At 70.5% G+C, this 49377-nt stretch carries 45 protein-coding genes and 1 riboswitch; of the genes, 36 read left to right on the top strand and 9 right to left on the bottom strand.

Annotated features, from left to right (window positions below):
- Positions 1–1368 precede the first annotated feature (1368 nt).
- The 3 genes from AB0E94_RS36305 to AB0E94_RS36295 all read right to left on the bottom strand — a co-directional run bounded on the left by AB0E94_RS36305 (position 1369) and on the right by AB0E94_RS36295 (position 4087).
- Entirely contained in the window at positions 1369–2094 is a 726-nt protein-coding gene (locus AB0E94_RS36305; protein ID WP_360335888.1) for a VTT domain-containing protein, read from the bottom strand.
- 69 nt (positions 2095–2163) lie between these two features.
- Positions 2164–2877 (bottom strand): glutamine amidotransferase, encoded by a 714-nt coding sequence (locus AB0E94_RS36300; RefSeq protein WP_360335886.1) that lies wholly within the window; start codon positions 2875–2877, stop codon positions 2164–2166.
- Entirely contained in the window at positions 2867–4087 is a 1221-nt protein-coding gene (locus tag AB0E94_RS36295) for a MurT ligase domain-containing protein (protein WP_360335935.1), read from the bottom strand. Before AB0E94_RS36295 ends, AB0E94_RS36300 begins: the two co-directional genes overlap by 11 nt.
- A gap of 386 nt (positions 4088–4473) precedes the next feature.
- A riboswitch (cyclic di-AMP (ydaO/yuaA leader) is annotated at positions 4474–4661 on the top strand.
- A 6-nt stretch (positions 4662–4667) separates the two neighbouring features.
- Here AB0E94_RS36295 and AB0E94_RS36290 point away from each other — a divergent pair.
- The 27 genes from AB0E94_RS36290 (at position 4668) to AB0E94_RS36160 (ending at position 35475) form a co-directional block, all read left to right on the top strand.
- Complete coding sequence (locus tag AB0E94_RS36290; RefSeq protein WP_360335884.1) at positions 4668–5480, top strand: NlpC/P60 family protein; 813 nt, start codon at positions 4668–4670, stop codon at positions 5478–5480.
- A 542-nt stretch (positions 5481–6022) separates the two neighbouring features.
- Positions 6023–6454: a division/cell wall cluster transcriptional repressor MraZ gene (gene mraZ, locus AB0E94_RS36285; RefSeq protein ID WP_360335882.1), complete on the top strand. Its 432-nt coding sequence runs from the start codon at positions 6023–6025 to the stop codon at positions 6452–6454.
- A gap of 228 nt (positions 6455–6682) precedes the next feature.
- Positions 6683–7774 (top strand): 16S rRNA (cytosine(1402)-N(4))-methyltransferase RsmH, encoded by a 1092-nt coding sequence (gene rsmH / locus AB0E94_RS36280; protein WP_360335933.1) that lies wholly within the window; start codon positions 6683–6685, stop codon positions 7772–7774.
- On the top strand, positions 7771–8436 hold the full coding sequence (locus AB0E94_RS36275) for a hypothetical protein (RefSeq protein WP_360335880.1): 666 nt from the start codon (positions 7771–7773) through the stop codon (positions 8434–8436). The genes rsmH and AB0E94_RS36275 overlap by 4 nt, the downstream gene beginning before the upstream one ends.
- Before the next feature lie 6 nt (positions 8437–8442).
- Positions 8443–10686, top strand: coding sequence for a penicillin-binding transpeptidase domain-containing protein (locus AB0E94_RS36270; protein WP_360335877.1), 2244 nt, complete (start codon positions 8443–8445; stop codon positions 10684–10686).
- Positions 10687–10742: 56 nt separating this feature from the next.
- On the top strand, positions 10743–12248 hold the full coding sequence (locus AB0E94_RS36265) for a UDP-N-acetylmuramoyl-L-alanyl-D-glutamate--2,6-diaminopimelate ligase (RefSeq protein ID WP_360335875.1): 1506 nt from the start codon (positions 10743–10745) through the stop codon (positions 12246–12248).
- The gene (gene murF / locus AB0E94_RS36260; RefSeq protein ID WP_360335873.1) at positions 12245–13627 is read left to right on the top strand and encodes a UDP-N-acetylmuramoyl-tripeptide--D-alanyl-D-alanine ligase; all 1383 of its coding nucleotides are present in this window, start codon (positions 12245–12247) and stop codon (positions 13625–13627) included. Before AB0E94_RS36265 ends, murF begins: the two co-directional genes overlap by 4 nt.
- Complete coding sequence (gene mraY, locus AB0E94_RS36255; protein WP_317787633.1) at positions 13624–14742, top strand: phospho-N-acetylmuramoyl-pentapeptide-transferase; 1119 nt, start codon at positions 13624–13626, stop codon at positions 14740–14742. The genes murF and mraY overlap by 4 nt, the downstream gene beginning before the upstream one ends.
- 119 nt (positions 14743–14861) lie before the next feature.
- Entirely contained in the window at positions 14862–15482 is a 621-nt protein-coding gene (locus AB0E94_RS36250; protein ID WP_360335870.1) for a hypothetical protein, read from the top strand.
- A 100-nt stretch (positions 15483–15582) separates the two neighbouring features.
- Complete coding sequence (locus AB0E94_RS36245) at positions 15583–17013, top strand: putative peptidoglycan glycosyltransferase FtsW (protein WP_360335868.1); 1431 nt, start codon at positions 15583–15585, stop codon at positions 17011–17013.
- Positions 17013–18116, top strand: coding sequence for an undecaprenyldiphospho-muramoylpentapeptide beta-N-acetylglucosaminyltransferase (gene murG, locus AB0E94_RS36240; protein ID WP_360335866.1), 1104 nt, complete (start codon positions 17013–17015; stop codon positions 18114–18116). The genes AB0E94_RS36245 and murG overlap by 1 nt, the downstream gene beginning before the upstream one ends.
- Before the next feature lie 64 nt (positions 18117–18180).
- Positions 18181–19584 carry a UDP-N-acetylmuramate--L-alanine ligase gene (gene murC, locus AB0E94_RS36235; protein WP_360335931.1) on the top strand — a complete coding sequence of 468 codons (1404 nt, stop codon included), beginning with the start codon at positions 18181–18183 and terminating at the stop codon, positions 19582–19584.
- A gap of 5 nt (positions 19585–19589) precedes the next feature.
- Positions 19590–20360: an FtsQ-type POTRA domain-containing protein gene (locus AB0E94_RS36230; protein WP_360335864.1), complete on the top strand. Its 771-nt coding sequence runs from the start codon at positions 19590–19592 to the stop codon at positions 20358–20360.
- A 294-nt stretch (positions 20361–20654) separates the two neighbouring features.
- A complete protein-coding gene (ftsZ, locus tag AB0E94_RS36225; RefSeq protein ID WP_317787628.1) occupies positions 20655–21776 on the top strand; it encodes a cell division protein FtsZ in 1122 nt (373 codons plus the stop codon).
- 36 nt (positions 21777–21812) lie between these two features.
- Complete coding sequence (locus AB0E94_RS36220) at positions 21813–22520, top strand: YggS family pyridoxal phosphate-dependent enzyme (protein ID WP_360335862.1); 708 nt, start codon at positions 21813–21815, stop codon at positions 22518–22520.
- A gap of 207 nt (positions 22521–22727) precedes the next feature.
- Positions 22728–23462 (top strand): cell division protein SepF, encoded by a 735-nt coding sequence (gene sepF, locus AB0E94_RS36215; protein ID WP_360335860.1) that lies wholly within the window; start codon positions 22728–22730, stop codon positions 23460–23462.
- A gap of 88 nt (positions 23463–23550) precedes the next feature.
- Positions 23551–23859: a YggT family protein gene (locus AB0E94_RS36210; RefSeq protein ID WP_360335858.1), complete on the top strand. Its 309-nt coding sequence runs from the start codon at positions 23551–23553 to the stop codon at positions 23857–23859.
- Positions 23860–23902: 43 nt separating this feature from the next.
- Positions 23903–24718 carry a DivIVA domain-containing protein gene (locus AB0E94_RS36205; RefSeq protein WP_317787624.1) on the top strand — a complete coding sequence of 272 codons (816 nt, stop codon included), beginning with the start codon at positions 23903–23905 and terminating at the stop codon, positions 24716–24718.
- Between the two features lie 36 nt (positions 24719–24754).
- Entirely contained in the window at positions 24755–25657 is a 903-nt protein-coding gene (locus AB0E94_RS36200) for a hypothetical protein (protein ID WP_360335943.1), read from the top strand.
- Positions 25654–25959 carry a DUF167 domain-containing protein gene (locus tag AB0E94_RS36195; RefSeq protein ID WP_360335856.1) on the top strand — a complete coding sequence of 102 codons (306 nt, stop codon included), beginning with the start codon at positions 25654–25656 and terminating at the stop codon, positions 25957–25959. Before AB0E94_RS36200 ends, AB0E94_RS36195 begins: the two co-directional genes overlap by 4 nt.
- A gap of 259 nt (positions 25960–26218) precedes the next feature.
- Positions 26219–26638, top strand: coding sequence for a TraR/DksA family transcriptional regulator (locus AB0E94_RS36190; protein ID WP_360335854.1), 420 nt, complete (start codon positions 26219–26221; stop codon positions 26636–26638).
- Between the two features lie 41 nt (positions 26639–26679).
- The gene (lspA, locus tag AB0E94_RS36185; protein ID WP_360335852.1) at positions 26680–27210 is read left to right on the top strand and encodes a signal peptidase II; all 531 of its coding nucleotides are present in this window, start codon (positions 26680–26682) and stop codon (positions 27208–27210) included.
- A 41-nt stretch (positions 27211–27251) separates the two neighbouring features.
- A complete protein-coding gene (locus AB0E94_RS36180; RefSeq protein WP_360335929.1) occupies positions 27252–28136 on the top strand; it encodes an RluA family pseudouridine synthase in 885 nt (294 codons plus the stop codon).
- Between the two features lie 15 nt (positions 28137–28151).
- Positions 28152–29144, top strand: a complete 993-nt coding sequence (locus AB0E94_RS36175) for a hypothetical protein (RefSeq protein WP_360335850.1) — start codon at positions 28152–28154, stop codon at positions 29142–29144.
- Positions 29145–29328: 184 nt separating this feature from the next.
- Positions 29329–30831: an AAA family ATPase gene (locus tag AB0E94_RS36170; RefSeq protein ID WP_360335848.1), complete on the top strand. Its 1503-nt coding sequence runs from the start codon at positions 29329–29331 to the stop codon at positions 30829–30831.
- A gap of 60 nt (positions 30832–30891) precedes the next feature.
- The gene (dnaE, locus tag AB0E94_RS36165) at positions 30892–34428 is read left to right on the top strand and encodes a DNA polymerase III subunit alpha (protein WP_360335846.1); all 3537 of its coding nucleotides are present in this window, start codon (positions 30892–30894) and stop codon (positions 34426–34428) included.
- A 30-nt stretch (positions 34429–34458) separates the two neighbouring features.
- Entirely contained in the window at positions 34459–35475 is a 1017-nt protein-coding gene (locus tag AB0E94_RS36160) for a hypothetical protein (RefSeq protein ID WP_360335844.1), read from the top strand.
- Between the two features lie 252 nt (positions 35476–35727).
- Here the strand turns inward: AB0E94_RS36160 and AB0E94_RS36155 are convergent, their stop codons facing one another.
- Positions 35728–36435 carry an LON peptidase substrate-binding domain-containing protein gene (locus tag AB0E94_RS36155; protein WP_360335842.1) on the bottom strand — a complete coding sequence of 236 codons (708 nt, stop codon included), beginning with the start codon at positions 36433–36435 and terminating at the stop codon, positions 35728–35730.
- 109 nt (positions 36436–36544) lie between these two features.
- On the opposite strand from AB0E94_RS36155, the gene hisD reads away from it, so the two are divergent.
- From hisD to priA, 6 genes are read left to right on the top strand one after another with little or no spacing between them, the layout of a single operon-like run.
- Positions 36545–37855, top strand: a complete 1311-nt coding sequence (hisD, locus tag AB0E94_RS36150; protein ID WP_360335840.1) for a histidinol dehydrogenase — start codon at positions 36545–36547, stop codon at positions 37853–37855.
- Complete coding sequence (locus tag AB0E94_RS36145) at positions 37852–38928, top strand: histidinol-phosphate transaminase (RefSeq protein ID WP_360335838.1); 1077 nt, start codon at positions 37852–37854, stop codon at positions 38926–38928. The genes hisD and AB0E94_RS36145 overlap by 4 nt, the downstream gene beginning before the upstream one ends.
- Complete coding sequence (gene hisB, locus AB0E94_RS36140; RefSeq protein WP_360335836.1) at positions 38925–39536, top strand: imidazoleglycerol-phosphate dehydratase HisB; 612 nt, start codon at positions 38925–38927, stop codon at positions 39534–39536. Before AB0E94_RS36145 ends, hisB begins: the two co-directional genes overlap by 4 nt.
- Entirely contained in the window at positions 39533–40153 is a 621-nt protein-coding gene (gene hisH / locus AB0E94_RS36135) for an imidazole glycerol phosphate synthase subunit HisH (protein WP_360335834.1), read from the top strand. The genes hisB and hisH overlap by 4 nt, the downstream gene beginning before the upstream one ends.
- Positions 40150–40467 (top strand): hypothetical protein, encoded by a 318-nt coding sequence (locus AB0E94_RS36130; protein ID WP_360335832.1) that lies wholly within the window; start codon positions 40150–40152, stop codon positions 40465–40467. The genes hisH and AB0E94_RS36130 overlap by 4 nt, the downstream gene beginning before the upstream one ends.
- A gap of 21 nt (positions 40468–40488) precedes the next feature.
- The gene (priA, locus tag AB0E94_RS36125; protein ID WP_360335830.1) at positions 40489–41208 is read left to right on the top strand and encodes a bifunctional 1-(5-phosphoribosyl)-5-((5-phosphoribosylamino)methylideneamino)imidazole-4-carboxamide isomerase/phosphoribosylanthranilate isomerase PriA; all 720 of its coding nucleotides are present in this window, start codon (positions 40489–40491) and stop codon (positions 41206–41208) included.
- On the opposite strand, the gene AB0E94_RS36120 is transcribed toward priA, so the two are convergent.
- On the bottom strand, positions 41174–42082 hold the full coding sequence (locus tag AB0E94_RS36120; protein ID WP_360335828.1) for a LysR family transcriptional regulator: 909 nt from the start codon (positions 42080–42082) through the stop codon (positions 41174–41176). The genes priA and AB0E94_RS36120 overlap by 35 nt on opposite strands.
- Before the next feature lie 73 nt (positions 42083–42155).
- Between AB0E94_RS36120 and AB0E94_RS36115 the strand changes: the two genes are divergently transcribed.
- Positions 42156–43040 (top strand): EamA family transporter, encoded by an 885-nt coding sequence (locus tag AB0E94_RS36115; protein WP_360335826.1) that lies wholly within the window; start codon positions 42156–42158, stop codon positions 43038–43040.
- A complete protein-coding gene (hisF, locus tag AB0E94_RS36110) occupies positions 43037–43798 on the top strand; it encodes an imidazole glycerol phosphate synthase subunit HisF (protein WP_360335824.1) in 762 nt (253 codons plus the stop codon). The genes AB0E94_RS36115 and hisF overlap by 4 nt, the downstream gene beginning before the upstream one ends.
- Positions 43799–43801: 3 nt before the next feature.
- On the opposite strand, the gene AB0E94_RS36105 is transcribed toward hisF, so the two are convergent.
- From AB0E94_RS36105 to AB0E94_RS36090, 4 genes are all read right to left on the bottom strand, one after another.
- Positions 43802–45028 carry a type II toxin-antitoxin system HipA family toxin gene (locus AB0E94_RS36105; protein ID WP_360335822.1) on the bottom strand — a complete coding sequence of 409 codons (1227 nt, stop codon included), beginning with the start codon at positions 45026–45028 and terminating at the stop codon, positions 43802–43804.
- Positions 45028–46563, bottom strand: a complete 1536-nt coding sequence (locus AB0E94_RS36100; RefSeq protein WP_360335820.1) for a DUF262 domain-containing protein — start codon at positions 46561–46563, stop codon at positions 45028–45030. Before AB0E94_RS36100 ends, AB0E94_RS36105 begins: the two co-directional genes overlap by 1 nt.
- Before the next feature lie 84 nt (positions 46564–46647).
- Positions 46648–47076 carry a hypothetical protein gene (locus AB0E94_RS36095; RefSeq protein WP_360335818.1) on the bottom strand — a complete coding sequence of 143 codons (429 nt, stop codon included), beginning with the start codon at positions 47074–47076 and terminating at the stop codon, positions 46648–46650.
- 25 nt (positions 47077–47101) lie between these two features.
- Positions 47102–47725, bottom strand: coding sequence for a hypothetical protein (locus tag AB0E94_RS36090; RefSeq protein ID WP_360335816.1), 624 nt, complete (start codon positions 47723–47725; stop codon positions 47102–47104).
- Positions 47726–47784: 59 nt separating this feature from the next.
- On the opposite strand from AB0E94_RS36090, the gene AB0E94_RS36085 reads away from it, so the two are divergent.
- Positions 47785–49239, top strand: coding sequence for a PLP-dependent aminotransferase family protein (locus tag AB0E94_RS36085; protein WP_360335814.1), 1455 nt, complete (start codon positions 47785–47787; stop codon positions 49237–49239).
- Positions 49240–49377 lie beyond the last annotated feature (138 nt).

Genomic DNA, 49377 nt, shown 5'->3' with positions numbered 1-49377 from the left:
CGGACCGCAAGCTCGAACGCTCTCTGGTTTCCGGCCGGCGTCTCGTCCGTCCCACGCGCGTCCAGGTTTCCGGCCCGCGTCTCGCCACCCCGCGCTCGCGCGCGTCCAGGTTCCGGCCCGCGTCTCGCCACCCCGCGCCCGCGCGCGTCTGGGAGACCCTCGCGGTGGCTCCAGCCCCCCTTACGAACAGGCGCTAGGTCGCAAGATCGCGGCCGGCTGGCCCGGACCGCAAGCTCGAACGCTCTCTGGTTTCCGGCCGGCGTCTCGTCCGTCCCACGCGCGTCCAGGTTTCCGGCCCGCGTCTCGCCACCCCGCGCCAACGCGCGTCCAGGTTCCGGCCCGCGTCTCGCCACCCCGCGCCCGCGCGCGTCTGGGAGACCCTCGCGGTGGGGCCTGCCGGCGTGGGCACGGCCAGGACCGCGAGCCGTCGCTGAACACCGGAATGCGCCCGGCATTACCTGGCTGAGCGACGGCTGACGGCATCGGAGCGCGTCGAGCCGGAGCCCGCCGGTTGATCTTGTGAAGTTCGGCGGGACTCGAGGTTCGCCATGTGGGGATCGTTTGCGTCGATCGCGCCGGCCTTGTGGACGCCGCCGCCCACGGCGACAGTGCACCGGGTGTCCGCCGGGATGGACGGTGGGAAGGAGCAACGACGGACCGTGCCCTCCGCTTCAAGGGGCTGTTCGTTGCGGTCGCCGGAGTCCGGCCCGGCCTGGTCGCCGGCGTGCGACGGCCAGCGCACACAATGCGGCAACGTGCGACTTCATCCTCGCCGGAGCGATGGCAGGCGCACACGGACGGCACAGCGTGTGCGCCTGTCCCCGTCGGAGCGAAGTAGGCGCACACGATCGGCGAACGTGTGGGCTGGCCGTCGCTGCGGCCCGGCGAACGTGTGGGCTGGCCGTCGCTGCGGCCCGGCGAATGTGTGCGCCGGACATCGCTGCGGCCGGCGGACCCGCTTTCGGCATCGCCTCTGGACGGCCGCCCAAGGTCATCAGGCCTCACGGTGATCTTGCGGAGGTCGCTGAGGATGATGCTGACCAGGACGAATGCAAGACTCACTTCAGCTGTGACCCTGACCTGCAATGTCGATGCGCAAAATGGCGAAACTCGAGGGCGGGACAGGTGTGCCCGAACTCAACAAGACCCCGCTGGCAGTGCGTGGGCAGCCGGCCCGGCGGTCGCGTTTCGGTCCTGCGCCGGGACTGCGTAGCGCGGACCGTCCAGAGCGGGATCGTTGCGGTTGTGGGCAGCGTGGCCGTACCGCAAACGGGTTTGACGCCACGAACGGCGCAGGAGGCGGCCGACGGCGCGGGAGTGAATCGGGGAAGCCGCCGTCAAGGGTCGCAGCGGCCGGCCGAGGCGGCGTCAGGCGGGGGTGGCTTCGCGGCGGGCGGTGTGGCGCCAGCGGAGGATGATCGCGGTGGAGAGGATGAAGCTGAACGCCGCGGGGGCGAGGGTCAGCAGGTTCATGTCGCCGGGGGCAGCCACCGCGGCGCCGATGATGGCGTAGGTGACCGTGGACGGGATGGCGGCGATCGTGGTGCCGAGCAGGTAGCGCTTGCGGCAGACGCTGGTGGCGCCGTAGGCGTAGCCGACCAGGCCGAACGGGGCCAGCGGGAGGAAACGGACCAGCAGGACGGCGGCCAGGCCGCGGCGGTTGAGCCAGCCGTCCAGTCGGGCCAGGCGGCTGCCGGCGCGGGCCTGTAGCGCGCCCCGCCCGGCCCAGCGGCCCGCGTAGTAGGTCGCGACGGCGGCGATCACCGCGGCGGCCAGCGCGGCCGCGCCGCCGGTCACCGCGCCCAGGAGGGCGCCGCAGGTCATCGTGATGAGGGTACGCGGGACCAGCACCGACAACAGCATGCCGCCGAGAACCGCGACCGCCACGACAGCGCTCGGGCCCATCGCCGACAGGGTCTCGGCGATCTCCCGCAGCGGAAGCAGCGCCGAGACGCCGGCCAGGGCGCCCACCCCGGCGGCGAGCAGGGCGAACCGGGTGAAACGACGCTTCCACCCGGTGGTGGGGCCGGCGTGCTCAACTGCCTGAGGGTCCGCGGTGTCGGTGCCCCGCGGGGCGATCAGGTTGTCGGTCATGCAGGCCTACCGCCCCAACTGTCGTCGGTTATGGACAAGGTCTATGAAGAAAGGTCTATGAAGAAGAGGTCATGCCGGGCTCGGTGCGGCGAGCCGTTCGGACCGGAGCCGGTCGGCCCAGGTGTCGTCAAGAGGCGCAAGCCTATCCGCGCCGGTCGCCCATCGCAGTAGCAGATCGGCTATCGCTGGGTTGCGGGCGAGCGCCGGGCCGTGCGAGTAGGTGCCGAGGATCTTGCCGGCCCAGGCGCCCTCGGTCTGGCCGTCGTTGCCGATGCCGGCGGTCACCCGGGCCAGTGGCGCCGCGTGGGCGCCCAGATGCGTACGCCCACCGTGGTTCTCGAAGCCGGTCAGCGCGGGCAGCCCGAGCCGTGGGTCGATCTCGCCGCGCAGCTCACCGACGGCCCGGGTCTCGCCCCGGTCGGAGCTGATGTCCAGCAGCCCCAGCCCGGCGCACTTGGCCCCCTTGGCGAAGAACGAGTGACCGAGCAGTTGGTAACCGGCGCAGATGGAGAGGACCGCGGCGCCCTGGGAGACGGCCTGGTGGAGGCCGCCGTCGGCGAGGAGGCGCTGCGCGGCGAGGGCCTGCGGGCCGTCCTCGCCGCCGCCGATCAGGTAGATGTCGGCGGTGTGCGGCATCCGCTGGTCGGAGCGGACCTCGTAGGTCTCGGCCGGGATGCCGCGGTCGGCGGCCCGGCGGGCGAGGATCAGCATGTTGCCGCGGTCGCCGTAGGTCGAGAGCAGATCAGGGTAGATCCACACGATCCGCAGGGCCTCAGTTGACACGGTCCAACTCCGCTCGGATGTCCTGGAACGCCGTGTAGTTGGCGATCACCTCGAGGCGGCCGGGCGGCACCGACCGCAGCGCCTCGTCGAAAGTCTGTACGTGCCTGAACTGCACCTGGTTCACCTGGAGGCGGACGGCCAGGTCATAGGCCCGGTCGCCGGTGATCAGCACCGGACGGTCCCGCAACGGCGAGAAATCGACGTCGTAGAGCCACGACGTGTCGAGCCCGTCGGGGTCACGCGCGTTGATCGAGAGCAGTGTCGGCGCCTGGTCGGCCATGTCGAAGGCCTCCAGCCAGCTCGCCGGGTTCTTCGCGAGCAGCAGCCGGATGTTGCGGCCGTCCCGGTCGACCTGGGCGTAGCGGCCGGCGATCGACGCGACCCGGGACAGCCGGGGGAGCGCCTCGATCGGCCGGACCCCGAACTCGGCGGCCACGGCCAGCGCGGTGGCCGCGTTGCCGATGTTGACCTTGCCGGGGAGCTGGAGCTTGACCAGGTGCCAGTCACCGCGGGGGTCGATCACGCCCTCGTCCTCGACGACCCACTGTGGGCGCGGGCGGCGCAGCGGGCAGCCGGTGCACCACCAGTCGCCCTGCTGGCGCTCGATCGGGTGGCCGCTCTGCGGGCAGACGAACGAGTCGTCGAGCCAGCGCTGGCCGGCGCTGAACCAGGTGATCTGCGGGCTGCCGGAGGCCGCCCAGACCACCATCGGGTCATCGGAGTTGGCGACCACCCGGATGTCGGGGTGGTCGGCGAGGGCCTTCTTCCACAGCTCGGCCATCATCGCGACCTCTTTGGCCCGGTCGAGCTGGTCGCGGGAGAGGTTGAGCAGCGCCACCACCTTGGGCCGGGTCTGGTCGATGACCTGCGCCAGGTAGTGCTCGTCGACCTCGAGGACCGCGAACGGGGTGTGCCCCTCCTTGGCCAGCGCGGAGGTGTGACCGGTCGGCATGTTGGCGCCGAACGAGTTGGTGGCGACCCGGCCGAGGACGCCGACGGCGGCCGCGGTGAGGCGGGTCGTGGTGGTCTTGCCGTTGGTCCCGGAGACCAGCGCGACGGCGCGGCCGGCCGCGAGGTGGGCCAGCAGGTCGGGGTCGATCTTGAGGCCGATCCAGCCGCCGATCACCGAACCGTCGCCGCGGCCCGCGGCCCTGGAGAGCGCCGCCGCGGTCTTCGACACTGAGGTCGCGACCTTGGCGATGAGAGGCATTCCGTCCGTCACGCCAGCGAGGGTACCGGACTCGAACGTTACGACGCGTTGCCAGACCGTCAAGATCACGGTGTGGCCGGTGTCTTCCCCGGTCCGGGCTTTTCGGACGTCTACCCCGTTGGTGACGGGACTATTTATGTGTTCTGTTTCACCCGTAACCTTCAACCGTGTGTAGCTGTGTCGCTACTTTGCGTGGGCGCATATGTCACGCGGCGGTAACAAAGTGGACACCGACAAGTGTGCCAATCACGGAGGGTGATCACTCCTGCGCCGACGATCATGGGAGGACTCGGGTACCAAGGATCAGCCGGACGCATTCCGCTCGCCGGCCGCACCGGATCGGTTCACGCCGAGCCCTGCCCCGGGCCGGACCGGTGCGACACCGCAGTTGAGTCACACCAGACAAGGCATTCGGGGGCAGGGACGGGGGACCCATGACCGGTCCTTCCCGCGCCACACGGCTCCATCCGTGGCGCACCGGGAGGACCTTGGGGTGAAGCCGCCCACCCGCGGCCGGGCACACCTTCCCGCCCGAACCCGACAGCTAACCTCGCAGGCGTGCCGGAGGGATCTCTCTACCGTGCACGAACACAGTTCGAGCCGGCGCCGCCGCGCGTCCATCGGCACCGGAACCGTCGCACTGTCCCTGGGTCTCTGCCTCTGTGCCGGGCAGCTGATCGCCGCGTCCCCCGCGGCGGCCGCCACGACCCCCGCCGCCACCCAGGTCGCCGCCTCGGCGGTCGTCCCGAAGGTCACCCCTTCGATCTGGGCCAGCAGCGCCCGGAGTCTCAAGTGGGGCTCCACCCTCAAGGTCACCGCCAAGGTGATCGACCCCACCACCCATCAGGTCGCCAAGGGCACCGTGCGCCTCCAGGGCTACAGCAACGGCGCCTGGCGTACCTGGGACACCGAGACCGTCAAGAACGGCGTGGTGACACTCACCGCCAAGCCGACGAAGACGGCCTGGGTCCGGACCGTCTTCACCGGCACCGGCTACAACCAGCGGGGCACCGGCAGCTTCAAGGTGACGGTCAAGGCCAGCGGCGCGAAGGTGCTGGCCGAGGCCAAGGCGCACAAGGGCGCGCTGTACAAGTACGGCGCCTCCGGTCCCAAGCGTTTCGACTGCTCGGGCTTCACCAAGTACGTCTACAAGAAGGCGGCCGGCAAGAGCCTGCCGCACAAGGCGAACTCGCAGCAGAAGTACGGCACCGCGGTCGCCAAGAGCAAGAAGCAGATCGGTGACCTGATCATCTTCCGGAACGGGTCGTACGGGTACCACGCCGGCATCTACGCGGGCAACGGTTACGTCTACGACTCGCCCCACACCGGAGCCCGGGTCGGCAAGCACAAGATCTGGAACAGCAACTACGTCGTGCGCCGCCTGGTCGCCTGACGCAGAGCCGCGCAGCGACGCTGGACGGTTGCGGGCGGTGAGCCGCGCAGCGACGCTAGTCAGTTGCGGGCGGTGAGCCGCGCAGCGACGCTAGTTAGTAAGGAATAGCAGTGACGCCCGTGGGGCGTGACCCGGATCAGGGGTCACGCCCCACGGGCGTCTCCTGTGTCCGGGCGATGTGGACCCCGCGCATCCCTCCACTTTCCTCCCCGGTTGATCCCGGTGGAGTGAGCCCGGCCACGAAATCGGGCGCCGGCCGGCATTTCGACGGGTGTTTTTCGCCCCGAAGGCCTCGATGTCGGAAACAAGACCCTGTTGATCATGGTCACCCCCTCCACTTCGCCCCACCACCTGTGAACTGGGATTACGTCCGTGAGAACGGCTCGTGAGGGTTTGCTTTTGGGTTGCAGGTGGAGGGAAGTGGAGTAGAGTGGGGCGCAGTGGCAGGGCGGAGGAGCGACGCCGGACCTGCCGGCCCGAGTTGACAGGTGATCCGCTCCCTCCGCGATGGAGTGGCCGCCACGGCAAAGGGGTGGGGGCCGATGTTTCTCGGCACACACACCCCGCGCCTGGACGAGAAGGGCCGGCTGATCCTCCCGGCGAAGTTCCGTGATGAGCTGGCGGGAGGTGTCGTGATCACGAAGGGGCAGGAGCGCTGTCTTTACGTGTTCCCGATGCCGGAGTTCCAGCGCATCGCCAGCCAGCTGCGTGAGGCGCCGGTGACGAACAAGGCGGCCCGGGCGTACAGCCGGGTCTTCTTCGCGAGCGCCCACGACGAGGTTCCCGACAAGCAGGGCCGGGTGACGATTCCGGCCCATTTGCGGGAGTATGCCAGTCTTGGTCGGGATCTCGTGGTGATCGGTGCGAGCACCCGGGTCGAGGTCTGGGACAAGCAGGCCTGGGATGACTACCTCTCGGCGAGCGAGGAAGAGTTCGCCGACATCGAGGAGGGGGTGCTGCCCGGCGGACTGTAGGCGTGGCACTCGGACGGCCGGCTGGTTCGGCCCGGACGCCACTGCCGCCGTAACGCGAGATCTCCAGCCGCTCCCGCTCCTGGCGCCTCTTCCCCGGCGCCAGGCGCGTGTCCGGGCCGGTTCGCCGGCAACGGACATGAGAGCGGATGGGGATCTGGCGGTACGGACGGGCGACCGGGCCGGGCAGCAACTGGCAACTGAATGAGTGAGACGCGAGCGGGCACGGCAATGGGGGTCGACATGGGGGAGCCGCGGGGCACGCATGTGCCGGTGCTGCTCGAGCGCTGCCTCGAGTTGCTGGATCCCGCCCTCACGTTGCCGGGCGCCGTCCACGTCGACTTCACGCTGGGTCTGGGCGGGCACGCCGAGGCGGTCCTCGAGCGGTATCCGGATGTGGTCCTGATCGGACTCGACCGGGACACCGAGGCTCTGTCGCACGCCCGGCACCGGCTGATCCGTTTCGGCGATCGCACGCACCTGGTCCACGCCGTCTACGACGAGCTGCCGCGGGTTCTCGGCGAGCTGGGGATCCCGGCGATCCACAGTGGGCTCTTCGACCTCGGGGTCTCGTCGTTGCAGCTGGACGAGGCGGATCGCGGGTTCGCGTATGCGCAGGACGCGCCTCTGGACATGCGGATGGACCAGTCCCGCGGGATCACCGCGGAGGAGGTCGTCAACACGTACGAGCCGGGTGATCTGGTGCGAATTCTGCGGCAGTACGCCGAGGAGAAGTTCGCGCCGCGGATCGTCTCGTCGATCGTGCGGGAGCGGGCGAAGGGGCGGATCACCTCCACGGCCCGGCTGGCCGAGCTGGTGAAGGAGGCCATCCCGGCCGCCGCGCGGCGAACGGGTGGAAATCCCGCAAAAAGGACATTCCAGGCACTACGCATTGAGGTGAACAGGGAGCTGGAGGCGCTCGAAGGAGCGGTTCCGGCGGCTTTGGACGCGTTGGCGCCTAAGGGGCGCCTTGTGGTGATGAGTTATCAATCACTGGAGGACAGGATCGTCAAGCGCGAGCTCGCCGCGAGGTCGCGCAGCACCGGGCCGGTCGACCTTCCGGTCGAGCTTCCCGGTACCGGTCCGAGCCTGCGGCTGCTGACCCGGGGGTCGGAGCTGCCCAGTGAGGCGGAGGTGGCGGCGAACCCGAGGGCAGCCTCGGTGAAGCTGCGCGCGGTGGAACGGATCGACGAGCAGGAGCAGGCGAGCAAGTTTGAGAAGGCGTTCGGCGCCGGCCGCGAGCGGCCCCGAATGTCTACAACGCGTGGGGGACGAGGGCGGATACGCCCGGGGGCGAATGTAGAGGGGGAGGGACGAGCATGAGCGAGCGATCCGAAGCGCCGCGGTCGGGGGGCCGATCGGCGCAGCCGCGCACCACGCGCCGGAGCAGCCGCGATGCCGAGACCACGAGGACTGGCGCGCGGGGGGCGCGCCGGACCGAACCGGCCGACACGCGCCGGTCAGGGATCCGGAGCCGGGGGGCTCAGGATCCGGCCGCGACGAAGGATCCGGTCGCGCCGATCGACGGCGCCACCGCGCTGTCGATCGAGGTGACCGGCGACCCGGCGCCGCTCCCGGGCCGGATGCGGCTCTGGGTGGCGCCGCCGCTGCCGGTCCGGGCGCCGCGCGCCGCCTTCGCCACGGCGGTCATCGCCGTGGTGCTGGTCGGTGTGGTCGGCATCCTGCTGGTCAACACGGCGACCGTGGAGCAGTCGTTCCGCCTGGACGCCCTGCGCAACGAGAAGACCGCGCTCGACCAGCGGCAGCACGACCTGGAACGGCAGATCGTCGACGCGTCCGGGCCGGGCAAGCTGCACGCCGCCGCGCGCCGTCTGGGCCTGGTCCGCGCCGCCGAGCCGGCGGTCATCTGGCTGCCCAACGGCGAGATCGTCGGGATGCCGGTGCCCGGCAAGGGCCCGACCGCGCCGACCACCGACGACGGCCTGCGTGAGTCCGCCGCGCCGTCCGCCGCGGCCGAGCGGTAGGCCGGCATGTCGCCGCGAGCCGACGACGAGACACCGCGCCGGGGCACTTCACCCCGGCGCGGTTCGTCGCGTGACCTGCCGGGTGAGGAGCCGGAGGAGACTCCGCGCGACAACCGGCGTGGCCGGTCCAGCATCGGGGAGGCGCGCGCCTACACCCCGCGCGGGCGGACCGTGGCCGAGCGCGGCCGGCTGCCCCGGGACGGCGGACGCAACGCCGACCCGTTCCGGCCGGCGCTCCAGGTGCTCGACGGCGGCGAGAGCGGGCAGCGCTCCCGCTCCCGTGGCCGGGTCGCCGAGCCGCAGCCCAAGCCCCGGGAGGAGCCCAAGCCCCGTAAGCCCAGGGAGGAGCCCAAGCCCCGTAAGCCCAGGGAGGAGCCCAAGCCCCGGGAGCAGGCGCCCAAGGCCAGGACCAGGACGCGGGAGCCGGAGCGGCCCCGGGAAAGAGAGCGCCGCCGCCCCGAGACCAGGCCCCGGCGGCCGGTCCCGGCAGAGCCGCCCAAGCTCGCCAACAGCACCCGGCGGCTGCGGCTGGGCACCGTCCTGGCGCTCTCCCTGTTCGTCACCATCGGCGTACGGCTGGTGGTGCTCCAGGTCGCGACCTCCCCCGAGGAGGCCGCCAGCCTGCTGGAGCTGCGCGAGAACCGGCTGAGCAGCGTCACGCTCCCGGCCCCGCGGGGCAGCATCCTGGACCGCAACGGCAACGTCCTGGCGCACAGCGTCGAGGCGCGGTACGTCTACGCCGACCCGGAGAACGAGGGCCTGCAGGAGGACGTCGCCGGCACCGCCGCGAAACTGGCGCCGCTGCTGGGCGTACCCCAGTCCGAGCTGTTCGAGAAGATGCAGCGCAAGCAGGTCCTCGGTCAGTGGACGAAGTTCCGCTACCTGGACCGTGGTGTCGACCTGTCGATCGCCGACCGGATCGACGCCCTGAACCTGGACGGCATCTACACGCACTCCGACGAGCGGCGTGACGTGCCGGGCGGCGACCTCGCGTCGAACCTGATCGGGTTCACCGGCGAGGAGGGGCGCGGCCTGGAGGGCCTGGAGGCGCGCTACGACGACCTGCTGCACGGCACCGACGGCAAACGGGTTTTCGAGGTCGGCACGGGCAAGCTGAACAAGCCGATCCCGGGCGGGTTCCAGCAGGACGTCGAGGCCCGGCCGGGCAACTCGCTCCAGCTCACCATCGACCAGGACCTCCAGTTCCAGGTGCAGCGGATCCTGGACGCGGCGGGCAAGAAGAAGAACGCGCGGGTCGGCGGCGCGGTGGTGCTCGACGCCCGTACCGGCGAGGTGCTGGCCCAGGCCAGCTATCCGTTCTACAACGCGGCGAAGCCGAACGCGGTGGACCCGATCGAGCGGATCGACATGCCGAGCAGCGTCGTCACCGACCCGGGGTCGAGCCACAAGGCGTTCATCTTCGGCGCGGCCCTCCAGGAGGGCCTGGTCCAGCCGGACGAGCTGATCACGATCAGCCCGGCGATCAAGAAGGGTGACACCCCCTTCAGGGACACTCACCCGCAGGACAAGGGCACCCGGATGACCCTGCCGGGGTTGCTCGCCTTCTCCTCGAACGTGGGAACCATCCTGCTCGCCGACCGGCTCGGCCCGGACAAGGTCTACGAGTACCAGCAGAAGTTCGGCCTGGGCAAGTCGACCGGCGAAGGCATGCCGGCCGAGGCCGAGGGCGACCTGCTGGAGGTGGCCGACTGGAGCGGCTCGTCGTACGGCTCGGTGCCGATCGGGCACAGCGTGTCGGCCACGCTGATCCAGATGGCGGCCGGGTACGGCGCGATCGCCAACGACGGCGTCTACATCCAGCCGCACCTGATCAAGGGCACCATCTCCGGGGAGGACGGCGCCGAGACCCCGGCCGCCGCCCCGTCCACGCACCGGGTGCTGGACACCGAGGTGGCCCAGGAGCTGCGCCTGATGATGGAGGCGGTGACCACCGTCGAGCACGCCACCGGTCTCGCGGCGCAGGTGCCCGGTTACCGGGTGGCGGGCAAGACCGGCACCGGCAAGCTACTCGTCAACGGGCAGTACACCAGCAACAACGCCAGCTCGTTCGTCGGCATGGCCCCGGCCGAGAACCCGCGGTACGTGATCGCGGTGTCGATGGACGTCAGCAGCGGCGGTGGCGGTGACGTGGCGGCCCCGGCGTTCAGCGAGATGATGTCGTACGTCCTGCAGCAGAACCACGTGCCGCCGTCCGGCAGCAAGGCTCCCGATTTCAAGATCAAGGAATGACGCGGGTCGCATGGCGTTGACGACGAGCCGTCGGAGACGGGGTAGGGTCTGACGCCGTGTCCGGCATTCCACGTCCCGAGACCGTGGAGCCGTGCCTGCTGGCGCGGCTCGCGGATCTGTTACCGGCCGATCTGACCGGCGGTGACGTCCCGGTCACCGGCATCACACACAGTAGCCGGGAGGTGCGCCCCGGTGATCTCTACGCGGCGCTGCCCGGCGCCAACCGGCACGGCGCCGAGTTCGTGGCGGACGCCGCGCGCTCCGGCGCGGTGGCCGTCCTGACCGACCCGGCGGGCCGCGAGGCGGCGGTCGCCGCGGGCCTCCCGGTGCTGGTCGTCGACGACCCGCGGGCGGTGCTCGGCGCGGCCTCGGCAGCGATCTACCGGGAGCCGTCGCGACGGCTCACCATGATCGGCATCACCGGGACGGCCGGCAAGACCTCCACGTCCTACCTGGTCGAGGCGGGTCTGCGGGCCGCCGGCAAGGTGACCGGGCTGGTCGGCACGGTGGAGACCCGGCTCGGCGACCTGGTGGTCAAGAGCGTGCGGACCACCCCGGAGGCCACCGATCTCCAGGCGATCCTGGCCACCGGCGTCGAGCGCGGCGTCGAGGCGGTGGTCATGGAGGTCTCCAGCCACGCGCTGGTGATGGGCCGGGCCGGTGGCATCCGGTTCGCGGCCGGCGGTTACACCAACTTCGGCCAGGACCACCTCGACTTCCACCCGACCTCGGAGGACTACTTCGAGGCCAAGGCCCGGCTCTTCGACGGCCGGTCGGCGGCCGAAGTGCTCAACCTCGACGACCCGGCGCTGCGCCCGCTGTTCAAGCCGTCGACGATCACCTACTCGGCGGCCGGCGACCAGGCGGCGACCTGGTGGGCCTCCGACGTGCGCCCGTCCGATTTCGGTCAGCTCTTCACCGCGCACGGCCCGGACGGCCGGACCGTGCGGACCGGCGTGACCCTGCCCGGCCTGCACAACGTCTCGAACGCCCTGCTGGCGCTCGCCCTGCTGGTCGCGGTGGGCGTGGACGCCCAGGTCGCGGGCGACGGCATCGCCGCCTGCCGCGGCGTCCCGGGCCGTCTGGAGCTGGTCGAGGCGCCCGGCGAGATCCTCGGCGTGGTCGATTACGCCCACAAACCCAACGCGATCGTCGCGGCGCTCACCGCGCTGCGCGGGCTCGCCACCGCGCGCGGCGGGCGGCTGATCTGCGTGATCGGCGCCGGCGGCGACCGGGACCAGGGCAAACGGCCGCTGATGGGCGCGGCCGCCGCGGAGGGGTCCGACTTGGTGATCATCACCGATGACAACCCCAGGACCGAAGACCCGGCATTTGTACGGTCAGCCGTGCGCTCTGGCGCGGAGGACGCGTCCACGCCCGCCAAAATCATCGAAGTCGCAGGACGGCGCTCAGCCATCGCCGAGGCGGTGCGCCTGGCCTCCGCCGGTGACGTGATCGCGGTGCTGGGCAAGGGCAACGAACTCGGCCAGGAGGTGAACGGCGAGGTGCTGCCGTTCGACGACCGTATCGAGCTGGCCACCGCTCTGGAGGCGCGCGCATGATCGACCTGACCCTGGCGGAGATCGCCGAGATCACCGGTGGCCGGGTCGTCGGCGATCCGTCGGTGCTCGTCACCGGCGACGTCGAGTACGACTCCCGCAAGATCGGCCCGGGCGGCCTGTTCCTGGCGTTCGCCGGGGAGAAGGTCGACGGCCACGACTTCGCGGCGGCCGCCGTCGAGCGGGGCGCCGCCGCGGTGCTCGGCTCCCGGGACACCGGCGTGCCGGGTGTCGTCGTCGAGGACCCGCTGGCCGCGGTGGCCGCCCTGGCCCGGGCCGTGGTCGCCCGGCTGCACGACCTCACCGTGATCGGGCTGACCGGCTCGTCCGGCAAGACCACCACCAAGGACTACATCGGGCAGCTGCTGTCCCGGCTCGGTCCCACGGTGGCGCTGCCCGGCTCGCTCAACAACGAGCTGGGGTTCCCGTACACCGTGTTGCGGGCCTCCGAGAAGACCCGCTTCCTGGTGCTGGAGATGGGCGCGCGCGGCGTCGGGCACATCAGGTACCTGACCGACATCGCCCGCCCGTCGATCGGCGTGGTGCTGAACATCGGCGCCGCCCACATCGGCGAGTTCGGCTCCAAGGAGGGCACCGCGCTGGCCAAGGGCGAGCTGGTCGAGGCGCTGCCGTCGACCGGTGTGGCGGTCCTCAACGCCGACGACCCGCTGGTGGCCGGGATGGCGCCGCGCACCTCGGCCCGGGTGGTCCTGGTCGGGTCGACCGGATCACTGACCGCTTCCGGCGTCACGCTCGACGCGGGCGGGCGGGCGGCGTACACCATCTCGGACGGAGTCCGGACCGGGACCGTCCAGCTGACCACCGCGGGTGAGCACCAGGTCGCCAACACCCTGGCCGCCGGCGCGGTGGCGCTGGCCGCCGGGATGGCGTTCGACGACCTGGTCGCCGCGCTGAGCGAGGTCGGCATCGCCTCCGAGCGCCGGATGGACGTCTACACCCGGCCGGACGGCGTCACCATCGTCGACGACTCGTACAACGCCAACCCGTCGTCGACCTCGGCCGCTCTGCGGGCGCTGGCCGCGATGGGTGGCGGCAAGCGCACCACCGCCGTCCTCGGTTTCATGGCCGAGCTCGGCGAGCACGAGGTGTCCGGTCACGCCGAGGTCGGCCGGCTCGCCGCCGAACTGGGTGTGGACCGGCTGATCGCGGTGACCGGCAACGCGGGTCCGATCCTGGACGGCGCGGCCGGAGTGGCCGGCTGGCGGGGCACGGGGCTCCTCGCCGGCGACCAGGCCGCCGCGATCGAGATCCTGCGCCACGACCTGCGCGCCGACGATGTCGTGCTGGTCAAGGGTTCCCGGTACCGGACATGGGACGTCGCCGACTGGCTGCGGCGTCCCGAGGAGGTTCAGCCCACGTGAGGGCAGTCATCGTCGCGGCCGCGGTCGCCTTTCTCATCTCGCTCTTCGGTACGCCCCTCGCGATCCGGGTCTTCTCGGCGCTCAAGGCCGGCCAGCCGATCCGGACCATCGGACCGCAGACCCACCTGGGCAAGCGCGGCACCCCGACGATGGGCGGTGTGGCGTTCATCATCGCCACGGTCTTCGCCTACGCGGCCGGGCACCTGGCGCTGACCACCCTGCCGGACCGGCAGATCGCCCAGGAGAAGCCGACCATGACCGCCCTGGTCCTGCTCGGCATCTTCGTGTTCTGTGGCGCGGTCGGCTTCATGGACGACTTCCTGAAGGTGCGCAAGAAGAACTCGGACGGTCTGAGCGCCAAGGGCAAGCTGCTCGGCCAGCTGCTGATCGGCACCGTGTTCGGCATCGCCGCGCTCTACTTCCCGAGCACCAACGGCCAGACCGTGGCGAGCGAGAAGATCTCCTTCATCCGGGACGTGAGCTGGCTGGACGTCGGCAAGGTCGGCTCGGTCATGGTGTTCGTCTTCGTGATCATGGCGATGTCGAACGGCGTGAACCTCACCGACGGCCTGGACGGTCTCGCCACCGGCGCGTCGATCCTGGTCCTCGGCGCGTACTCGCTGATCGGCTTCTGGCAGTACCGGCACTGGTGCGGTGACAACGCCTACGTCGGTGAGGCCGGTTCGCTCACCGCGCAGCACTGTTATCAGGTCCGGGACCCACTCGAGATCGCGATGATCGCGGCCGCCGCGGCTGCCGCCTGTGTCGGCTTCCTGTGGTGGAACACCAACCCGGCCCGGATCTTCATGGGTGACACCGGCGCGCTGGCGCTGGGCGGCCTGATCGGCGGTCTGGCCGTGGCCACCCGCACCACGCTGCTGTCGGTCATCATCGGCGGCCTGTTCGTGATCATCACGATGTCCGTGGTCATCCAGATCATCTCGTTCAAGACCACCGGCAAGCGGGTGTTCCGGATGTCGCCGCTCCAGCACCACTTCGAGCTGGCCGGCTGGAGCGAGGTCAACATCGTGGTCAGGTTCTGGATCATCGCGGGCATCTGCGCCGCGATCGGTCTCGGATTGTTCTACAGCGAGCACCTGGCGGTCATGGGCTAGCCCGGATGGCCCCGATGGGCCAGATTGCCCGCTGCCAGCTCGGCGGAGATCAGATCATTCCTAGGCTCGGATGCGCTGACTACTCAGCGTATTCCGATCCATACGGAAGGTCATTCCTGATGATCTCTAAAATCCTGTTCGCGTCGGCCGGCGCCATGGCGGTGGCGCTGTCCGGCGGCACCGCGGCGGCCGCCGCCGGCCCGGTCGTGCCGGCGCGTGTGGCGGACGACCCGGAGGTGGTCAAGGTCTGCATCGTGGCGAAGACCGGAGCCATGCGCTACATGCTGGCCAACACCACCACCTGCCGCCGCAACGAGGTCCTGCGCGAATGGAACGTCTACGGTCTCCGGGGCGAGACCGGGCCGGCCGGCCCCGCCGGAGCCGCAGGTCAGACCGGGCCGGCGGGCCCGGCCGGGCCCGCCGGCCCGACCGGAGCCGCCGGCCCCGTCGGCGCACAAGGCGCGATGGGCCTGACCGGGGCGGCGGGCGCAGCCGGGAACACGACACTGTCGACAGCGAGCGGCGTCGCAACGATGGGTTCCGCGAGCTTGAGTCTGGCCTGCCCGAACCTGTCCGACACCGCGATCTACGGATACTGGGACGCCGGTACCGGCGAGACCAGGACGCTGACCGCCAACGGGCAGGACCCCACCGATCCCCGGGTCTGGCTGTTCGGGTGGAACGGCGCCCTGACCGCCACCGGCGGGAGCATCTACGTCATCTGCCGGGTGGCGCCCTAGGCGACGTGTGCCGATCGGCGTGTCATATGCGACAAAGGCTGATGCGACACGCCATCGATGGTGTGCGCCGACAACGTGACCACCGGACGATGATTGGGGTATGGCGGACGACCGTTCTCAGCAGGCCCGCCCGTCACTGAGCCGGCAGCTCCTGCCCGCCGTGCACGGGCTGCTGGCCAGACCCCTGTCCTCGTACTATCTGCTGATCTCGAGCTGCGCCATGCTGCTGCTGATCGGCCTCACCATGGTCTTCTCGGCCACCAGCGTGAAGGCGTTCGCGGAGAAGGGCAACGCCTTCACCGAGATCAGCAGCCAGGCGGTCTACGCCCTGCTCGGCCTGGTCGCGTTCTGGATCTTCCAGCGGCTGCCCTCGGTCACGTTGCGGGTGCTCGGCCGGGGCCTGCTCGGCTTCTCCATCGCCCTGCTCACGCTCCTGGCCGCGATGAACGCGCTGGGCGCCGCCGACGTGCTGAGCCGGAACGCCGACGGCGACCCCGTGCTCGGCCCGCTGGTGGCCCACCTGAACTGGCTCATCCTCGGCTCGTTCAGCATGCAGCCGGGTGAGCTGGCGAAACTCGCCATGGTGCTGTGGGCCGCCGACGTGATCGCCCGCAAGGGCCCGGACCTGGGCCACTGGCGGGAACTGGCGATGCCGCTGTTCCCGGTGATCGGCCTGCTCTTCGTCCTGGTCGGCTACAACGACCTGGGCACCATGCTGGTGCTGCTGGCGCTGATCGTCGGCCTGCTCTGGGCGGCCGGGGTCCGGCTGCGGGTGTTCGGCGCGCTGGGGGTGCTGGGCCTGGCCGGTGTCGGCCTGCTGATCGCGGCCGCGTCCCGGGGCGCCGGCTCCGGCACCGCCGGCGAGGAGAACTACCGGTTGCGGCGGCTGACCTCGTTCCTGGAGCCGCTGGCCGACTGCGACACCACCACCGAGGCCGGGCGGTCCTGCTATCAGCTGGCGCAGGGGCGTTCGGCGATCTTCGAGGGCGGCTGGTTCGGCGTCGGCCTGGGCAAGAGCGCCCTCAAGTGGGGCTGGGTGCCGGAGGCGGGCAACGACTTCATCTTCGCGATCGTCGCCGAGGAGCTCGGCGTGGTCGGCTGTTTCGTGGTGCTGGCGCTGCTGTCGGTGCTGGCCTACACCGGGTTCCGGATCGCCCGCCGGGTCGGCGACCCGTTCCGTCGTCTCGCGGCCACCGCCATCACCACCTGGCTGGTCGCCCAGGCCGTGATCAACATGGGTGGCGTGGTCGGGCTGCTGCCGATCACCGGCCTCCCGCTCCCGTTCATCTCCGCCGGTGGCACCGCGCTCGTGGTGACCATGGCGGCGATCGGCATACTGGCGTCGTTCGCGCGGGCCGAGCCGGATGCGGCGCGAGCGCTGAACGCCCGTCCGACGCCTCGGTGGGTACGGCTACTCTGGGCCCCGCTGCCGCCGCTCCCCCCGCCGCGGCGGCCGGGACCACAGCGTCAGCCTGCCCAGAAGACGGGCGGTTCAGCGTCCAGCGAGGCGGGGGGCGTGAGGAGACGGTGATGGGTGTCCTGCGGTCGGTCGTGCTCGCCGGAGGAGGCACCGGCGGCCACATCTATCCGCTGCTGGCCTTCGCCGACGCCTTACGCCGCCACTTCCCGGAGATCCGGATCACCACCCTGGGCAGCCCCAAGGGCATGGAGAACCAGCTGATCCCGGCGGCCGGCTACGACCTGCGCAGCATCCCGGCGTTCCAGCTGCCCCGCTCGCTCAACCTGGACCTGTTGCGCACCCCGGACCGGATGTACAAGTCGGCCGCCGCCGCCGGCGAGGTCATCGACGAGGTGCAGGCCGAGGTGGTCGTCGGGTTCGGCGGCTACGTGTCGGTCCCGGCCTATCTGGCGGCGTGGCGGCGGGAGCTGCCGATCGTCATCCACGAGGTGAACGTGCCGCCGGGCGTGGCCAACCGGATGGGCATGAAATTCACCAAGCGTGTCGCCGTCGGGTTCCCGCACCAGCTGGAGCAGGCCGAGGCGCTGCGCAACGCCCGGCTGGTCGGCGTGCCGCTGCGGACCGGGATCACCCACATGGACCGGCCGGCGCTGCGCCCGCAGGCGCTCTACCATTTCGGGCTGCGGCCGGACCTGCCGGTGCTGTTCGTCTCCGGCGGCTCGTCCGGCGCCCGCACCATCAACCTGGCGGTGGCCGCCGCGGCCAAGCGGCTCGCGCACGCCGGCATCCAGGTGCTGCATGTGCAGGGCGGGCGCAACGACCCGTTCGAGGTGCCGAAGGACCTGCCGGTGCCGTATGTCGTCGTGCCCTACCTGTCGGACATGCAGCTCGGCTACGCTGCCGCCGACCTGATGCTGTGCCGGGGCGGCGCGATCACGGTGGCCGAGACGACCGCGCTCGGCATGCCGGCGATCTATGTGCCCTACCCGTTCAGCAACCAGGAGCAGCGCCGCAACGCGCTGCCCGTGGTGGAGTCCGGTGGCGGCATGCTCGTCGACAACAGCGAGCTGACACCGGAGTGGATCGAGAGCAACATCATCCCGCTGGCCCGCGACCGGCAGCGGCTGGCCGCGATGGGCACAGCCGCGGCCCGGTACGGCCGCCGCGACGGTGACGAGCAACTGCTGCGCTTCGTTCTCGAAGCCGTGAGCTGACTGAGCTGATGAGGACTGAGGGAGTGACACTGTGAACACGGCGGAGCTGACGCCGGCCGGCGAGATGACCGCCGAGGACCTGGGCAGCGTGCACCTGATCGGGATCGGCGGGGTCGGCATGGCCGGCCTGGCCCGGCTCCTGCTGACCCGTGGCGTGCCGGTCTCCGGCAGCGAGCTGCGGGAGTGGCCGGCCCTGGCCGCGCTGCGCGCGCTCGGCGGCACGGTGCACATGGCCCACGAGCCGTCCAACCTCGACGGCGTGGACACGGTCGTCTACTCGACCGCGATCCCGCAGGACCATGTGGAGATGGTGGAGGCGCGCCGCCGCGGGCTGCGGGTGCTGCACCGCTCGGAGGCCCTGGCCGCGGCGATGACCGACCGGCAGACCATCGCGGTGGCCGGCACCCACGGCAAGACCACCACCACGTCGATCATGACGGTGATCCTCCAGCACGCCGGGCAGGACCCGTCCTTCGTGATCGGCGGCGAGATGTCGGCCGCCGGGTCGAACGGCCACCACGGCACCGGCCCGCACTTCGTGGCCGAGGCGGACGAGCACGACCGGACCTTCCTGATCTACCGGCCGCACGTCGCGATCATCACCAACATCGAGGGCGACCACCTCAACAACTGGGGCGACCTGGAGACGTTGAAGGCGGGCTTCCTGGAGTTCGGCGGGCTCGCCGACGGGTTCGTGGTGACCTGCGCCGACGGTCCGGGCACCGACGAGCTGATCGCGGGGCTCAAGGCGCAGGGCAAGACCGTCTACACGTACGGCGAGTCGGCCGGCGCGGACCTGCGGATCTTCGACGTCACGTCCTCGGTCAGCGGCGTGCGCTACCAGGCGGAGCTGGACGGGCAGCCGCTCGGCGAGTTCAAGCTGGCCCTGCCCGGCACGCACATGGGCCTGAACAGCGCGGCGACCGTGCTGACCGCGCTCAAGCTGGGCATCGAGCTCACCAAGGTGACCGAGGCCCTGGAGTCGTTCCCGGGGGTCCGCCGCCGGTTCGAGCGCAAGGGCATCGCGGCCGGTGTCCGGGTGTACGACGAGTACGCGTACCACCCGACCTCGGTGAAGGCGGCGCTGCGCACGCTGCGCGAGGTGGCCGGCGACGGCCGGCTGCTGGTGGTCTTCCAGCCGTACCGGGTGTACCGCACCCGGGACCTGGAGGCCGAGCTCGCCGACGGTCTCGCGGTCGCCGACGAGGTGATCTGCATGGAGGTCTTCGGGCCGGGCGAGACCCGTGGCCCGGGGGAGGGCGGCCGGGCGCTGACCGCGGCGATCGATCTGCCCGACGACCGCAAGGTGTTCGTCCCGGACTGGGAGGACGTGCCGGCCGAGGTGGTGCGGCGCAGCCGTCCCGGTGACGTGGTGGTGACGATGGGCGCGCCGCCGATCTCGCTGATGGGCGACGAGCTGCTGGCCGCGCTCACCGAGGCGGACCGCCACCCGGACCTGGCCGGGTAACGACGATGGCCGGCGGGGGCTCGCGCAACTGGCGGCTGGTCCGGGCCGACACGGACGCGGTGCCGCCGTCGGCCCGGCGCTTCATGGCGCGGGCCCGGCAGCGGCGGCTGCGGGCGGCGATGCCCTGGCTGATCGGCGCCGGCGCGCTGCTGGCCGTCGGCGGGCTGGTCTGGCTGGTCTACGGCACCGCGGTGTTCGGGGTGCGTGACGTCCGGGTGGTCGGCGCGCAGATCCTCACCCCGGAGCAGGTGCGGGCGGCCGCCGCGGTGGAGGCGGAGCTGCCGCTGGCCCGGGTCGACCTGGACGAGGTCCAGGACCGGGTCCGGAAACTGCCGCCGGTGGACCGGGTCCTGGTGAGCCGCAGCTGGCCGTCGACGGTGGTGGTCGAGGTGGTGGAGCGGGTGCCGGTGGCGGCGGTGCCGGCCCGGGACGATCAGTTCGTGCTGATCGACGACGAGGGTGTGCCGTTCCAGGCGGTGACCGAGGTGCCGAGAGGGCTGCCGCTGGCCCGGCTGAGCACGCCCGGGGCGGGTGACGAGAACACCGGTTCGGCGCTCACCGTTCTGGCCGCGCTCAGTGACGAGCTGCGCGAGCAGCTGGTGGCGATCGCCGTGCCGTCGCCGGTGAAGATCAGCCTGGAGCTGCGCAACGGCCGGGTGGTCATCTGGGGTGACGACACCAAGAGCGAGCGCAAGAGCACTGTCGCCACGGTGCTGCTGAAGCAGAAGGGCGACGAGATCGATGTGAGCGCCGTGAAAGTGGTGACCATACGATAACCATCCGGTTATTCGGACAAAGCGTGATGAACGCAATAAAAGGTTCAAGGTTACGGGTGAGTCGGATACTCACCTCCTAAGCGCACGCGACACGCCGCCCGGGGTCTTTGGATGCGGCGGCATGTCCGCATACGTTGCGTCGAGAGGTTCGAGTGGTTGACATAACTCTGAACCTCTAGTAGAGGGTGAGGGTTTCCTCGCCTTCCTTTGTACGGCAGCGGATGTCGAAGTGCGGTTCCCTGGACCGCAGGGGCCGTCGACGTCCGCCAACCCCGGAAGGGATGGCTGAGCCCGATGACACCTCCGCACAACTATCTTGCGGTCATCAAGGTCGTCGGCATCGGCGGTGGCGGCGTGAACGCTGTCAACCGCATGATCGAAGTTGGGCTCAAGGGTGTGGAGTTCATCGCGATCAACACCGATGCCCAGGCGCTGTTGATGAGCGACGCCGACGTCAAACTGGACGTCGGCCGGGAGCTGACGCGTGGCCTCGGGGCCGGCGCGCAGCCCGAGGTCGGCAAGAACGCCGCCGAGGACCACCGCGACGAGATCGAAGAGGTGCTCAAGGGCGCCGACATGGTCTTCGTGACGTGCGGCGAGGGCGGTGGCACCGGCACCGGTGGCGCGCCCGTGGTCGCCAACATCGCCCGCAAGCTGGGCGCCCTCACGATCGGTGTGGTCACCCGCCCGTTCAACTTCGAGGGCAAGCGCCGCCAGGTGCAGGCCGAGGCCGGCATCGACGAGCTGCGCAACCAGTGCGACACGCTGATCGTGATCCCGAACGACCGGCTGCTCGCCCTCGGCGACCGCGGCATCAGCATGATGGACGCGTTCCGGCAGGCCGACCAGGTGCTGCTCTCCGGCGTGCAGGGCATCACCGACCTGATCACCACGCCCGGTCTGATCAACCTGGACTTCGCCGACGTCAAGAGCGTCATGAGCAACGCCGGCAGCGCCCTGATGGGCATCGGCAGCGCGCGTGGCGACAACCGCGCGGTCGAGGCCGCCGAGAAGGCGATCTCCAGCCCGCTGCTGGAGCAGAGCATGGACGGCGCCCGCGGCGTGCTGCTCTCCATCGCCGGCGGCTCGGACCTGGGCCTGTTCGAGATCAACGACGCGGCGCAGCTGGTGACCGACGCGGCCCACCCGGACGCGAACATCATCTTCGGCGCGGTCATCGACGACGCCCTCGGCGACGAGGTGCGGGTCACCGTGATCGCGGCCGGTTTCGACGCGGGCGCGCCCGCCTACAAGCCGTCCGAGCCGGCCCGCAAGGTGCCCGCCCCGTCGACCGGGAGCTCGCTGCCCCCGGTTCCGCCGCCGGTCACCCCGCCGCCCAGCACCCCGTCGCCGCGGACCAGCCGGGTACTCTTCGATGACGTGGACGTCCCGGACTTCCTCAAGAACGGCTCCTGAGCGCAGCTCTCCCGTACCCCTCAAGAAGGTTGAGTTTTGACCGACTCCGGACGGCGCGCTGAGCTCGCCGCCAATCTCGAACGGGTGCGGGAGCGCATCGCGCAGGCCTGCGCGGCGGCCGGAAGGCCGCCGGACGCGGTCACTCTGACCGCGGTGACCAAGACCTACCCGGCGAGCGACGTCCTGTTGCTCGCCGGGCTCGGTGTCACCGACGTGGCCGAGAACCGCGATCAGGAGGCTTCGATCAAGGCCGAGGCGGTACGCGCGGGGGGCGCGTGGCCGCGCTGGCACTTCGTCGGCCAGCTGCAACGTAACAAGGTCAAGTCGGTTCTGGACTATGCCGATGTGGTCGAGTCGGTCGACTCGGTGCGTCTGGCCGAGGCGCTGGGCCGGGCCGCCGCCGGCCGCGCCGAACCGCTCGAGGTGCTGATCCAGATCAGTCTGGACGGTGATCCGGCACGCGGGGGCGTGTTCGGAGATGATCTCTGGCGGGTATCCGACGCGGTGACCTCATCGGAGGGTCTGCGGCTGGGCGGCCTGATGGCGGTGGCGCCGCTGGGCGAGGAACCCGGCGCGGCCTTCGCCAGGCTGGCCATAATCGCAGGTCAGATGGCCTCTCGGCAGCCCGGCGCGACGACCGTCTCGGCGGGCATGAGCGGCGATCTGGAGGCCGCCGTCCGGTATGGGGCGACACACGTACGGATCGGTACTTCTTTACTCGGGATGCGAAACTCGCTGCGGTAGCCTTGCGGCGGGCAGCAAACTACACAGGTGTTGTTCAACGCGACGAACCGCCACGGGTCTCGCATTGGACGGCGCGGCGTCGTAACGGGTCGGGGTCCGATCAGGACCCGTTCCGACTCGTAAGGGGGGACGCGGCACGCCGAGGGGGCGCGGGCCGCAACAGCGGACGGAGGGTGGGGGCATGGACTCTCGGCAGGGAGAGGTGGCATGAGCGGAGGCGCGTTTCGCAAGGCGGGCGTCTGGCTCGGCCTCGTCGAGGAGGACGACGAGCGTGGGTACGACGACCGCGGCTACCGGGAGAGCTCCTACCGCTCGCGCGACCGTGACCGGGATCGCGACCGTGACCGCTACTCCAGCGACAGGTATTCGTCGGACGACGAGTTCGCCGACGACGACGAGGACGAGCGTTCCGTCCCCCGGGCACGCTCCGAGCGCCGTGAGCGCGAGCGGCTCTCCACCGCTCGGCAGGACCGTGACCACGACCGGGATCGTGACCGGGAGGAGAGCGAGCGCCTCGATCGGGCGAGCGTCCGCTCCATCACCCGGCCGGCGCCGGCTCCGGAGCAGTCCGCGCCGCTGACCTACTCCACCCGGGAGAACCTGGCGCTCAAGCCGCAGCCGGTCCCGCAGCCGGTGCACCAGCGGGCGGTCGAGGAGGAGCAGCGCTACCAGATCACCACGCTGCACCCGACCACGTACCGGGAGGCGCGCACGATCGGCGAGCATTTCCGTGACGGGGTGCCGGTGATCATCAACCTCACCGAGATGGACGAGTCGGATGCCCGGCGCCTGGTCGACTTCGCTGCCGGGCTCGCTTTCGGCCTGCGCGGTACGATCGAGCGCGTCACCAACCGGGTCTTCCTGCTGTCTCCCGCGAATGTCCAGGTCACCGCGGAGGACAAGGCCAAGATCGCAGAGGGCGGCTTCTTCGCCCAGGGCTGATCAGCTCTGGGCGGCCGCCCGCCGATCGTGACCCGGCGAGTGACGCCTGACCCGGCTTTGATTGACCCGAACGAGGGATCCACCTGACGTGCTGTCGATCGTGCTCCAGATCCTCTACATATTGCTGTACCTCTTCATGATGGTGCTGCTGGCCAGGTTCGTGCTGAGCGCCGTGCTCCAGTACGGTCGCCGCTGGCAGCCCAGCCGGGGTGCGTCGGCGGCCCTCGAAGCCGTGTGGAGCGTCACGGATCCACCCCTCAGGGCGTTGAGGCGTGTGATCCCACCGCTGCGCATTGGTAACGTGAGTTTGGACCTGGCTTCCATCGTGCTGCTGGTTATCCTGTTCGTGCTCATGAACGTGGTACTCGCAAGATTGATCGCTTCGCAATACAGCTAGACAGCAGCCCCAACCGCGGCCGCGACTGACCCGAGGAGTTTCGATGCCGCTGACCCCGGCCGACGTGCACAACGTCGCCTTCAAGAAGCCCCCGATCGGCAAGCGGGGGTATGACGAGGAGGAGGTCGACGCCTTCCTTGACGAGGTGGAGCGCGAGCTTGCCCGTCTGATCGAGGAGAACAACGAGCTGCGTGCCCAGGTGGAGCGCGGCGGGCGGGGTGGCGCACCGGCTGGTCCGGGCGCTGATCCGCGTCTGGCGGCCGAGCTCAACGACCTGAAGGGCCAGCTCGACCGCGTGCAGCGGGACAAGACGGCGGCCGAGCAGGCGGCCCGTCAGATGCAGGCCGAGCTCGACCAGGTCCGTGCCCAGGGCCCCGGCCCCGGCGCCCCGGCCGGTGGCGCCGACGGCGAGCAGCAGGCCCTGCGGGTGCTCATGATGGCCCAGCGCACCGCCGACGACCACGTCGCCGACGCGCGCCGGGAGGCCGACAAGCTTCTCTCCGACGCCCGCTCCAAGGCGGAGGAGGTCACCCGCGAGGCGCGGGCCAAGGCCGATGCGCTCGAGCGCGACGCCCGCCAGCGGCACCAGGAGGCCATGGGCGGCCTGGACGCGAAGCGGACCGCGCTGCAGAAGCACATCGAGGAGCTGAAGCAGTTCGAGCGGGAGTACCGCACGCGGCTCAAGGCGTACCTGGAGAGCCAGCTGCGTGACCTGGACGGTCGTGGCCAGGGCCTCGAGGCCGAGCTGACGCGGGCCGACTCCGGCCGTGCCGTCGGCGGCTCGGGTGGTCTCGCCGCCGCCGGTCTGGCCAGCTCCTACAGCGGTGGCCGCACCAACTCCATCGAATCGGGTCGCTGACCGCAGCACGCCCCCGCACCGCGACGAGGATGAGCCATGATCGTTGCTAGTCTCCTGCTCATCCCCGTCGCGGTTCTGTTTCTCGCGCTGGGCCTGGTCAACGGCTCCAGCAGTCTTCTCATAACCTCGATCGTGGTCAGCCTGCTGGCCGCGGTCGCCCTGGTCGTCGGCACCCGTCAGGCCGCCGCCCGGCGTGACGCCGAGCCCGCTGACCGGTCCGCCCGCCGGGAGCAGCCGCCCGCCTTCGCCGAGGATTCTGCCCCCGCCGCCGAGCCGGCCGCAGGCGAATCCGCCGAGTTCGAGGAGCCCGCCCCGATCGTCGTGGAACGCGACCGGGACCTCGATGTGGATCTCGATGCGGATCGGGCCCGGACGGCCGGAGCACGTGACGCGGCGACCCATCTGGGTGACCGGCGGCCGCCGGCCGCAGATTATGTCGATTCCGACTCCACGGTCGATTCCGGCGCGCGTTCCGCTTCGCCGGCCGATGCTTTCGGTGCGCGTTCCGCGGCTTCGGCCGATGTTCCCGGCGCGCGTTCCGCCTCCCCGGACGATGCCGTCAGCGCGCGTCCGGCCGCTCCGGCCGATGACGCCGGGCCGCGTCCCGTCTCCCCGGCCGCCGACGATCACGTGTGGCGGCCGGCCGCGGAGACGGCGGAGCAGGCCGACGAGTTCGCCGAGCCGGATGACGACGACCCGGACGACGAGCCGCTGCCCCAGTCGGTGCGGCCGGCCGACGCCGTGCTCGTCGCCCGCATCGACACCGAGGTGCTGGTGGTCGACGGCCGCCCGCGCTACCACATGGCGGACTGCCCGCATCTGGTCGGCCGGCTGACCGAGGCGCTGCCGGTGAACGAGGCGGTCGAGCTCGGCTTCAGCCCGTGCGGCCTGTGCCGCCCGGTGGACCGGCTCGTCGCGGCCGTGGCCCACCAGCGTTGAGCTCCCGGCCGGCCGCCGGGGTGTCGGTGCCGGTCCGGGTGCGGCCCGGCGCCGGGCGGACCCGGGTCGGCGGGCGATACGAGGGGCCGCACGGGCCGGCGCTGATCGTCGCGGTGGGCGCGCCCGCGGTCGACGGCAAGGCGACCGAGGCGGTCCGCAAGGCGCTGGCCGGCGCGCTGGGGGTGCGCCCCGGCGAGGTGTCGCTGCGGCTGGGCGCCACCAGCCGGGACAAGGTGTTCACCGTCACCGCGCCGCCGGACTCCTGGGCGAGCCGGCTCGCCGAACTTCGCGACAACACATAGTGATCTCCAGCTCACGCGCGGTGTATCCTCGATAGTCCGGCGGCGTGTTGGGCGCTTCCTGGTGATTTGTCGGATCTGGCAGTGATGGCGGGTTGTCGTGGTAGTTCACGTTCCGTATCGTTGCCAGCCTCCGGAGTGCGCGGCCCCTTCCCGGCCGTGCCGTTCCAGCAGGACAGACCAGGGGAAGGGCGGCCCGCCCAGCGGCCGCCCGTTTTTGTAGACCGCTGATCGCCGCCGGACGGCGGCCGAGGGAGCGACGATGGCCAAGGTAACGGAGACCCGGTCCGGATCGAACGGCGTGGCCGCGGAGCGGGTCCGTGACGAGACGGAGACCGAGCAGATCCGTCAGGCGCTGGTCGCGCGGCTCAGCGAGCTGCAGGCCGAGTACGATCAGGCGCTCAGCGAGATCACCGAGCTCCAGCGCGAGCGGCTGGCCGACTCGGCCGGGGACGACCAGGCCGACACGGGCACCAAGACGTTCGAGCGCGAGCAGGAGATCACGCTGGCCAACACTCTGCTCGAGCGGATCACACAGGTCGAACGCGCGATCGATCGGCTCGGGTCGGGCAACTACGGTTGGTGTGAGCGGTGTGGCAACCAGATCCCGGTCGAGCGGCTGGCTGCGTTCCCCTCCGCCACGCTCTGTGTCTCGTGTAAGCAGTTGGAGGAACGACGCTGAACGCCGATGAACAGGCCGCCCCACGGTTCAAACCCCGTGCGGTGGCGGTGCTGGCCGCGACCGCGGGCATCGCCGTGGCGGTCGACCAGTGGGTCAAGCACCTCTCCACCGAGAACCTGGATCCCGGCGAGCCGGTCCGCATCCTCGGTGGCCTGATCTATCTGTCACTGATGCGCAACGGCGGAGCCGCGTTCAGTCTCGGCAGTGACTACACCTGGGTCTTCCCGGTGATTACCCTGGTGGTGGTCGGCGTGATCGGGTGGCTGGCGTCCCGGCTGCGGTCGGTGCCGTGGGGCATCTCCCTCGGCCTGGTGCTGGGCGGCGCCCTGGGCAACCTGGGCGACCGGCTGTTCCGTGCGCCGGGCCCGTTCCAGGGCCATGTGGTCGACATGATCAGCCTCTTCGCGCCGTACGCGGAGAAGTTCGCGGTCTTCAACATCGCCGACAGCTGCCTCACCGTCGGGGTCTGCCTGGCCGTGCTGCTGGAGCTGACCGGCCGCCAGCGCGACGGCACCCGCCTGGTGAACGAGAAGAAGAAGCCGGCCTCGGCGGCTACGGAGGAGACGGCGTGAGCGGGCAGCGTTCCCTGCCGGTGCCGGACGGGCTCGACGGGATGCGGCTCGACCAGGCCGTGTCCCGGCTCTTCGGCCTCTCCCGGACCGCGGCGGCCACCCTCGTCGAGTCGGGTGACGCGCTCGTCGACGGTGTGCCCCGGCTCAAGTCGGAGAAGGTGGTGGCCGGCTCCTGGCTGGAGGTGACCCTCCCGTCGCCGGTCGCGCCGCCCACCGTGGTGGCCGAGCCGGTGCACGGCCTCGGCATCATCTACAGCGACGACGACATCGTGGTGGTCGACAAGCCGGTCGGTGTCGCCGCCCATCCCAGTCCCGGCTGGACCGGCCCGACCGTGATCGGCGGGCTGGCCGCGATGGGGCAGAACGTGGCCACCAGCGGCGCCGCCGAGCGCCAGGGTGTCGTGCACCGGCTCGACGTGGGCACCACCGGGCTGATGGTGGTGGCCAAGAGCGAGCACGCGTACACCGTGCTGAAGCGGGCCTTCAAGGAGCGCGAGGTGGAGAAGCGGTACCACGCCGTGGTCCAGGGGCACCTGGACCCGCTGCGGGGCACCATCGACGCGCCGATCGACAGGCACCCGACCGCGGACTGGAAGTTCGCGGTCATGTCGAGCGGCAAGCCGAGCGTCACCCACTACGACACGATCGAGGCGTTCCGGTCGGCCAGCCTGGTCGACGTGCGGCTGGAGACCGGGCGTACACATCAGATCCGGGTGCACATGTCGGCGATGCGGCACCCGTGTGTGGGTGATACCGCGTACGGCGCCGACCCGACCCTGGCCGCCCGGCTCAAACTGGACCGGCAGTGGCTGCACGCCCGGGAACTGGCATTCGCACACCCCCGAACGTATGAGGAGGTGCGGTTCGTCAGCGACTACCCTGACGACCTGAAACACGCGCTGGACGTCCTCCAGGACGCCGGCTGACCGTCGGGAGTGAACGTGGGCCCCGCGACCCGTATGCGGGCGGTCCTCGTCAGATTCGGGGCCGCGGCGCTCCGGTTGCAGATCATGACCGGAGTGTCGCTGGCCGCTATCGGTGCACTGGTCCTCGTGGTCTTCTGGGCCGACCGGGACCTGCCGGCCGGTGAGGAGACCGGCGACGTGCTCCGGGTGGGTGTGGTGGAGGGTCAGTCGATCAGCGGCTACCTCCGCTCCTCGCAGGACGAGCTGGCCCGGCTGAACAGCGGGCCGGGGGCCGAGACGTGGGCGCTGGTCGCCTTCAACAGGTACGCGGCCCCGGACGGGCTGCCCGGCATGCTCGCCGGCGCCCAGGTGGCCCAGGTCTACACCCGGGTCCCGATGGAGGACGCCCGCACCCCGGTGGTCCGGATCCCGGTGGTCGAGCTGCCCGCCGACGTGACCGCCGGGATGATCGGCGCGGCCCGGGCCCGTGACCAGGAACAGGCCGATTACCAGCGGCTGGGCGGAGAACTGACCGGGGACGGGCGGACCGAGGCGCGGTTGCGGGCGGCCTATCAGAGCGCGGCCCGGGTGGCCGCCCAGGAGGCCGCCGCCTACCGGGCGGGCTGTGAGTGCGTCTTCGCCGCGGTGGTACGCGCCACGCCCGCGGTGCTCGACGGGATCTCGGCGCGGCCCTGGGTGCGCGTGGTGGACCCGGCGCCGGAGGTGCGGCATCTGGACCGTACCGAGTTCCGCCCGCCGTTGCCCGAGGAGGTGGACGTGGCCTCGCCGGATCCGTCCGCCGTGCCATCCCCCATGGTGAGCGTTGCCTCAGCGGGTCCCGCACCGTTACCGTCGTCGATCGAGGTGGATGTGACATCCGCCTCACCCGACTATTCAGGCGGGACACCCTCGCCTGCCGTATTCCCTTCCGACGGCTTGGGTGCCGTACCCTCGGCAGCGGACGCGAGTCCAGCTCATGAGGGTGCGGGAGTGACTCCCGAGGCGTCCGGCGGGGATTCCGGCCGTTAGGTTTTGCATCCCCGAAACGTTCGGCCGGAGGCTCGTGCACGACCGGTGCGGCAGCATGTGATCAAGAACGACCGGGGGATGGGCGGTCGGCCGGTGGCCCGAATAAGGTCTCATCCGTAGCCTGTCAGGGGCGAGCGAGACCATCGCCGTGAAAGATGCCGGGTAGGCGCAGAAAGGACGAGCCGTGGACGGGACCGAGACCGGCTGGGGCCGGCCTGCGGAACCAGCCCCGCGCTGGCGGGCGCTGCTCGACCGTGCCCGGCATGCCGGCCGCAGCGAGGAGCCGGAAGAGGCGCCCAAGCAGCCGGAGACACCCCCGCAGCAACAGCAGCAGCAACAGTGGGGCCAGCAGCTGCCGACCCGTGGCTCGGCGTCGGTGGGCCGTCCGGTCAACCCGCTCGACCCGCGGCAGGCGCCCCAGCAGCCCGGCGGCGGCTTCGAGCGCCAGCCGGCCGAGCCGCAGCGCCCGGCCGAGCCGCAGCGTCCAGCCGTTCCGCAGCGGCCGATCAACCCGCTCGACCCGCGCTGGCAGGGCCGGCGCGAACCCGAGCAGCACAGCTTCTTCGAGCCGTCGCAGCGGTCCCAGCCGCAGCCGGCGCAGCAGTCCCCGCCCCCGCAGCAGCCGGCCCAGCCCGGCTACGGCGCCGGTTATCCGGCGAACGGCTACGGCCAGCCCAACGGCTACGCCCCGCCGGCGCCGAACGGTTACGGCCAGCCCGCTCAGGCCTACGCGCCCCAGCAGGCGTATCCGCCGGCCGCCCCGGCCCCGGCGCCCCCGCAGCCGCAGATGCCGGCCCAGGCGCCCAGCCGGGCCTCCGCGCCGGTCTCCCCGGCCCCGGCGGCCGCCCGGATCGAGTGGCGGCAGACCCGTGCCGAGGACGGGATGGACCGCGCCGTCTCGGTGATGCGGCGCAAGCTGGGCAAGCCCCGGGTGCTGGCGTTCGCCAACCCGAAAGGCGGCGTGCACAAGACCACCGCGACCGTGCTGGCCGCCGCCACCATCGGCAGCGTCCGCGGGCGGGGCGTGCTCGCCTGGGACGACAACGAGCTGCGTGGCACCCTCGGCCTGCGGGCCGGCAGCGCCCGGCACGCGCGCACGATAAAACACCTGCTGGCCGATCTGATGCGGATCGAGGCCCTGCACGGCGACGCCCTGCTCCAGGAGCTGGACGCCTACCTGCGGCACGCCTCCGACGGGTCGTACGACGTGCTCGCCGGCGAGGAGAACCCACGGTTCGCGCAGCGGCTCGATCAGGGCACCGTGCGCCGGGTGATGGACCTGCTCCGCCGGACCCACGACGTGATCTGCGTCGACACCGGCAACAACGTGGAGAGCGTGAACTGGCAGACCGTGATGCGGTCGGCCGACCAGCTGGTGATCACCACGGTGCCCCGCGAGGACGCCGCGTTCACCGCCGACTGGATGCTCGACGTGCTGGAGGAGGGCGGGCAGGGCGAGATGGTGGCCAACGCCGTGACGCTCATCTCCTGTCCCTCGCCGGGCCACCTGCCGCTCCTGGAGGACTTCAAACGGCACTTCGCGACCCGGACCAGGGCGGTCGCGGTGGTGCCCTACGACCCGGCCCTGGAGGTCGGCTCCTCCATCGAGTACGGCGATCTCCAACAGGAGACCCGGCAGGCCTGGCTGCGCGCGGCGTCGGTGATGTTGGAGCCCTTCGCGGAGTAGGTTCTGTCGTACGCCGGGGCTAGGCTTCCTGGGCTGTCATTCGCCAAGAGGGGGGTTCGGGTGTCTGACTCGTTTGTGCACCTGCATGTGCACACAGAGTATTCAATGCTCGACGGGGCGGCCCGGATCAAGGAACTTCTCACGGAGGCGAAACGGCTCGGCATGCCGGCCGCCGCGATCACCGACCACGGCAACATGCACGGTGCGTATGACTTCTACACGCAGGCCAAGGCGGCCGGCGTGACCCCGGTCATCGGCGTCGAGGCGTATGTCGCGCCGGAGTCCCGGCTGGACAAGAAGCGCATCAAGTGGGGCCGGCCGGAGCAGAAATCGGACGACGTCTCCGGTAACGGTGCGTATACCCACATGACCATGTGGGCGCGTAACGCGGTGGGCCTGAAGAACCTGTTCCGCCTCAACTCGCGCGGCTCCATGGAGGGCCAGCTCGGTAAGTACCCGCGGATGGACTTCGACATCATCTCGGAGCACGCCGAGGGCATCATGGGCACCACCGGCTGCCCGTCCGGCATCGTGCAGACCCGGCTGCGGCTGGGGCACTTCGACGAGGCGCTCAAGTCGGCCGCGATGTACCAGGAGGCGCTCGGCAAGGAGCACTACTTCCTGGAGATCATGGACCACGGCCTGTCGATCGAGCGGCGGGTCCGCGACGGCCTGCTCGAGATCGGCAAGAAGCTCAACATCCCGCCGCTGGTCACCAACGACTCGCACTACGTGCACGAGGAGCAGTCCGCCGCCCACGACGTGCTGCTGTGCGTGCAGACCGGCAGCAACGTGGCCGACCCCAACCGGTTCCGGTTCGACGGCTCCGGCTACTTCGTGAAATCGGCCGACCAGATGCGCGCCGTCGACTCCTCCGAGGCGTGGCAGGAGGGCTGCCGCAACACCCTGCTGGTGGCCGAGAAGGTGGACATCGAGGGGATGTTCACGTTCAAGAACCTGATGCCCCGGTTCCCGATCCCGGACGGCTTCTCCGAGGAGGAGTACTTCCGGCACGTGGCCTTCGAAGGGCTGCGCAAGCGCTTCCCGGACGGCATCCCGGAGACCCACGTCAAGCAGGCCGACTACGAGCTCGGCGTGATCATCTCGATGGGCTTCCCGGCGTACTTCCTCGTGGTCGCAGACTTCATCCAGTGGGCGAAGAACAACGGCATCGCGGTCGGCCCGGGGCGTGGCTCGGCGGCCGGTTCGCTGATCGCGTACGCGATGGGCATCACCGACCTCGACCCGCTCCCGCACGGCCTGATCTTCGAGCGGTTCCTCAACCCCGAGCGCATCTCGATGCCCGATGTCGACATCGACTTCGACGACCGGCGCCGGGCCGAGGTGATCCGCTACGTCACCGAGAAGTGGGGCGAGGACAAGGTCGCCCAGATCGCCACGTTCGGCACGATCAAGGCCAAGGCTGCGATCAAGGACTCGGCCCGGGTGCTGGGTTACCCGTTCGCGGTCGGCGACAAGATCACCAAGGCGATGCCGCCGGACGTCATGGGCAAGGGCATCACCCTCGGCGGCATCTTCAACAAAGAGGACAAGCGGTACAACGAGGCAGGTGAGGTCCGCGGCCTCTACGAGACCGACCCGGACGTCAAGAAGGTCATCGACACCGCCCGCGGCATCGAGGGCCTGATCCGGCAGACGGGTGTGCACGCCGCCGGCGTCATCATGTCCGCCGAGCCGATCATCGACCACATCCCGCTGATGCGCCGGGCCACCGACGGCGTGATCATCACACAGTTCGACTACCCGACCTGCGAGACGCTCGGCCTGCTGAAGATGGACTTCCTCGGCCTGCGCAACCTGACCATCCTGGACGACGCGAACCGTAACGTCGAGCTCAACCACGGCCAGAAACTCGACCTGCTGAAACTGCCGCTGGACGACCCTAAGGCGTACGAGTTGCTGGCCCGCGGCGACACCCTGGGCGTGTTCCAGCTCGACGGCGGGCCGATGCGCTCGCTGCTGCGCCTGATGAAACCGGACAACTTCGAGGACATCTCGGCCGTCCTGGCGCTCTACCGTCCCGGCCCGATGGGCGTCGACTCGCACACCAACTACGCGCTCCGCAAGAACAAGCTCCAGGAGATCACCCCGATCCACCCGGAGCTGGAGGAGCCGCTGCGCGAGATCCTCGAGCCGACCTACGGCCTGATCGTCTACCAGGAGCAGGTGCAGCGCGCCGCGCAGATCCTGGCCGGCTACAGCCTCGGCCAGGCCGACCTGCTCCGCCGGGCGATGGGCAAGAAGAAGAAGGAGATCCTCGACAAGGAGTTCGTGCCGTTCCGGGACGGCTGCCGCGAGCATGGCTACTCCGACGAGGCCATCCAGGCGGTGTGGGACGTGCTGGTGCCGTTCGCCGGCTACGCGTTCAACAAGGCGCACTCGGCGGCGTACGGCCTGGTGTCCTTCTGGACCGCCTACCTGAAGGCGCACTACCCGGCCGAGTACATGGCCGGTCTGCTCACCAGCGTCGGCGACGACAAGGACAAGATGGCCATGTACCTGGCCGAGTGCCGGCGCATGGGCATCCAGGTGCTGCCGCCCGATGTGAACCAGTCGGCCGGTCCGTTCACCCCGGTCGGCAAGGACATCCGGTTCGGCCTGGGCGCGGTCCGCAACGTCGGCGCCAACGTGGTCGAGGCGATCGTCAGGTGCCGCAAGGACAAATCCGAGTACAACGACTTCTACGACTTCCTGTCCAAGGTCGACGCGGTGGTCTGCAACAAGAGGACGATCGAATCGCTGATCAAGGCGGGCGCGTTCGACTCGATGGGGCACAGCCGCAAAGGCCTGCTCGCCGTGCACGCCGAGGCCATCGACGCGTACGCGGACGTCAAGCGCAACGAGGCGGCCGGGCAGTTCGACCTGTTCGGGGCGTTCGGCGACGACGCCGGCGGTGGCGGGTCGGCCGCGGTCAGCATGCCGCCGATCGGTGACAGCGAGTGGGACAAGCGCGACAAGCTGGCCTTCGAGCGCGAGATGCTCGGCCTCTACGTCTCCGACCACCCGCTCGCCGGCCTGGAGATGATGCTCGCGAACGCCGCCGACACCAGCATCGCGGCGCTCAACGAGGAGGGCTCGGTCCCGGACGGCCAGGTCGTCACGCTGGCCGGCATCCTCACCGGCGTCCAGCGGCGGATCACCAAACAGGGCCGGTCGTGGGCGTCGGCCACCCTGGAGGACCTGGCCGGCGGGGTCGAGGCGCTGTTCTTCCCGAACACCTACGAGCTGGTCGGCCAGTACATCGCCGAGGACGCGATCGTGGTCGTCAAGGGACGTATCGACAGGCGCGACGACCAGGCCCGGATCATGGCGATGGACATCTCCATCCCCGACATCTCTCACAACCCGGACAGCAAGCCGGTCACCCTGACCATGCCGATCACCAGGTGTACGCCGCCGATGGTCGACTCGCTCAAGGAGATCCTGGTCAGCCACCCGGGCGACACCGAGGTGCACGTTCATCTGCAGAACGGCAGCCGGACCACGGTCATGCGGCTCGGCGGCGTCCGGGTCGCGGCGACACCGGCCCTGCGTGCGGATCTGAAGATGATCCTCGGCCCGTCGGCCGTCGCCTGACGGCCCCGGCGGATCTGGAAGGATCGTAGGGTGGCGTACCCGAACGAGCAGCCGGCCGGCCCGTCCCAGCCCCTCCCGGGACCGGCGCCTTTCGAGGGGCCGGCACCTTACGAGGGTCAGGCGTCCTTCGAGGGGCAGGCGCCTTTCGAGAGACCGGCCCGGCCCGACTGGCGGCAGTGGGTCCGGTTGGAGGGCCGTCCCCGGCCGTGGCGGCGGTCGCTGGCGGCCGGCGTGGGTGTGGCGGTGGCCATCGTGGTCCTCGGGGCGCTCCTCGGCCTGCTCTGGGGCTGGGTGGCGCCGTCCGTGCCGGTGGTCAAACTGGCCGACGGCTCGATCGTGGTCACCGATCCGTCCCCCGAGCAGTACATCGCCGCCGACGGCTGGTTCACGCTCCTCGGCCTCGGGTTCGGGCTGATCGTGACGATCGCCGCGTGGCTCGTGATGCGCCGTGACCGGGGGCCGTTCCTGCTGCTGGGCATCGTCGGCGGGGCCTTCCTGGCCGGTCGCTGGGTGGCCCCGGCGGTGGGGGAGTTCCTCGGGCGCGGCGCCTACCAGGAGTGGCGGGAGGTGGCGGCCCAGGGGGCGACCTATCTGGCGCCGCCGCAGGTGCAGTCGCTCGGGCCGAAACTGGTGCCGGCGTTCATCGCGGCGGTCGTGCTGACCCTGCTGGCCGGCTGGTCCAACGACCCGGACCTCGACCATCCGGGGGCGCAGCCGGGCTACGGGCCCAACCACATGTACCCGCCCTACGGCCCGCACGACGGCGGCCACGCGCCCTACGCGCCACCGGCCGGCGACGGCTACTCGCCTTATGCGCCACCGGCCGGCGACGGCTCGCCAGGCGGCGACTACTCGCCATATGCGCCACCGGCCGGGGAATCCTCGCCATATGCGCCGCCGGCCGGCGGCGAGCGGCCGGAGACGGAACCCGGCCAGGCGAACGGCGGCGGAGCGGGCCTGGAATCCCCGGGCGCGGCGGCCTTCGACGCGCCGGGACAGGCCCACAGCGGGGCTGAGCAGCGACCGGAGCCACGCCACCCGGCCTGATTGAGCGTTGAGGCGATGGCGCCCGCCTGAGAAGGCGCTGGGGCGATGCCGTCCGCCTGAGAAGGCGCTGGGGCGATGGCGTCCGGCCCGAGAAGGCGATGGAGCCCGGCGGGCGGACGGCACGGTGTTCGGCCGGAGGGGGCCGCATCAGCCCGGCGGGCGCGTTTCGGTCCGGACCGGGGTTGCGTCGCGGTGTAGGCCCGGGACGGGGTGGGTGTGGTTGAGGGCGCCTGGCTCGTACCCGATGAGGGGTTAATTCGGGCTGGCCGGCCGCGCCAGATCGGACAGCGGGACCGGCACCGCCCTGACCCGGGCCAGCAGGCCCGCCTCGCGGGTGAGGATGCGCAGCTCGGTGCGGAGGCGGCCGGCGGTGTCCGGGGTGGCCAGCAGCATCTGCCGCTCCTCCACGGTGAGCTGCGCGGTGGCCGCGATCAGGTGGGACAGGACGGTCGGATCGTCCGGCACCTGCTCCAGGACCTCGCTGTTGGGCCGCAGCAGCTCCAGATAGGTGCGGAACGCGGTCAGCACCCGCGGGGCCAGCAGCTGGGCGGCCGCGGTGGGCTCGTCGTCCTCCGGCAGCCACTCGACGTGGGCCGTCAGATAGGGCTCGGCGCCCTGCTCGACGCTGAGCACGGTGAAGCGGCGGCGGCCGACCGTCATGATGTCGAAACGGCCGTCCGGCAGCTCGGTGACGTGCCGCAGCTCGGCGGTGCAGCCGACGTCGTAGAGGTCGGCGGCGCCGACCGGTGGGGTGGGGACGGCGCCGTCCTCCCCGGGCTCGGGCGCGACCTCGCTGCCATGCCTGAGGGTGACCACGCCGAACTCATGCGGTGTCCCCTCGGACTTGGCCACCAGCTCACGAACGAGGGTGCGGTAACGCTCCTCGAAGATGTGCAGAGGCAGCACGAGACCGGGAAAGAGCACCGTGCTCAGCGGGAAGACCGGCAGCCGATCGCTCACGCTCTCAGCCTAGTCGGCACGCGACCATGGTCAACCCACCGGATCCCAACGCCTGGGCCGGGGCCACTGGCGGCGGAAACCCGGTTGGGTGGCCGCATAGACTGGCCGGGTGCTGAATCGGATCGACCTGCGCGGCTCCCGCCGTGACCCGCGTGGTCTGCTGCCCCGTGCCCAGCTCGACGTCTCCGTGGCCGTCGAGCGGATTCGCCCGGTTGTCGAGGCGGTCCATGAGCATGGGTTCAGCGCGATCCGGGAGGCGACCGAGCGGTTCGACGGCGTCACCCTGGAGCGCCTGCGGGTGCCGGCCGAGGCGATCGCCGCGGCCGAGTCGACGCTCGAGCCCGACGTGCGCGCCGCGCTGCTCGAGGTGATCAAGCGGGCCCGTAAGGTGCACGCCGACCAGCGGCGCACCGACGTGACCACCCAGGTGGTCGACGGCGGCACGGTGACCGAGCGCTGGGTGCCGGTCCGCCGGGTCGGCCTCTACGTGCCGGGCGGCCTGGCCGTCTACCCGTCCACCGTGGTGATGAATGTGGTGCCCGCCCAGGAGGCCGGTGTGGAGGGCCTGGTGGTGGCGTCGCCGCCGCAGGCGTCCAACGGCGGCCTGCCCGACTCGCGGGTGCTGGCCGCGTGTGCGCTGCTCGGGGTGACCGAGGTCTACGCCGTCGGCGGCGCGCAGGCGATCGCGATGCTGGGCTACGGCTCCGACGGTCTCGACGAGACCGACCGGTGCGAGCCGGTCGATGTCATCACCGGTCCGGGCAACATCTGGGTGACCGCGGCCAAGCGGCTGCTCCAGGGCCGCGTCGGGATCGACGCCGAGGCCGGCCCTACCGAGATCGCGATCCTGGCCGACGACACCGCCGACCCGCGGCACGTCGCCGCCGACCTGATCAGCCAGGCCGAGCACGACCCGCTGGCCGCTTCGGTCCTGGTGACCCCGTCGATCGAGCTGGCCGAGGCGGTCGAGGTCGAGCTGGCGAAGCAGGTGGCCGCGACCAGGCACGCCGAGCGGGTGCACACCTCGCTGACCGGTGAGCAGTCGGGTGTGGTGCTGGTCGACGACCTGGAGCAGGGCCTGCGGGTGGTCGACGAGTATGCGGCCGAGCACCTGGAGATCCAGACGCGGGACGCGCGGGAGTGGGCCATGCGGGTCCGCAACGCCGGGGCGATCTTCGTGGGGGCGTGGGCGCCGGTGTCGCTCGGCGACTACGCGGCCGGGTCCAACCACGTGCTGCCGACTGCCGGGTGCGCCAGGCACTCGTCCGGGTTGTCGGTGCAGTCCTTCCTGCGGGGCATCCACGTCGTGGAGTACACCGAGGAGGCTCTGCGTGACGTCGCCCGGCACGTGGTGGCCCTGGCCGACGCCGAGGACCTGCCGGCGCACGGTGACGCGGTGAAGGCGAGGTTCGACAGGTGACCACCATCGACGATCTGCCGATCCGTGACGATCTGCGCGGCCAGACGCCGTATGGCGCGCCGCAGCTCGACGTCGCCGTCCGGCTGAACACGAACGAGCACGCCTTCGCGGTGCCGCAGCCGGTGGTCGAGGAGATGCGCAAGCGGCTCGACGCCGAGCTGGCCGACCTCAACCGCTACCCCGACCGGGACGCGGCCGGGCTGCGCACCGACCTGGCCGCCTACCTGGGCCACGGCCTGGGCTTCGAGGGTGTCTGGGCCGCCAACGGGTCGAACGAGGTGCAGCAGCAGCTGCTCCAGGCGTTCGGCGGGCCGGGGCGCACGGCGCTCGGGTTCGGCCCGTCCTACTCGATGCACCCGTTGCTCGCGGCCGGTACCGGCACCCGCTGGATCGGCGCGCTGCGCGACCCCGACTTCGGGCTGCGGGCCGACGCGGCGGTCGCCGAGATCCACCGGCACGACCCTGACCTGGTCTTCCTCTGCTCGCCGAACAATCCGACCGGCACCGCGCTCGATCCTGAGGTGATCGACGCGGTCCTCGGTGCGGCGCGCGGCATGGTGCTGGTCGACGAGGCCTATTTCGAGTACGCACGGAGTGGCACCCGCAGCGCGATCGAGCTGTTGCCGGGCCACCCGCGCCTGGTGGTGACCCGGACGATGAGCAAGGCGTTCGGGTTCGCCGGCGGGCGGCTGGGCTACTTCGCGGCCGACCCGGCGGTGGTCGACGCGGTTCAGCTGGTGCGCCTGCCGTACCACTTGAGCGCGCTGACCCAGGCCGCGGCGCGGGCCGCCGTGTCGCAGAGCGAGGCGCTGCTGGCCACGGTCGAGCAGATCAAGGTGCAGCGCGACCGGATCGTGGCCACTCTGCGCGGGCGGGGTGTGGAGGTGGCGGACAGCGACGCCAACTTCGTGCTCTTCCGCACCGGCGACGATCAGAAAGCCGCCTGGCAGGCGTTCCTCGACCGGGGCGTCCTCATCCGCGACGTCGGCCTGAAAGGCTGGCTGCGGGTCACCGCCGGCACCGAATCCGAGACCACCGCCTTCCTGAACGCCGCCGAGGAGATCCTGCTGTGAGCCGTGTGGGCCGTATCGACCGCGTCACCAACGAGACCAAAGTGCTCGTCGAGATCGACCTCGACGGCACCGGCAAGGGCGACCTGCACACCGGGGTCGGCTTCTACGACCACATGCTCAACCAGATCGCCAAGCACGGCGGCTTCGACCTCACCGTGCGCACCGAGGGCGATCTGGAGATCGACTCGCACCACACCATCGAGGACACCGCGATCGCGCTCGGCGAGGCCTTCGCGCAGGCGCTCGGCGACAAACGGGGCATCCGGCGGTACGGGTCGGCCACCATCCCGATGGACGAGGTGCTGGTCCGGGCGGCCGTGGACCTGTCCGGCCGGGCCTACGTGGTGCACGACGAGCCGCTGCTGGTGCCGTACATCGGCCCGGTCTACGCGACCAGCATGACCCGGCACATCTTCGAGGCGTTCGGCCACGCGGCCAAGGTGACCCTGCACGTGGACGTGCTGCGGGCCTGCCGCCCGGGCGGTCACCCGGACGCCCACCACGTGGTGGAGGCCCAGTTCAAGGCGTTCTCCCGGGCGCTGCGCGAGGCTGTCGAGATCGACCCGCGCAACGCCGGCGCGCTGCCCTCCACCAAGGGTGTGCTGTGACCGCGCCGAGCGTCGTCATTCTCGACTACGGGTCGGGCAACCTGCGTTCGGCGGAGCGGGCGGTGGCCCGGACCGGCGTGGACGTCACCGTCACCAGTGATCTGTCGGCCGCCGCAGCCGCGGACGGGCTGGTCGTCCCCGGTGTCGGCGCCTATGCGGCGTGCATGGCCGGCATCGAGGCGCTGAACGCGGGGCCGGTGATCGCCGAGCGGGTCGCCGCCGGCCGGCCGGTGCTGGGCATCTGTGTCGGCATGCAGATCCTGTTCGAGTCGGGCGTGGAGCACGGGGTGGAGACCAAGGGGCTCGGCCTGCTGCCCGGCTCGGTCACGAAACTGTCGGCCGAGCGGATCCCGCACATGGGGTGGAACACGGTCGACGTTCCGTCCGGGTCACGGCTGCTCGCCGGGCTCGACGCGGAGGCCCGGTTCTACTTCGTCCACTCGTACGCCGCGCAGGATCTTGATCTTTTGAATGGCGCCCTGGTGACCACCGCGTCGCACGACCTGCCGTTCGCGGCGGTGGTCGAGGCGGGCGCGCTGAGCGCCGCCCAGTTCCACCCGGAGAAGTCGGCCGACTCCGGTTACCGGCTGCTCAGCAACTGGGTCGCCGGGCTGTGAGCAAGGAACGCGCGAGACGGCGGGCCGAGCGGCTCGCCGTTCTCGAGAAGGAGAAGGCGGTCCGGGCCCGGCGGACGGTCCGTCGTGAGCGCCGCCGGGCGTTCCTCCGTGGCCTGAAGCCGCGTTTCGGGCGGGACGGCCGGCTCTATCACCGCAGCCGGCGGCAGCGGATCGGCATCGTGGTCGTCACGCTGCTCGCCGTCGCCGCGGTCTGGACCCTCGTCCCGGAACTCGGCCTCCGCATCATTCTCACCGCCATGCTCGTTCTCGGCGTGCCGGCCCTCGTCGTCGTGGTGCTCGGCCGCCGTGCCTGAAGGTCTCTTAGGGAGAAACACGTGACCCTCGAATTGCTGCCCGCCGTCGACGTCGCCGACGGCCAGGCCGTCCGCCTGGTGCAGGGGGCCGCCGGTTCGGAAACCGCCTACGGCGACCCCCTGGAAGCCGCGCTGGCCTGGCAGAACGACGGCGCCGAGTGGATCCACCTGGTCGACCTGGACGCCGCCTTCGGCAAGGGCTCCAACGCGGAGCTGCTCGCCGAGGTGGTGCGCCGCCTCGACGTGAAGGTGGAGCTGTCCGGCGGCATCCGGGACGACGAGTCGCTGACCCGGGCGCTGGCCACCGGCGCCCAGCGGGTCAACATCGGCACCGCCGCCCTGGAGGACCCGGAGTGGTGCGACCGGATCTGCGGTGAGTACGGCGACCGTGTCGCGATCGGCCTGGACGTGCGCGGCCGCACCCTGTCGGCGCGGGGCTGGACCCGGGACGGCGGCGACCTGTACGAGGTGCTGGCCCGGCTGGACAAGGCGGGCGCGTCCCGGTATGTCGTCACCGACATCACCAAGGACGGCACCATGCGCGGCCCGAACCTGGACCTGCTGCGTGAGGTGTGCGCGGCCACCGACAAGCCGATCATCGCCAGTGGTGGTGTCTCCACGCTCGACGACCTGCGTGCCCTGGCGACGCTGGAGCCGGTCGGGGTGGAGGGGGTCATCGCGGGGAAGGCGCTCTACGCGGGCGCGTTCACCGTACGAGAAGCTCTTGCCGTTCTCGGTTGAGTCGCCACGCTTCACGTAGTGCCTCTTCGGCGGCCCGGATCGCGGGCCGGGCCGCTGAAGTGTCGCGCCAGGCCAGCACCACCCGGCGGGTAGGTATCGGATTTATCCGGACGGATCGGGTGCCGGGTGGCAGCTCCGCGCGGGCCAGCCGTGGGATGAGCCCCACGCCCAGTCCGGCGGCGATCAGGGTCAGCTGGGTCTCGAACTCGCCGACCTGAAAATCCGGGATCACGCCCGGCAGGCTGCGGATCAGGTACTCGTAGCAGACGTCGCCGGCCCGGACGCCGATCCATCGCTCGTGCCGGGCGTCCTCCAGTGTCGCCTCCCCGGTCAGCCGATGGTCGCTGGGCACGATCAGGTCGGCGTGATCCTCCCCGAGCGTGACCTTGCTGACACCGTCCGGGTAGCGCAGCGCCACCTCCGGCCAGTCGTCGAGGACGGCCAGGTCGACGTGGCCGCGGCGGAGCATCTCCACGCCCTCGTGCGGGTTGACCTCGATCACGCTGATGCTCAGGCCGGGATGGTCGGTGGTGAGGGTGCGCAGCGCGTGCGGCAACAGGGCCCGGCACGCGGTCGCGAAGGTCGAGATGGTGAGCCGCCCGGTGACCGTGTCGCGGTGGGCGGCGAGGGCTGCCTCCGCCTCGTCGAGGCTGGTCAGCACCCGCTCGGCATGATCGGCGAGGAGCCGGCCGGCCTCGGTGAGCCGCAGTCGGCGCCCGTCCTTCTCGACCAGGGCGGAGCCGGTCTCCCGTTCCAGCTTGCCGATCTGCTGGGAGATGGCGGAGGGTGTGCAGTGCAGCGCCTGACCCGCGGCCAGGACCGTGCCGTAACTCGCCACCGCGTGCAGCGCCCGCAACCGCCCCAGGTCAATCATGTAGCGATGCTACATCCTGGGTGTAGGTTATTTTGCTGGTGCTTAACTGTCGTGCCGGGCGAGGCTGGACCTCATGAGAGCTCGTGACCTGGCTCTGGCGGTCGCCGTGGCGGCCGTCTGGGGTTTCAACTTCGTCGTCATCCACGTCGGGCTGGACGCCTTCCCGCCGCTGCTCTTCTCGGCTCTCCGGTTCGCCCTGGCCGCCTTCCCGGCCCTGCTCCTGGTCGGCCGCCCGCAGGTGCCGTGGCGCTGGGTGATCGCGGTCGCGCTGATCCTCGCCGTCACCAAGTTCAGCCTGCTCTTCATCGGGATGGAGGCGGGCATGCCGGCCGGTCTCAGCTCCCTCGTCCTGCAAAGCCAGGCCGTCTTCACGATGCTCTTCGCCGTGCTGCTGCTGCGGGAACGGCCGCGGCCGGTGCAGGTGGCCGGGCTGGCCGTCGCGGTCGCCGGGGTGGTCCTGGTGGCGGCCCGCACGACCGCGCCACTGCCCGCCTTCCTGCTGGTCATCGGCGCCGCCGCGGCGTGGGGACTGTCCAACGTCGCCACCCGCAAGGCGTCCCCGCCGGACACGCTGCGCTTCATGGTCTGGGTCAGCGCCGTGGCCACCGGCCCGCTCGTGGTGCTCACCCTGATCTTCGACGGCCCGGCGGCCGACCTCGCCGCGCTGCGCGCGATCGACACCCCGGCGGTGCTGTCGCTGGTCTACATCGCGCTGATCTCCACCCTGGCCGGCTTCGCCGCCTGGGGATTCCTTCTCAAGAAGTACGGCGCGGCCACCGTCGCCCCGTTCTCGATGCTGGTGCCGTTCTTCGGGATCGCGTCGGCCGCCCTGTTCCTCGGCGAGCCGGTGCACCCGATCGAGGTGGCGGGCGGTGTCCTGGTGGTCGGCGGGGTGCTTCTGGGATTGGTCAGGGCCCGGCCGGTCGCCACGAAAGCACTGGTTAGGGTTGAGGCATGACGGTAGCCGTGCGTGTGATTCCCTGCCTGGACGTGGATGCCGGCCGGGTGGTCAAGGGCGTCAACTTCGTCGACCTGCGCGACGCCGGCGACCCGGTCGAGCTGGCCGCCGCCTACGACGCGGCCGGGGCCGACGAGCTCACCTTCCTCGACGTCACGGCCTCCTCCGACGATCGTGGCACGATGCTCGACGTGGTCCGGCGGACCGCGGAGACGGTGTTCATCCCGCTCACCGTCGGCGGTGGTGTCCGCTCCCCGGAGAATGTGGACGTGCTGCTGCGTGCCGGCGCCGACAAGGTGGGCGTCAACACGGCGGCGATCGCCCGCCCTGAGCTGATCCGCGAGATCGCCGAGCGGTTCGGCAACCAGGTGCTGGTGCTCTCGCTGGACGTGCGGCGGTCGGCCGGGCAGCCGAGCGGGTGGGAGGTCACCACGCACGGCGGCCGGCGCAGCGCGGGGCTCGACGCGATCGAGTGGGCCGCGCGGGTGGCCGAGCTGGGCGCGGGGGAGATCCTGCTCAACTCGATGGACGCCGACGGCACCAAGGCCGGTTTCGATCTCGACCTGATCCGGGCCGTGCGGGCCGTCGTCGACATCCCGGTGATCGCCAGCGGCGGCGCGGGCGCGGTGGAGCACTTCGCCCCGGCGGTCGAGGCGGGGGCGGACGCGGTGCTCGCGGCGAGCGTCTTCCACTTCGGTGACCTGACGATCGGCGAGGTGAAGGACAGCCTCCGGGCAGCCGGCAACCCGGTCCGCTGACCGTCAGTTCATGCAGGCCAATGGCAGAGTCGTCAGACGTTCGTTGATCATGCCTCCCATGTCTCGGGACAATGGAAGTTCCTTTGCTAGGCGGGACCAGGTCGATCGCATGATCTCGACGAACTCGGCCGCGAGGGACGCCAACTCCTCAGGCCGGGGATAACCTATCCGTTCGCCGAGGCGTCGGAAACTATCCGGTGTGATGTCGGAAAATTGTTTCGAACGGTCGAGGTTCAATGCCAACGTGTCGGCACGGAAGGGCTGGTAGACGACTGTGGAAACGAAGTCGTACGCTGGACTGAGCCGGATTTTTTGGTCTGCGGTGTACAGCAACGACCAGTTCTTCAGGTGGGCGTCGCCATTACCCATGAGGACAGCGGCGACCAACCTGCGTACGAATTCCCGCACTGCTTCCTCACCGGACAGGCTGAGGAGGATTCGGCCGATCGTCTCGTAGTTGGCCTTCTGGTATTTTTGCTCCGGATACAGATCGAGGATTTGGGCGAAGTCCTCGATGTGTCGTCGTCCCTGAGGCGTTCTGTCGAACCGTTCGATGGCGAACACCTTGGTGCCGGGGTCGACGAGCCCGTCAGGTATCCCGTGTACGTCCTGTGCGGGGATGAGTTCGATGGCGGGGACATCGGCTCCGGACTCCTTGAGCCAGGTCATCATGGAGTACTCGTTTTCGGGGACTTGTCGGAAGTCATGAAAGGGAAGCTTCGCGATCCAGTCTCCGCCCTCACCGCTGGCGGGAAAGGTCAACCCCCGCCGTCCTCGAAGCATGGAGAGCTTCAGTTGGACACCGGCTAGCGAGAACTTCAGGCGGACGCCGCGAAAGGATTCCGAGTCGTCAGGGTTCTCGGCTGGCACATCGGCGGTACTTTCCTCCTCCGCCAGGTGAACGGTGACGGCGCCCGGCAGATCGTGGCCCAGACCGGCGAGGAGAAAGAACTCACGCTCGGGATGGACACCCAGTTGGCGTGCGACCATCTCGCGAAGAGGGCCGGCCTTCTCCGGAAGAAGGTTGGAGAACCAGGGGGTCAGCCGCTGATGTGTCGAGCGGATACGAGCCGGATCATCCTCGAAGGTCTGCCCCAGAACCGGCCGCGGGATCTGCTGCAAAAAATTGCCATCGGGCATGAATCGGATGTTGTTCCCCCGGAGCAACATCTCGCCGACATGGATGTCGTGCAGGCGAATGTCCAGGCGGTGTGTTTTTTCGCTGATCATCAGAGGTCCATGTCCTCCCTCGTCTCATCGTCAACGACGAGATCGTCGTCCACTAGCAGATCGCTGATGGCGGGGCGATCCGACGCACCCCATTCCGCCCACCGTGCGATTGCTGTGGATGCATACTCGGCGAGCAGATCCTTGCGGGCCTGCCGGAAGCCGATCGGCTCGGCGGAGGCCAAGCCCCGAGCGATCGTCGAGGTCAAGGCGTGGCCGGCCAGAAGGTCCGGATCGTCGACGGCGGCGAGAACACGCTCCTCCAGGGGGCCTTCGTCGTGAGGGGACAGAATCGAAACGCCGCCCAGTCTCCGAAACGCTGATTTCCCAAAGCGTTCCAGAACCGTGGTGACATCGATCGCTTGGCCATTGGCCAGCGAACGCGGCTCCAGGATCGTGAGCGCCAACGGGTGGCCGACGTGACGTAACACCGTCCGCTCGGGCTTCTTCGTTGAGACATGTTGCAGCAGCCGGAAGGCGTCCATCGAGTCATTGCCGCGCACCGCGGAACGGATATAGCCTTGGACCTGCTCGGAAGGCCGAGACATCGTGCGCCACAGCCATCGGCGCAGCAGGATCCGGGACCGGGTCGATGCCGCTGGGTTCAGGTGAAAGAATCGGGCGATCGCCGGCAGGAGGTTCAGGTGACTCTGCCACACGGACAGGTGCGGGATGGCTGCCTCGTCGCGAAGCCAGGCGATACTTCTCGCGATCGCGGGTTCGGCATCTGTCAGTAGCCGGGTGTTCCCTTCGGCCAGAAGCTCCGCCGGTTCGGTGGCCTCTCCCAGCGCCAGCATCACGTCGAGAATGGCTTCGGCTGGAACGCGGCCGGTGCCCAGGGTGGAAAGGCGGCGGCTGCTGGCACGAAGGGTCGAACCCGAGTCCGCTTGTGAACCCGGATGCCTCGCGTGAAACAGATCCGTGCGAGTCAGGCTGACTGCGGTCGAGTTCAATCGAACGAAGACGTCCGCAGCGGTTTCGGCACCGGCCCCGAGCATGCGAACCAGCGTCAGTTGATAATCCATGATTCGGGCTCGTACGTCGACAGCCCGATCGATGTAATGACCCAGGTATGCGCCCTGGTCATTGACCCATTGCCAGAAGGAGACCTGATTCGCGACCACGTCGAGCGGCAGTTGATGTGTTTGAGCGGAGTCCTGCCGCCGTTCGATCAGGTCGCCGGTCTCAAGGTCGTAGGCCAGCCGGATCGATCCTTTGCGGGAATTTCCGGTGAGGAGAACCGAGGCCAGGGCGCCGAGACGTTGCGATCCGTCAACGATCCACCATGCGAACGGATCGGCGGGGGCCCGCACTGTGGTGAAGCCGATCTGCACTTCCTCGGGCTCTGCCGCATTTTCGAGGACGACAAGCGCTCCTGTCGGCAGACCTGTCACGATGCTTTCAAAGAAGGCGATGGTTTGCCGTACCGACCAGGTGAAGGGCCGTTGAAAAGACGGGATCCGGAAGCGCCCCTGCTCAATCATTCGCAGGGCGTCTGCGATGCTCAGACTGTGTGGTGCGTTCACCGCGTTGGCCATCGGGCTCACCCACACTCTCCGCCGGACGAAAGCCCGCCGGAGGCAAGCCTTGACGCATGCTAACTGTTCGCGTGAAGGGGGAATCTATCGGCCGTCGGCCAGCCGCAGGCTGTACTCACGGACGGCGGCGTTATAACTCTGCTCGTCCAGCGACCAGTCCGCGTCGCCCGGCTCGGCCAGTCGGTTGAGCTGGGCCTGCAAGGTCATCACCGCTGACGACAGGCCACTGAACGGGCGGGTCCGCCACAGCTGCTCACCCGGCGGGGCGACCTGGATCAGGTCGTCCTCCACGGTGATCAGCCCGGCCCCGGCGAGCCGGCGCACCGACTCCTCCAGCTCGGCCCGCTCCGGCACGCTGTGGTGCAGGAAGTCGGCCGCCGCCAGCACGTCGGCCAGTGTCGCGCCGGTCACCGGCAGCGCGGCGTGCAGTGCCCGGTCGCGCTCCAGGCGCTCGGCGATGACAGCGGAGACGAAGATCCATGCGTCGTTCCAGTTCCAGCCACCGGCCCCCATGCCGCAATGATGCCGTGCGGTGGCCTCACCGGGAAGCGAATGTGTCCGGAAGATCACTGGGGGCTGCCTCCGGAACCGTCAGCGGCGGGAGGAACAGATGCACCAGCGGGCCGATGGCCAGCGCATAGGCGATCGTGCCGACCCCGACCGTGCCGCCGAGCAGGAAACCGGCGCCCAGAACGGTCAGTTCGATGCCGGTCCGGATCACCCGCAACGGCACTCTCGGGAACCGTGCGGCCAGCCCGGTCATCAGCCCGTCGCGCGGCCCCGGACCCATCCGGCTGCCGATGTAGAGGCCTGTTGCGAACCCGTTCAGCAGAATCCCGCCGACCAGATAGCCCATCCGCGCCGGCATGGCCTGACCGGCCGGCAGCACCGCCAGCGCCGCGTCCGCGGCGAAACCCACCACCAGCAGATTGGCCACCGTGCCAAGGCCCGGTCGCTGTCGCAGCGGGATCCAGAGCAGCAGCACGGGTACGCCCACCAGCAGCACGATCCAGCCGAAACTGATCCCGGTGACCTCGGAGAGGCCCTGGTGGAAGACATCCCACGGGTTGAGGCCGAGACCGGATTCGACCATCAGCGCCATGCTGACGCCGTAGAGGACCAGCCCCGCGAAGAGCTGGGGGACGCGACGGTACAGGTTCATAACAGCCACTCTTGATGCCAATCAGCCAATGCTAAAGTGCCAATTCTTCGGAGGTGGCTATGACGACGTCGGTACGTGGAGACCAATTGGCCCGTCTGCTCGGCCGGTGGCACGCCCTGCCCGGCCGGCGGCGCAGCCCCGACTACGCAGCTCTGGCCGGCGCCGTCCGCGGCCTGCTCTCCGACGGACGGCTCGCTCTCGGCGTCCGCCTCCCCGCCGAACGGGAGCTCGCCGAAGCCCTCGCCATCAGCCGGACCACCGTGTCCGCCGCCTACCGGGCGCTCCGCGAGACCGGCCACCTCGCCAGCCGCCGCGGCGCCGGCAGCTGGACCACCCTGCCCAACGGGCACCGCGTCGCCTCGTCCGGCCTGTGGACCCCCGAGGACGACCTCGACATGATCGACCTCGGCTGCGCGGCCTCCGCGGCCCCCGTCGAGATCGTCCCGGCCGCCCGCGCCGCCGCCGACGACCTGCCCCGTTACCTAGGCAGCGCCGGCTACCACCCGACCGGCCTGCCCGAGCTGCGCGCCGCCGTCGCCGACGGCTACACCGCCCGCGGCGTGCCCACCTCACCCGAGCAGATCCTGATCACCAGCGGCACCCAGCAGGCCCTCGACCTGGTGCTGCGGCTGTCCGTCCCGGTCGGCGCGCCGGTCCTGGTCGAGACGCCCACCTACCCCAACGCGCTGGCCGCGCTCGCCGCCCGCCGCGCCCGGATCAGCACCCACGGCCTCGACATCGAAGACGGCTGGGACGGCGAGATGCTCCTCGGCGCGCTGCGCCAGATCAAACCCCGGATGACGTACGTGATCCCGGAGTTCCACAACCCGACCGGCCACCTCATGCCCACCGAACTACGCGAACGTCTCGTGGCCACGGCGCATTCGACCGGCGCCGACCTGATCGTCGACGAGTCCTTCGTGGACCTGCCCCTCGACGACCCGGCGATGCCGCCACCCGTCGCCGTCTTCGACAGGCACTCCCGGGTCACGTCGATCGGCGGGATGAGCAAGGCGTACTGGGGTGGCCTCCGGATCGGCTGGGTCCGCGCGTCCGCCCCGCTTGTGCAGCGGCTCGCCGCCATCCGGGTCGGCGTCGACATGGCCAGCCCCGTCCTCGAACAGCTCGTCGCCGTACACCTGCTGCGCAACGCCGACGAGATCGTCGCGGCCCGCCGCGCCCAGCTCCGGTTCCGCCGGGCCACCCTGGTGGCGGCCCTGCGCGAACAGCTTCCCGAGTGGCGGTTCGTGGTGCCGGGCGGCGGGGTCACCCTCTGGGCGGAGCTCGACGGCCCGATCTCCAGCGCCCTGTCCCGCGCCGCCGAGGACGTCGGGGTGCGGCTGGCGCCCGGCCCGCGGTTCGGCCTGGACGGCACGCTGGAACGCTTCCTCCGCCTGCCGTTCACCCTCCCGGCCGACGACCTGGCCGAGGCAGTCCGCCGGATCGCGTCGGTCCGCCACGACCTCGACCACGCCGCCCGCCCGGCGTGGCGCACCCCCGTGGTGATCACCTGACCCACCCCGAAACCACCCGCACCACCACCCGCACCGCCCGCACCGCCGCCCGCGCCACCACCCGCACCGCCCGCTGCCCGCGCCACCACCACCCCCACCGCCCGCACCGCTGCCCGCACCACCACCCGCACCACCACC

It is taken from the genome of Actinoplanes sp. NPDC026670 (genome assembly GCF_040638175.1).
GTDB lineage: Bacteria > Actinomycetota > Actinomycetes > Mycobacteriales > Micromonosporaceae > Actinoplanes.
The sequence above is the reverse complement of the archived record's forward strand: the minus strand, read 5'-3'. Positions and strand labels throughout refer to the sequence as shown.

Excerpts from the sequence above, each read along its gene's own strand:
- AB0E94_RS36305 (WP_360335888.1), bottom strand. The coding sequence starts at position 2,094 with ATGACCGACAACCTGATCGCCCCGCGGGGCACCGACACCGCGGACCCT.
- AB0E94_RS36295 (WP_360335935.1), bottom strand. The coding sequence starts at position 4,087 with ATGCCTCTCATCGCCAAGGTCGCGACCTCAGTGTCGAAGACCGCGGCG.
- mraZ (WP_360335882.1), top strand. The coding sequence starts at position 6,023 with ATGTTTCTCGGCACACACACCCCGCGCCTGGACGAGAAGGGCCGGCTG.
- rsmH (WP_360335933.1), top strand. The coding sequence starts at position 6,683 with ATGGGGGTCGACATGGGGGAGCCGCGGGGCACGCATGTGCCGGTGCTG.
- AB0E94_RS36275 (WP_360335880.1), top strand. The coding sequence starts at position 7,771 with ATGAGCGAGCGATCCGAAGCGCCGCGGTCGGGGGGCCGATCGGCGCAG.
- AB0E94_RS36270 (WP_360335877.1), top strand. The coding sequence starts at position 8,443 with ATGTCGCCGCGAGCCGACGACGAGACACCGCGCCGGGGCACTTCACCC.
- murF (WP_360335873.1), top strand. The coding sequence starts at position 12,245 with ATGATCGACCTGACCCTGGCGGAGATCGCCGAGATCACCGGTGGCCGG.
- AB0E94_RS36250 (WP_360335870.1), top strand. The coding sequence starts at position 14,862 with ATGATCTCTAAAATCCTGTTCGCGTCGGCCGGCGCCATGGCGGTGGCG.
- AB0E94_RS36245 (WP_360335868.1), top strand. The coding sequence starts at position 15,583 with ATGGCGGACGACCGTTCTCAGCAGGCCCGCCCGTCACTGAGCCGGCAG.
- murG (WP_360335866.1), top strand. The coding sequence starts at position 17,013 with ATGGGTGTCCTGCGGTCGGTCGTGCTCGCCGGAGGAGGCACCGGCGGC.
- murC (WP_360335931.1), top strand. The coding sequence starts at position 18,181 with ATGACCGCCGAGGACCTGGGCAGCGTGCACCTGATCGGGATCGGCGGG.
- AB0E94_RS36230 (WP_360335864.1), top strand. The coding sequence starts at position 19,590 with ATGGCCGGCGGGGGCTCGCGCAACTGGCGGCTGGTCCGGGCCGACACG.
- ftsZ (WP_317787628.1), top strand. The coding sequence starts at position 20,655 with ATGACACCTCCGCACAACTATCTTGCGGTCATCAAGGTCGTCGGCATC.
- sepF (WP_360335860.1), top strand. The coding sequence starts at position 22,728 with ATGAGCGGAGGCGCGTTTCGCAAGGCGGGCGTCTGGCTCGGCCTCGTC.
- AB0E94_RS36205 (WP_317787624.1), top strand. The coding sequence starts at position 23,903 with ATGCCGCTGACCCCGGCCGACGTGCACAACGTCGCCTTCAAGAAGCCC.
- AB0E94_RS36200 (WP_360335943.1), top strand. The coding sequence starts at position 24,755 with ATGATCGTTGCTAGTCTCCTGCTCATCCCCGTCGCGGTTCTGTTTCTC.
- AB0E94_RS36190 (WP_360335854.1), top strand. The coding sequence starts at position 26,219 with ATGGCCAAGGTAACGGAGACCCGGTCCGGATCGAACGGCGTGGCCGCG.
- AB0E94_RS36180 (WP_360335929.1), top strand. The coding sequence starts at position 27,252 with ATGCGGCTCGACCAGGCCGTGTCCCGGCTCTTCGGCCTCTCCCGGACC.
- AB0E94_RS36120 (WP_360335828.1), bottom strand. The coding sequence starts at position 42,082 with ATGATTGACCTGGGGCGGTTGCGGGCGCTGCACGCGGTGGCGAGTTAC.
- AB0E94_RS36115 (WP_360335826.1), top strand. The coding sequence starts at position 42,156 with ATGAGAGCTCGTGACCTGGCTCTGGCGGTCGCCGTGGCGGCCGTCTGG.
- hisF (WP_360335824.1), top strand. The coding sequence starts at position 43,037 with ATGACGGTAGCCGTGCGTGTGATTCCCTGCCTGGACGTGGATGCCGGC.
- AB0E94_RS36105 (WP_360335822.1), bottom strand. The coding sequence starts at position 45,028 with ATGATCAGCGAAAAAACACACCGCCTGGACATTCGCCTGCACGACATC.
- AB0E94_RS36100 (WP_360335820.1), bottom strand. The coding sequence starts at position 46,563 with ATGGCCAACGCGGTGAACGCACCACACAGTCTGAGCATCGCAGACGCC.
- AB0E94_RS36095 (WP_360335818.1), bottom strand. The coding sequence starts at position 47,076 with ATGGGGGCCGGTGGCTGGAACTGGAACGACGCATGGATCTTCGTCTCC.
- AB0E94_RS36090 (WP_360335816.1), bottom strand. The coding sequence starts at position 47,725 with ATGAACCTGTACCGTCGCGTCCCCCAGCTCTTCGCGGGGCTGGTCCTC.
- AB0E94_RS36085 (WP_360335814.1), top strand. The coding sequence starts at position 47,785 with ATGACGACGTCGGTACGTGGAGACCAATTGGCCCGTCTGCTCGGCCGG.